Raw genomic sequence first — 57026 nt, forward strand, 5'->3', positions numbered from 1 at the left:
ACGACCTCCCCAGATGCTGCCGACGCTAGTCCCGCCCTTTCACGCGCACAAGAGGACGCCTGCGTGCCTCAGCGACCCCACCTCCCGAAGAGCCAACCCCGCCGCGGAGCGACGCTGCGATCCTCGCGAGGTGCGCGAGCGAACCACAGACGCACGAATCCACGCGCGTACGCGACCCGCCGCTCTCGCGCAGTGCCCGGTTGGGGATCCCTCTGCGAGATTGCGGTGCTAGCTTCACCGAAAGCGAAATGGAGCATCGATGGAGATCGTCATCGTCGCAGTCGTGGTCGGGATCGCTCTCCTGGGCGTGCTCGTTTGGATCCTGACGGGCCGGGACCTTCGGAACTCTCAGGGGTTGGATCACGCCGCGGACGCCTCGCACGCTGAAGCGCAGGCACGCGCGTACGGTGCCGGTGCGGCCCGGGATTCCGGCAGGGGCGCCATCCCCTGACCTCACGTCGGCGGCATCGCACTGCCAGAACACGATGCCCGAATCACGCGCGGGTCCGAAGGGCGCGAACGTGGTGCTCTTCTCTCGTCGACGCACACTGATCCGTGTTCGAGCATTGCGCGCACGCGGGGCGATACGCCGCCCCCACTCCAGGCGCGGCTTGACCCCGCTCGGCACAGCCAGAAGAGGTTCGGCTACGGCCTCACGCGCGCCCCCCCCCGTGAACCGATCGAGGTGCATCCGCGTGGACTGTATCCGGGCGATACGTGGGATTGCGCGCCTGCTCCCGGAGCTCGGAAAGGTGCTCTGATCGGGCAATTCACGAAGAGCCGATGACGGGAATCGAACCCGCGCTGTCTGCTTGGGAAGCAGAAGTTCTACCATTGAACTACATCGGCACGTGGCATCCGCGGCGCCGATGACGCCGGGTGCGACGCAGTCAGCATAGCAAGCGCGACCACCCCATTCGCACCCGTCGAGGCACCGGGCGGTGCTATGGCCGCAGCATCCGTCGCGCCCGATGCACGACCGGCCGCGCGACGTGTCGAGCCAGCGCCTTCGCCCCCTGCGACCACGCGTCGAGCCGTCGATACCGGCGGATGGCTCGCCGCATCGGCCCCGCGTAGCGCTCGTAGTCGCCGGCCTCGCGAGCATCCGCGAACGCGACGAGTGAGAGCCGCGAGATGCGGCGCCGCTGCCGCAGCACGGCGGCGCGTCGGGGGGAGACCGCGGAGCGGTCGGGTGGCACGCGCTTGACGGGCACGCTGAGCCCGGCGGCGAGGTCGTCGGCGAGCCGCAGCGAAAGTCCGGCGCGCCGATGGCGGAAGCCGCCGGCCTGTGATCGCGCGGCATCCTCCACTGACAGCGGCTCGAGCTCGACGTCGTCGCGATCCGCGGCCGACTGCAGCAGGCGCCGTACCCGCTCGTCGCGGATGACCACCGCGTTGGTGCCCCGCCAGTCGGCCGCATACTTGTGCAGCCAGGCGTCGGCGAAGGCGACATCCGCCCCCTCGGCGAAGACGTCGTCGCAGAAGTTGCAGGCCTCCGGCTGGAGCGCGCCGAAGCCCCACCCGCCGTCGATGGTGTCGGCCGAGCGTCGCACGTGGTGCGAGCCGTCGGTGCTCACGGCGTCGTAGTCGTAGTCCCATGCGTAGCGATCCGAGTTCTTGACCCGGAAGTCGATCCGATCGAGCTCGGTCGGCGGCACGCCGGCCTGCCAGGCGAGCGATTCGGCGAAGAACGTCGACTTCAGGTGGCCGCAGACGAGGCCGACGTAGACCCCGAACTGCGCGCCGAGGTCGGGGAGCTCATTCGCGAGCAGGCGTAGCGCCTTGATGAAGCAGGGCACTCCGACCACCGCGTAGGTCCGGCCGTCGCCCCGGATGCCGGCGACGACGTCGGCGAGCGTGGTCGCCGAGTACATGGACTTCCGGTTCTGCTCGATCTCCTCCGGCGCGGTCGAGACGGTGTAGGAGAACCGCGGGTCGCCGGGCGAACGCCCGACGTGCAGCACGCCGTCGACGAGCCCGGCGCGCAGCAGCTCCTCGAGCAGCAGCGACGTCAGGCCGCCCGAGCTGCTGCCGACGATCTCCTGCTCCGAGGTCCGGCGTCCGGCGACGATCTCGAGGTGGGCTCCGAGGCGGTCGTCCTTCGGGAGGTCGGGGAATCGCTCGCGGGCGAGGACGTCCTCGTTCTTCGCGTCGTCGGAGAACGGGCACACCCGGCTGGCGGCGCGCAGCGCGGCCTGGTCGACTCCGTCGAGGCTGGCCTCGTAGACGCCGTGGCGCCCGATGGTGACCGGTATCGCGCCCGATGTCCGGACCGAGCAGGCGCCGCACCCGATGCACATGCCTCGATCGACGACCTGCTCGATGCCGTGCGTCATGCGACCCCTCCTCGGCGAGCCTGCAGATACCGTCGACCCGTGTCTCGAAGGGTACTGATGAGGACACTGCCCCTCCACACCAACTACGACGGCATCGTTCAGGCGTACACCCTGCGGTGTGGATGCTCCTCCCCGAGTCTCGTCTGGCGCTGGCGTGCGGCGCGGAAGCTCCTCGCCCCCCAGCCCCGAGGAGCCTCCTACACGGCATCGTTCGGCCGCGAGGACATCGATGAGTACAGCGGGCCGGGTGTGCGCGACGGTATACCTCGTCGAGAACCTCTGACCCCTCGGTAGGCTGACCTCGTGCTTCTCTCGGATCGCGACATCAGGGCCGAGCTCGACCGCGAGCGCATCCGGCTCGACCCGTACGACCCCGCCATGATCCAGCCGTCGTCGATCGACGTGCGCCTCGACCGGTACTTCCGGCTGTTCGACAACCACAAGTACCCGTTCATCGATCCGGCCGAGGATCAGCCCGAGCTCACGCACCTCATCGACGTGCGCCCCGACGAGGCGTTCGTGCTGCACCCGGGCGAGTTCGTGCTCGCGTCGACCTTCGAGGCGGTCACGCTCCCCGACGACGTCGCGGCGCGCCTCGAGGGCAAGAGCTCGCTCGGCCGGCTGGGCCTCCTGACGCATTCGACGGCCGGCTTCATCGACCCGGGCTTCACCGGACACGTGACCCTCGAGCTCAGCAATGTCGCGACCCTGCCGATCAAACTGTGGCCGGGCATGAAGATCGGGCAGCTGTGCTTCTTCCGGCTTTCGTCGCCGTCCGAGCGGCCGTACGGGTCGGCCGAGTACTCGTCGCGATACCAGGGCCAGCGCGGTCCGACCGCGTCGCGTTCGTTCCGGAACTTCAGCAGGGCGGATGTCGGCGTGACCGACGCCGGCTCGGCCGGGAGCTGAGCGGGCAACCGGTGCGGGCGTAGATGCGGGTCTCTAGCCGGGTCTGCGCGAGCTAGTATCGGGCGATGGTGGGGGAATCAACGGGCGATCCGCAGCCGGAATCGAAGCCTTCGAGCGCGGCGGCGCCGGCAGCCCGCGTCATCGCGCTCTACCTGCCGCAGTTCCACCCCGTGCCCGACAACGACCGGTGGTGGGGCCCGGGCTTCACTGAGTGGACGAACGTCGCCCGGGCGCGTGCGAGGTTCCGGGGACACGAGCAACCTCATATCCCGGCAGACCTCGGGTTCTACGACCTGCGCCTGCCCGAGACGCGCGAACGCCAGGCCGAACTCGCCGCCGCTCACGGCATCGAGGCATTCTGCTACTGGCACTACTGGTTCGGCGGCGGGCGGCAGATTCTGCAGCGACCGTTCTCCGAGGTGCTGCAATCCGGTCGTCCATCGCTGGGCTTCTGCCTGGGCTGGGCGAACGAGTCGTGGACCGGGATCTGGCATGGTGCCCGCGAACGCGTGCTCGCCGAGCAAACCTATCCAGTCGGCGATGACCGTGCGCATTTCGACGCATTGCTGCCGGCATTCCGCGACGAGCGCTACCTCCGCGTGCATGGGCGACCGGTGTTCCAGATCTATCGACCGGGGCAGCTGCCCTCGGCTGCGCGATTCGTCGATGAGTGGCAGAGGATGGCCCGGGACGCCGGGCTCGGCGGCCTGTACCTCGTCGCGACGCTCGACGCCCACTACAGCCGGTTCCGCGAGGACGGATTCGATGCCGCGCTGCAACAGCGGTTGCCCTTCGAACTGGGGCGGGGCGGCATGGCGGTGGTTCGGGCCAGGCACAAGCTCCTGGGACACCCAGTCGTGTATCGCTACGCGCGGTCGCCGCTTCCACGCCCGAAACACTGGGGCAGCGACATGCAGCCGTGCGTCGTGCCGAACTGGGACAATACACCGCGTTCTGGACGCAGGGGCATAGTACTGACCGACGCACGACCGGAGTACTTCCGTGCGCACCTACGCGACGCAATCGATTCGATTGCCGACCGTCGGGCCGAGGAACGTCTGCTGTGGATCAAGTCGTGGAACGAATGGGCTGAGGGCAACTACCTCGAACCCGACCTGGCGACAGGACACGCGCGCCTGCAGGTGCTGCGGGACGAGCTGTACCGAGGAGAAACCTTCCAGGCGCGCTCCGCGGCCCCGAGCATTCCCGTCGATGCGTCCGAAGGGGTCTCATGAGCTCATCCTCGCCCGCTCAACACGACGTGTACGGGGACGAACGGCGCGCTGAACTGGCGCCGTTCGTGCCCGCTCATGCCGGCTCGGTGCTTGACGTGGGCTGCGCGCACGGCGGCTTCGCGATGACGCTGCGTGGTGTCCTCGGCCCCAACGCTCGACTCGTCGGCATCGAAGCGGTGCCTGCTGCGGCCGAGAACGCGAGACGGCACCTCGATCGGGTGTACGACGGGTACTTTCCCGACGACCTCCCCCCGGACGCGGGCCGCTTCGACCTGGTGTGCTTCAACGATGTGCTCGAGCACATGTTGGACCCGTGGTCGGCCGTCGAAGCCGCAGCTCGACACCTGCGGACGGGCGGTCGGATCATGGCCTCGATCCCCAATGTCAGGTATGGGCCGCACCTCGAGAAGCTCTGGCACGGCCGGTGGGACTACGAGGACACCGGCATTCTCGATCGAACACATGTGCGCTTCTTCACCGACCGAACGATTCGCGAGACGTTCGAGCAGGCTGGGTACGTCATCGAGGTGTTCGCCGGGATCAATTCCGCATGGCGGGACGAGTGGCGCCCGACACGGACGAGAGGGCGCCGCGATCTGCTCCTCTGGCCGTTTCGAAGCGTCGGACGGTCGATCCTCCAACTGCGGCATTCCGACGTTCGATGGCGGCAGTTCGTCGTGGTGGCGAAGCTGCGGTCAGCCTCGGACGGGGACGAGAACGGATGACGACGTTCATAGCTGCACCGTCAGTCTGCCGACGGAGCAGTGTCTGCGTGACCGACGCCCGCTCGCTCGGAAGCGGATCGGGTCCACGTCGCCCCAATTCGGGGCACAAATCGCCGCCCGCGCCGCATGCGACCGCAACTCGGGGCCCGCATCCCTTCCTGTCCCCGTAAATGCCGACGTAGGATGCCGCAGACGCGTGACCGAAGCAGCGTCGTGTGCACCCGATCATGCGGCGTCCGAACGGTGTCGCGGGAATGCGAGAAAGATGACCGAAATCGTCCTCGCGCACGACTACCTCGTGCAGTTCGGCGGCGCCGAGCGCGTCGTCGCGCACTGGGCGACCGCCTTCGGGTCGCGGACGATCTACACCCTCGCGTACTCAGCCGAGGGGACGTTCGACGCGTTCCGGGGACTCGACGTGCACCGGAGCCTGCCCGGCTCGCTCACGGCGCAGGTGGAGCGACTGCTCCCCGCCCTGCCCTCGATCGCCGAGCGCACCGTGGTCTCCGGGGGCGACGTCGCCCTGGTCTCGAGCAGCGGCTGGGCGCACCGGTTCCGGTACGAGATGCCGCACGTGGTCTACGTGCACAGTCCCGCCCGCTGGCTGTACGCGGCATCCGATTACCGGATGCGGCTGAGCCCCGTGCGGCGCGCCGGACTCTGGGCGAGCACTCCGATACTCCGCCGCGGCGACCGTGAGGCCATGCGCCGCGCGCAGGTTCTCGTCGCGAACTCGGTGGTCACACGTGATCGCATCCGCGACGCGTACGATCTCGACGCGGTCGTGGTGAACCCGCCGGTCGAACCGGTGTCGGAGACGGCCGCCCAGCCCCGGCGCCCCCTGCCCGACGCGTTCACCGTCTGCGTCGCCCGCGATCGCGGGTACAAGAACGTCGCGCTCGCCGTCGCGGCCTCGAGGATCGCCGGTCTGCCGATCGTCGTCGCCGGCCACGGGTCCGAGACGCTCGACGACCCCCAGGCCGGCGTGCACGGACTCGGACGCGTGAGCGATGACGAGCTCGCCTGGTTGTACCGCCACGCCGCCGTCGTCATCGGCGCAGGCCGCGAAGACTTCGGCCTGACGATCATCGAGGCCGCCCTCGAGGGCACGCCGGCCGCGGTGGTGCCCGCAGGCGGGTACCTCGAGACCGTCAGCGAGGGTGTCAATGGATTCCATGCCGGCTCGCCGACCCCAGACGACCTCGCGACAGCCATCCGCCGCGCCCGTGAGATCGACGCCGCCTCGTGCGGGGCGTGGGCGCGCCGGTTCCGTCGCGACGCGCACGTCGCCCAGCTGACGAGAGTGCTGGAAGAGGTGGTGCAGCGGGCGTGATGATTCGCAGGTGAGCTTGTCGCTTCAGGTGCGCGGCTTGGGCGTGCGTGGATGCCGGCCACCAGGCGGGCCCGAGCACGTGGCCATCGGACAGCCGGTCGAGTCGGTACTGTAGCGGCATGACGACCGAACCCGCCGCGGCGCGACCGCGCTGGCGCCGGGTTCTCGGCAGCTTCTGGGCGCAGTTGCTGCTCGCATTCCTCGTCGTCGGACTGGTCCTGACCTTCCTGGCGAAGCCGTACGTGGTGCCGTCGGGCTCGATGCTGGAGACGCTCGAGCCGGGCGACCGGATCCTCGTCAACCGGCTCGCGTACCTCGGATCCGAACCGGCCAGGGGCGACATCGTCGTCTTCGACACTGATGAGGCGTGGGAGGCCCCCGACGCGGCGCCGGTCGATCCCGTCCGGGGCGCATTGCGCTGGATCGGCGAGGTCACGGGATTCGGCCCGTCCGGGCCGCACACGCTCGTGAAGCGGGTGATCGGAACACCCGGTGAGGTGGTCGCGTGTTGCGATTCGACCGGAGCGGTGCTCGTCGACGGCCGTCCCATCGACGAACCCTACGTCTCCAACGATTTCGCGTTCGAGGAGGGAGTACTCGACTGCACGACGTCGCCGCGCTCGACACGCTGCTTCGACGAGGTCGCCGTGCCCGAGGACTCCTACCTGATGCTCGGCGACAATCGGTCCGGCTCTCGAGATTCGGCGTATTCCTGTCGTGCGGCCGGCACGGCCGACGACTGCTGGCGATGGGCGTCGCGCGGCGGGATCGTCGGCGAGGTGGTCGCCGTCCTGTGGCCGATCCAACGATGGGGAGCGCTCGGCTAGGATCGGGCCGCAACGGGCGTTATCGCGCGAGAGGATGAACGCATGGATCTGCGCGAGACGGTTCGATGACCGCGGGACCTCGCACCTTCCGCGAGCATGTCGATGTGACGGCGATCGGCGCGACGGTGCGCATCGGCTTCGCGGCCGACGTGCCGGAGGAGACGCGAGCGCGTGTCGCCGACGCCTGGGCGGACGCCACCGTGACCGCTGACGACACCGATGCGGTCGTCGAGGTCGATTCCGATGGTCCGGTCGAGTCGATGCTCGAACGGCTCTCGGTCCGCGTCACGCTCGCAGCGCTCGCACATCAGCGGGGCGCGTTGATCATGATGCACGCCGCAGGCGTCGCCATGGAGGACGGGCGCGTGATCGCGTTCGTCGGTCCGTCGGGGCGAGGAAAGACGACCCTGAGCGCCACCCTCGGGGCGCAGTTCGGCTACGTCTCCGACGAGACCGTCGCGGTCGACCGCGACCTCACCGTGCACGCGTACCGCAAGCCGCTCTCGAAGGTGCGCCCGAATGGTCCGAAGGAGCAGGTCGCGCCGCGCCGGGCGGGGCTGATGGACCTGCCCGCCGCTCCGCTGCGGCTGGCGGCGCTCGTCCTGCTCGATCGTCAGCCCGGCGTCTCCGAGCCCGAACTGACGCGGGTTCCCGTGATCGACGCCATCGCCGAACTCGTTCCGCAGCTGAGCTACGTCACCGACATCGAGGCTCCGTTGCAGCGACTCGCGGCACTGTGCGATGCCGTCGGCGGCGTCTGGCGCATGACCTACGGCGAGGCGGCGTCGGTCGTTCCCCTGATCCCGGAGTTGCTCGGCGCATCGCCGGCCGACGCCGGTTCGTGGCGCCCGCTCGCGTCGAATCAGGAGGAGTCCGGAGTCGGGACGACGGCGTTCAGATGGGGACCGGTGTCCGACGCGATCGCCGCCGACGAATCCGTCGCGGTCATGAGCGGTGGGGTGTTCCGTGTGCTCGCGGGCATCGCCCCCTCGATCTGGGTGGGCATTGGGAACGGCCTGAGGGTCGAGGAGCTCGTCGCGCAGGCGATCGCGGAGTTCGGGGAGCCGGCCGAAGGGGATGCCTCGGACCTGGTCGCTGCGGTGATCGATGAACTCGTCCGCGAGGGCCTCCTGGTCAGTCAGGCGACTGTCCCCTGAGCTGTGGCCGCCGTGGACGGCCCCATCGCCCCCGACGACTGCTCGTGGTGAACAGAGAAACGCTCGGCCGAAAGCGATTCGGCCGAGCGTCTCACATGTCTCGCGATCTCTGCATCAGAAATCGGATGCGGAGAGAGTTCGCGCGGTAGGAGGGGAATTACCCCTAGCGCGCCCCGCAGAACGCCGTGGTGCACTCGCCGATGTTGTTCGTCGGCACCTTGGTGTCGACGATCGGAGCGCCACCGTCGACGGTGTACGTCACGGTGAGGAAGTTGCCACTGTTGTCGCTCAGGAACCCCACCAGGTCGGACTGGGTTCCTGCCGTGAAGCAGACCGGGAGGCTGTAGCCGGGCTGCAGCGTGAACGCCGCGTTGTTGGTCTTCTTCACGTCCGTGACGCAGACCTCCGACGACGTGTCGGGGCAGACCGTACCGTCGGTCGTGAAGGTGAGGTAGTAGCCCCACGGGTCGCCGGTCGACTGCCCGGGACACTTACATGCATCCTGCCCCAGGATGACGCTGGGGATACAGCTCGCGGCCGCGGTGGGCACGGTTGCGGCGACGGCGACGGCGGGGACTGCCCAAGCCATCGCCTTCGTGACGGTCCGGCGGCTGACGCCGGGCAGTTCAGAGTTCTGGGTCTCGGTCATGGCCTCTTGTCCTTCGACGAGTGTGCTGTGAGGTTTTTGTGATATGGGTAACGCTCGTGAATGCTATCGCATGCTGAGGAATGCGCAACACACGACGGAGCCCCCACGTACGGGGGTCAGGATCGTCGGCGCAGGAGCTCTCGGACGCCCCTGATCGGTCGATCGATGAACTCGTAGAGGACGTCGCGGCGTGTCGGCGGCCGGCCGAGATGGTGCTCGAGGTGGGCCCGGTTGACGAGCGGGGCGCGGAGCGCGATCGCCACGCGACCGCCGAGCTTCGGCTCGGCCAGGATTCGTCCCCACCACTCGTCGAGGCGGCTGCCGCCCTCGGTCACGGCCTTCCAGAGCCGGAACTCGCGTGCCCCGCGATGCCGGTCGAGCCGGCCGAAGGCCGCGTCGAAGGCGAGGAGCGCGTCGAGGGTCTCGACCTCGTCCTCGATCGCCTTACGGCGTTCCGGCTCGAGGTCGGTCCACTCGCGTTGCAGCCCGGACGGCCGGCGCGACCTCGCCGCGTTGAGGATCGAGATGACCGCCTGGGAGGAGACATCCGGCACAGAACAGCGAACACGAGCGACGTCCACCGTGCCGCGGGAGGACCAGAGTCGCTCGAAGGCGTTCTCCGGGGCGAGGCCGATGCCCGGAAACGAGCGGTGGACGTCGAGGTATCCCCATGTGACGTGCACGTAGGTCTGCGCGTGGCCGAACGGCGAGCCGCCGGTGAACGTGCTGTAGACGCGCCAGCCGTGCGCACGGAGTGCGGCGTCGAGCTGGTCGACCTGATCCGGATGCACCATGACGTCGACGTCCGTGCCGGGCGCCGAACTCGACCGGATCGATCGGTCCTGTGTGTCGCCCTTGATGTGCAGCAGACGCACGCCGGTCTGCTCGGCGAGCGTCTGCACCGACGCCCTCGCCAGGTGCAGGCGGACGAGGTGCGGGACCGCCGGCTGCGAGGCGTCGACGTCAGGGGTCACGACCGGGCCCTCGCGTCGAAGAAGGAGGCTGCCGGCATCGCTAGGCCGACTCGGCCGCCGCGTGCGCCGACGAGCGCTTCCGGCTGCCACCCTTCACGTACTCCTGCACGTAGGCCGCGGAGGCGTACGGAGATGCGTCGCCGCCCTTCCGCGGCACCTTGTTCAGAACGAGCCCGAGCGCGCGACCGTTCGCCTTCTGAACGGCGTCGAGCGCCTTCTCGACGAAGTCGTAGTTGGTCTTCCCGACGCCGACGACGAGCAGGGCGCCGTCGGCCTGCTGCGTGAGCACGGCGCCGTCGGTCACCGCGAGCAGCGGCGGCGCATCGATGATCACGGTGGCGTGCTTCGCCAGGTCCTCCAGGAGCTGGCGCATTCGCGCGGAGCCGAGCACCTCGCTCGGGTTCGGCGGGATCGTCCCGGCCGCGAGCACGAGCAGGTGCGGGTCGTGCGGCGTCCGCTGGAGGACGTCGGCGACGGCCGCGCGCCCGGTCAGGACATCGCTCAGGCCGGCTCCGCCCGGCAGCTCGAGGTTGGTCGCCACCGTGGGACGGCGGAGGTCGCCGTCGACGAGCACGACCGGCTCGCCGCTCCGGGCCAGTGTCAGCGCCAGATTGCAGGCGATCGTCGACTTGCCGTCGCCAGGCAGCGGGCTGGAGACGACGATCTTCCGCGGCGGATTGTCGACGTCCATGAACCGGAGGTTCGTGCGCAGCGAACGCAGTGCTTCGGCGACCGGGAACGTGCGCTCTCCGGCGGTGTCGGCCAGGAGCTTGCTCGTGCCGGTGAGCGCGTTGGACGACGGGATCACGCCCATCACCGGGACGTGGAGCTTCGACTCGACGTCGTCGGTCGCCCTGACGCGACGATCGGATGCGGTGCGGATGAGGGCGAACGCGATGCCGGCGCCGAGCCCGAGGACCCCGCCGACGATGAGGGCCGTGCGGGTGTCCGGGAAGACCGGGACCGTCGGGATCGTGGCCGCTGCCGCGGAGTAGATGCTGATCTGGGTCGGGGAGTCGTCGCCGTCGACGACTGCGACGGTCGCCGCGAGGGCGTCGATCCACGCCTGAGCGAGGGCGGCGGCCTCCTCCGGGGTGTTCGCCTGCGCCGTGAATCGGATGATCGAGGTGCTCTGCGGATTCTCGACCGTGATCCTCGAGGCGACCGATGCGGGGCTCCCGCTGAGGCCCAGGTCGTCGATCACGCGCTGCGCGACCTCTTCCCACCCGGCCATGTCGAGAAGGGTCGGCACCTTCTGGCGGGCGGAGCTGTCGTCGTTCAGGAGCTGGCCGGCCTCGAACTCGGTCTTCGCCTGCACGACGCCGCTCGCGGTCGCCTCGTAGACCGGGGTCTGCAGGAGCGACCAGCCGTACGCGGTGCCGATGCCGAGCAGCGTCATGAGGACGATGGCCAGCCAATGGCGACGCAATCCGCGAAGGTAGTCGCGCAGCTCCATGCCGCCCCCTCGAGGTGTCAGCGTGCGTCGGCCGAGCGGCCGACGGCTCTATCGTAGGGCAGCGTCGACGACCGGCCACGTGGATCGGTCGGTGGAGCCAGTCCGGCCACGTCGGTGGTGGACGCGTCCGACGAGCGTTGCAGGGCCATGGCACCGAGGCAGATGCCGGCGATGACGAACGGTATCGAGGTCTGGACGCCCGCCCAGAACAGGTCGAACTGGGCCTGGACGATCCGGCTCAGGACCGCCGCGAGGGCGAGGGTGCCGTAGACCTTGTCGATCCGCCAGAGCACGACGGTGAATCCCACCCACATCGTCGCGAACGCGGCCAGACCGACCAGGCCGGCGGACGCGGCGACCTCTAGCTCGGCCTGCGGTGGTTGATATGGCAGCGTCGGATCGACGTACCAGAACCGCAGCCCGTGGCCGAAGATCGGGGCGTGCTTCCAGTACGCATAGACCTCGCGGAACCACTGCAGTCGCTGGAACGTCGAATTGTGCTGGTTCTGCGATTCGATCTGCTCGATGACCATCGACACGGTGAGCCAGATCGCCGGCACCGCGAGCGCCAGCAGCAGCCGCGATTGCCCGCCGCGGCGGAGGAGGATCACGAATGCAGCGACGACGAGCCCGATCCACGCCTGCCGTGACTGGCTCATCGCGATCGCGATGAGCAGGAGCCAGAGCGCCGGTCGCGTCAACCGCGTGGAGAGGCCGGCCCACGGAGGGTGCACGTAGGCGATCAACGCCACGAATGCGAGCGCCGTGCCGACGAAGTTCTTGTGCATCGGCCACGGGAAGTCCGGATAGACGGGGCCGAAATCGCCGCCGGCGTACTGGAACACTCCGGTGATGACCGTGCCCACGGCGAGAACGCACCCGGTGGCGATCATCGCGGTGAACGCCCACTTGGCATACCCGGCCCGCCCGATCGCCCAGCCGACCACGAGCGCGCCTGAGATGAGCAGCCAGGCATGGAACCACTCCACCGTGTTCTGCATGAACGGGTTCACGATCACGGTGAACAGCGTCGCGAACTGGTAGCCGAGGTTGAACCACAGCATCGTCCGGAGTTCGCGACTGTAGGGCCGATGGCCGAGGAGCACGGCCGTGCCGAACGCGGCGGCCAGCGCGACGTCGGAAGCCGAGACGTCGCCGCCGCCGAAACCGGCCCGTTGGGCGACGAAGAGCGCGGGCATCGCCATGAGCGCGATTGCGAGCGGCTTCGACGTGGTGACGACGACTCCGACGATGAGCGCTGCGATCGCGAAGCCCGTGACGAGTGCGCCCTCGCCGGCTCGGTCGAGGAGTACGTAGGTGGCGACCACCACGCCGACGGCGAGGAGCGACCAGCGCCAGAGACCCGCCCACCAGTCCGCGATGCGGTCGCGCCACCGGACCGGAGGCGCATCCCCGCGCATCAGGTCCCCTCCTCGACGAGCAGCCCACGGGCGACGAGGTCGTCGAGGAACGCGCCAACGTGGGAGGCGATCTCCTCGGACGGGCCGTCCACCTGGCGGACGACCCGGTCGACGAGGTCGTCGTGGCCACCTCGGGTCGCCTCCGTGAAGATCAGCGCGGCGACGCCCTCGAGGACGAGGATCGGCCCGTCGGGGAGCGGCGCGACGTAGATCGCACCGTCGGATGCCTCCAGGCCGACGTCCGCCGCGAGCACGTACCGCATCAGCCGCCGGCTGCCTCGCCGGGCGGACGCTCGCCGTGCAGGCTCTCGTAGATGTCGCCGATGAATGACACGATCGCCTGCTCACCCTGTGCGGGGCCGCCGGCGAGCAGTCCGTCGACGCCGAGCAGCACGGCCGCAGGCGTGCCCCAGTCCGCGATCGAGGCGCGCACGTTGCTGTCCCAGTCGTGCAGCGACTGCGGGTGCTCGACCTCGGTGAACTTGCTCTCCCCAGGCCCCGGCGCGACCAGCAGGCGGACGTCGAGCTCGGGCAGGAGCGCGCGGAACGAGGGCACGCGATCGAACACGGCCAGGCACGGCGCGCACGTCTCGGTGAGGGCGAGGAGCAGGATCGGCCGGGAACGCGAGAGCTTCCGCAGGTTCGCAGGAGTGCCGTCGCCAAGGATCACCGGGATGGCGGGCGTCCTCGTGCGGATGTAGTCGAGCGGCTCGTCGCCGGTCTCGGGGCCTGCGCTCACGGTCGCGCCCTCGTCGGCGCCGACCGGCTCTGGGCTGCGCCAGACGACGAGGACGGACGTGAAGGCGGCCGCGGCGAGCGCGACGATCCAGGCCCAATCGGTGCCGACGGCGACGAGCGCACCTCCGACGAGGGGCGCCGCCCAGACCGTCGCCGTCGCCACGAGAGCGAGGAACAGCAGCCACGCGTTGCGGAGCAGCGTCACCCCGGTGACCGGCGCCGACTCGCCGAAGCACGCGCACGTGGCATCCTCACCGGTCTGCCGCGCCGTCGACCAGGCCCGGCCGACGAGCCAGGTGTAGACGGCCATCAGCACGGCGCAGGCGAACGCGGCGAGCGAACCGACCAGGCCCCCGAGGACGGCCAGCGCGACGCCGAGCACGAGCTCGCCCCATGGATGGAGGCGCAGCAGCCATCCTCGGCGGAAGACCTCGGGCACGCCGAGCTGCGCCCACCCGGCGAGGTCGTCGGGTCGGCGGAGCTTGCCCACGGCGCTGGCGATCATGACTGCGGCGAGGATGAGCGCAGGGGCGGCGATGAGAGCGGTCGGCACGGGATGATCCTACCGAGGCGCCCCGTATACACTCAGTCTTTCGCGGGTCCGGTCGGGGCTCGGCCGCATGACGAGGGAACGATGGCGACACGGGCACGGGGTGAGGGGCTCTTCTCCCAGTTGCGGCGACTGCTCGAATACGCGGGTGCGCACCCCACCGCGTGGGTCGCGTCGACCGTCATGGCCTCGCTCGTGCTCGCCGCACTCGACACGCTCGGCGTCGCCGCGATGGTTCCGCTCACGCAGCTGATCGGCGGGGCCGACACGCAGTCCGGCGCGCTCGCGGTGATCTCGGACATCTTCGGCACGAGCGAACCGACCGTGCTCATCCCGATCGTCGCCGCCACGGTCGCGGTGCTGTTCGTCGTGAAGAGCGTCGCGTCGCTCATCTTCCGGTGGTGGTTGCTGGGTCGCACGACGCGCGTCTCGGCCGACGCCGCCTCCGCCCTCCTCCGGGGCTACGTGCTCGCCCCGTACGCGGCGCATCGCGCTCGCCGACTGCGCGAGATCTACCGGAGCGTGAACGACGCCGTCACCCAGGCCACTTCAGTCCTGCTCGCGGTCGTCAGCATCTGCACCGACCTGGCGGTGCTGATCGCGATCACCGTCGTGCTGGCGATCACCGATCCTGTCGTGACCATCGTCACCGTGGCCGTGTTCGGGCTCTTCGTGGTCGGCCTGCAGCGCCTCCTGCGTCGCACGCAGACCCGCCTCGGCGAGGAGTCGGCCGAACTGAGCCTCGAGGCATGGCAGTACCTGCTGCCGAGTCTCGACGGCTTCCGAGAGGCTCGCCTCAGCTCGCGCGGAGAAGACTTCGTTGCCGGCTACCGGAGGGCGAGGTTGCACGGAGCGCGTGTCGGTCGCGACATGGGGCTCATCGGGGACATTCCGCGATACACGCTCGAGATCGGCTTCGTGGTCGCGATCGCAGGCATCTCCGCGTATCTGTTCAGCGTCGGAACCCCGGCGGAGGCGCTCGTCGTCCTCGGCGTGTTCGCTGCCGCGGCGCTCCGCGCGCTCCCCACCCTCACACGGGTGTCGTCGAACATCGCCACGCTGCGGACGGGGCAGGCGGGTCTGCGCATCTTCCTCGCGTCGGCCGACGAGGTGCGTGACGGTGGACAGCATGACGAGCAGCCACGCGACGAGACCCGCTATCGGGGCGACCTCGTCCTCGAGGGCGTCCAGTTCCGCTACCCCGACGCGGACGAGCCGGTGCTCGACGGACTGTCGCTCCGGATCCCGCAGAACACCACGATCGCGTTCGTGGGGTCGAGTGGGGCGGGGAAGAGCACCCTCATCGACCTGGTGCTCGGGTTGCTGCAGCCGACCCGGGGGTCGATCGAGTGCGGCGGCCGGCCCATCGCCGACGACCTCGCCGCCTGGTATGCCGGGCTGGGCGTCGTGCCGCAGGACGTGTTCCTCTTCAACGACACGGTGGCGGCGAACGTGTCGTTCGAGGTCGAACCCGACCGCATCGACCTCGACCGCGTACGCGAGGCGCTCGCGATGGCGCAGCTCGAGGACATGGTGGGGGCGATGCCCGACGGGGTGCACACGGTCGTCGGCGAACGCGGGGTCCGCCTCTCGGGGGGTCAGCGCCAGCGGCTGGGGATCGCGCGTGCGCTCTATCGTCGCCCGAACGTGCTGGTGCTCGACGAGGCGACCTCGGCGCTCGACAATGCGACCGAGCACCAGATCTCAGAGACGCTTGCGAAGCTGGGCGGCACCATGACGATCCTGATCGTGGCGCACCGGTTGTCGACCGTTCGGCACGCTGAGACGCTGGTGTTCCTCAAGGACGGTCGCATCGAGGCGCAGGGGGCCTTCGATCAGGTCCGCGCGGCGAACGCCGAGTTCGCCAGGCTCGTCGAACTCGGTCGGCTCGACTGACCGACCGACGGATCAGCGGATCAGGCTCCGAGACCGGGCCCCCCGACGGCGAGGACGTCTCGCAGCCTCCGCCAAGCCCACGCCCAGTCGTGCGCGATCGCCCAGTCGCGACCAGCACGGCCGACCCGCTGACGCAACCCGGGATCGTCGAGCAGCCGTCGCAGCGCAGCGGCGAGTTCGACCGGGTCGTCCGGCGCGACGAGCAGCCCGGCGGGTCCGGCGGCCTCCGGTATGCCGCCCACTCGGCTCGCCACGACGGGGATTCCGGTCGCGAGCCCCTCACCGATGGTCAGCCCGCTCGGCTCGGCCCATCGTGAGGGGACGCAGAGCACGTCGGCGGTGCGCAGCAGCGCGGGCAAGGCGGTTCGATCGACGAACGGGCGGAACTGAAAGCGGGGGCCGGCTGTCGCCGCGAGCGCGCGCAGTTCGGACTCGTACTCCGTGAGTGCGGCGCCAGGGTCGAAGCCCGCGCTGCCGACGACGACCACCTCGAGCTCGGACGGCCCGAATCCGGACACGGCCCGCACGAGCGTGTCGACGCCCTTCGCCGGCACGATGCGGCCGACGAACATCACCCGCATCGGGCGCTCCTCCGAGCTCGCCGCGCCGGGGGTGAACCTGGCGACGTCGACGGCATTCCCCACGACGTGCACCTTCGCCTCGTTCCCACGTCCGACCAGGTCCCGGGTGCGCGCGGCGAGGTCTGCGCTGACGCACACGATCGCGTGGGCCGGGGCGAGCGCCCGGGCCGCCTCGCGACGGGAGTAGGTGCGCAGCAACTCGTTGTGCGCGTAGAGCACGACCCGATGGTCGGTGTGGCGCAGCAGCCACGGCAACTGCGGCGCGTTGTGGGCGAGCACGGTCGACGGCGGCTCCGAACCGAGCGCGGCGACGAGGGGGCGGAAGTAGGCGGCTGTGCCGAGCCGGGGCAATCCGAGTCGACCGAGAGCCGGATCGAGGTAACTGCGCGCCTTCGCCGAGACATGGCGGCCGGAGTACTCGATGACGTCGGCGCTGTCGTACCGGGGTTCGAACGTCGAGCGCTCGACGACGACGGCGTGCCGTTCGTCGCCGCACGCGATCGCCGCCCGCGCGAGGCCGTCGACCACGGTCGGGATCGCGGATCCGGTGCGTGGGGAGAAGTGATCCCACGGCGTGATCGTGTGGATGACTCGGGTCATGTCGTGACGACGCGCACCAGCGACGCGCTGCCACCCTTCATGCGGACAGTCTAGGGTCGGCGCCCGGCGGTCGGCACGCGGCGCCCGGCGTCGGCCGGCAGGTCGCGTCGGGCGCGGACCGCCCCAGTGGGTGATGCGACCGTCGGCGTCGGTAGGCTCTCCCCGTGCGCGTAGGCGATTCCCTCAAGGCGGTCCAACGTCGCTGGAACGCGCTCCAGAGTCGCAACCCGGTCACCCTTTGGACGCATCGCACCTGGGCCGATCTCACGAGCAGGTTGTCTCCGTCGGACTTCTGGTACGGCCGCTACCCCCACACGTTCCTCGAGCGACGCCCGCCGGAGATGCACGAGTCGGCGTCGGACGTGCCCGAGGTCATCTGGTGCTTCTGGACGGGCACCAACCCGCTGACGTCGAACCGTGCCGAGTGCCTCGCCCAGATGCGGGAGATCAACCCGGGCACACCGGTCGAGCTGATCACGCCGGATCGACTCCCGAGCTTCGTCCTGCCGGCGCATCCGCTCCCCGCCGCATACGACGATCTCTCGCTCGTCCACAGGTCCGACTACCTGCGTGCGTACTTCCTTCATCACTACGGGGGCGGGTACTCCGACATCAAGCAGCTGAGGGAGCCGTGGCGTCCCGCGATGGACCGGTTGCGGGACTCGGACGCGTGGCTGCTGGGGCCCCCGCTGACCGATCCTGCGTGGGCCGGTCAGGCTCCCGAGCGCCTCGGGGGGCACCTCCGCCGGTATTACCGGCGCATCGCATCCGAGAGCACCCTCATCGCGAAGCCCCATTCACCGCTCACGGCGGAGTGGCTCCGCGAGGTCGACCGGCGGCTCGACTACTTCGCGCCGGCCCTGGCGGAATCAGGCGGCGGCATCTGGGGCCAGGAGCCCGACTACCCGATCACCTGGACTGGGCTGCTCGCCGACGTGCTCCACCCGCTGTGCCTGAAGTACGGCGATCGGGTCCTCCTCGACGAGTCGGTCGCCTGGGACGAGGACGCCGCCTACCGGTAGTCGAATGCGGACGCACGTCATCCGCCCGGGGCGGTCGCGCGATCCAGGGCGTCGAGCAGCGGAGCGCTCGCGACCGGGTCCACCTTCCGGCAGAACGGCGCCCTCGACGCGACCACGGCCTCCAGGTCGTCCAATGTCCAGGTCGTCGGCTCGTCGCGCGCGACGTCCCAGTTCGTGTGGGTGACCGGTGGGAGCGGGGCAGGCGGGCTCCGCCATGCGAGCGGCGTGACCAAGGCGGATTCGTCCGGGATGATCGTTCGTCGATACAGGCGCCGCAGCCGCGATCCGCGGGCGAGGTCCGTGTCCAGCAGTCGATCCAGTTCCGGCCTGCGCAGCGCGAGCCACTGGCTGCCGTACCAGCAGGGCCTGTCCGGGCTGAAGGGCGAGGGGATGCGGCGCAGGCCCCAGTGGACGCCTCGCCCCCGTGTGACGGTGCGGACGCTGAGCAGTGGTTCCGTCCGCAGTGCCACGGCGTCGCGCACGCGGCGCAGGAACCCACCGACCCGCCCGGCTGGATGGAGGCCGACCACGGCCGCGGGAGTGCGGAACCACCGGTAGTCGTAGCGCGTGAGCGTGTCGGAACCGGTTCCGCGTCGGCGGCCCCACCGTGGCGTGTACCGGAGCGGCTCGGCCGCACCGATCCAGCCGTCGGCGGCCATCGCCTCGTCCTCCCAGCCCTCGAGCGGGCGGACCGGGTAGTCCTGACCCGAGATGAGGCAGACGAGGTCCGGATCGGTCCGCTCGCGAGCAGCGGCCAGGGCGCCGAGCATGGCCTCGACCAGCGCCCATGAGCCCCAATCCGCCGGATGTCCGTGCTCGACGATCTCGATGCGCTCGTCGGGGTCGTGGCTCGGGAACACCTCGCGTCGGGCGTCGTGCGCGATATGGACCCTCGCGTTCGGACTCGATGCGAGGATCGCCCGAGCCAGCCGACTGACCTGTGGCCAGTCCCTGTGGCTGAGGATCACGTAGCACACCCGAGGCCGCCGGCCGGCCGCGAGCGGAGTTTCACCTGAGTCCACCCCGCCAGCATAGGATCGACGGGCGCGTGGGCGATCGCGCAGGCAACCGGAGCCGAAGCATTCCGGGCGGGCGGAGCTGGGCAGCATGGACGAGGCACTTCGGCTCAGCGTGTGCGTCGTCACCTATGAGCGGGAGGCGTTCCTCGAGCGGTGCCTGGCAGCGTTGGCGGAGGAGCTGGACGCGGCCGCCGAGGTCGTGGTGGTGGATGCCTCCAAGGAGGATCATTCGCGCGCGGCGCGCGCGGTCATGCCCTCGGCGACGTACGTGCACGCTCCCGAGCTGGCCGGATGGATGACCCGGTCTCGCAACGAGGCCCTTCGCCACGTCCGCGGCGAGCTCGTCGCCTTCCTCGACGACGACGTCGTCGTGCGACCGGGATGGCAGTCCGCCCTCGAGGCGGCCTTCGCGGTCGATGGAGTCGCAGCGGTCGCCGGACGCACCTGCAACGGACAGCCCGGAGAGGAGCGGTACGACCGTGAGATCGGTCGCCTCCTGCCCGACGGCACGCTCACAGACGGGTTCGCCGCGGAGAGTTCGGACCTCGTCGACGTCGACCACGGCATCGGTGCGAACATGTCGTTCCGCCGGTCGGTCCTCGCCGAGCTCGGCGGGTTCCGCGACGATTACCCCGGCACCGCGCTCCGCGAGGACACCGACATGTTCCTCCGGGTGCGAGCACTCGGTGCCCGTTCCGTGTTCGCGCCCGCGGCGGTCGTCGACCATCGGCCGGCCCCGCACGTGCGCGGCGCCCGGTTCGACACGCGCTACAAGCTGTACGGCCGGCGCAACCACATGGTCCTGCTGGCCCGCGAAGCCGGCATCGGCTCGCGCACGCTGTGGAACTGGGTCGGAGGCCAGTTCCGGAACGTCGGCACCGCCAACGGACTGCGCGGGCGAGCCATGCGCCTGGCGGTGACGATCGTCGGGATCGCCTGGGGCGCCGGCGCGATGCTGAAGGACGCACGGTGGCGGCCCACGCCGCCGCGGCGCACGGACCGGACGGGCGACGAGCTGCGCCGCATCCTCGGTGGCGTTCCCGCCTGAGCCCGCCCTTGGCTACTCCTCGAGGATCCGCAGCAGCGCCGATGCGGTCGCCGACCAGGTGAACTCGCCCGCTCGTTCCGCGGCGGCGCGCTTCATCGACGTGAGCAGATCGCGATCCCGCACCCAGCGCTCGAGCACGGCGGCGACCTGATCGGGGGCATCGGCGTCGACGAGCGCTCCGGCATCGCCGACCGCCTCGGGAATGCCGCCCTTCCGCGCGGCGATGATCGCGCAGCCGGAAGCCATGGCCTCGAGGCTGGTCAGCCCGAACGGCTCGTCGACGCGCGAGAGCACGCAGGCCACGTCGTGCTGCCGGATCTGCTCGGCGAGTTCCTCGTGGGGCATCCAGCCGAGCATCCTCCCGTCGGCGGCCTCCATCGCGTCGCGCACGCGGTCGGCGTACGCGCGAGCATCCTCGGCGCTGTACCCGAACGTCCGCACCGCGCCGATGAGGGTGATCTCGACCGGGAGGCCCGCTTGCCGTAGTCGTTCCACGGCCGCGGCGGCGATCTCGTGGCCCTTGTTGGGATCGATCCGCCCGTGGGTGATGACGCGCACGGGGTCGCGGGCCTCGAGGTAGTCGGACCGCGGGTGGAACCGTTCGTGGTCGACGCCGCTGTGGATCACGGTGATCGACGTGGACGGAAGGTACCGTTCCCTGGTCCAGTCGACGACGGCCTGACTCACGGCGACGACCGCGACGCGGTCCGAGAGCGACGCGAACGGTCGGGTCTCGGCGCCCTCGAGCCTGTTGTGCAGCCAGAGCACGGTGCGCCGAGACAGGCCCGCCTCGGCCAATCGGTCGGCGGTACCCGGATCGTTCGCCACCACGATGGCGTCGATGGGGTCCGAGACGGCACGGAGGGCGCGCATCACGCCGCGCAGGTACGGACCGTAGTCGTGCCACGTCCATCCCATCAGGCGGGCGTGGGCGGTGTTCACCTTGCGCAGGAGCGTCGGCATCGGGTGCGCCGAGCCGTGTCTGAGTCGGACGACGTCCCCTTCGGCGAAGACCTCGTTCCCGTCGTCGGGCGCGATGATCGTGACCGTGTGCCCCGAGCGCTGCAGCTCACCCGCGAGGTGCCGCGTGATGGTCGCGATGGCACCGGCCCATTGGGCGCTGTAGTACTCGCCGAGGGGAAGGACGAAGGCGAGGTGCACGGCTCAGACCGCTGAGGCGTCGCGGATCCCCGCGGCGTTCGCGAGTCCGTCCCACGTCCTGGCCCACGTGAGCGATTCCGCCCGTCGGCGTGCGCGCGCGCCCCACGATGCCCTCGCCTCCGGGTCGCGGATGAGTCCGTCGAGGACGTCGGCGAGCGCCCCCGCGTCATCGCGGGGGAAGAGGAGCCCGGCGTCCGAGATCAGCTCGGGCGTACCGCCGGTGGCGCTGCCGACCACCGCCTGGCCGCTCGCGAGGCCCTCGAGGATCGTCAGCGCGCAGGGCTCGTCCCAGCGCGACGGCGTCACGTGGATGTCGCTCGCTGCGAGTGCGCCGGCGATCCGGTTGCGGTCCAGGTGTCCGGTGCGCACCACCTCGATGCCCTGATCCTCGAGATCGGCGATGCGTGCATTCAGGCGGTCGAAGTACGGATTGCCCGCCGAGAATCCGAAGTTCGTGTCGCCGACGATCTGGAGCCGGAACCGGGTACCGCGTTCGGCGACGCGGACGCAGGCATCCGCGAGGATGTCGGGCGCCTTCTCGACGGAGAGCCGACCGACGAAGCCCACGGTCGGGATCGGCGAGGTCCGCTCGGTGCCGAACTGCTCGGTGTCGACGCCGTTGAGCACCGTCGACACGGTGAACGGACGCAGCTTGTAGACCTGCTCGATCGCACGCGCGACGTACGCGCTGACCGCGACCGAGCGGAGCCGGCGGTCGCGTGCGTACTGGCGACGGAACCGATCGCTCGCCATCTCCAGGTTGTGGAACCAGTGCACGACCTGCACGGACGGGAGGCGTCGGCTGAGGAAGACCGCGACCTCGGGATCGTTGTTCACGATCGCGACCTGCGGGCGGAGCCGCTTGAGCTCGGCCAGCACGTCGTGTGCATAGACCCACTGGTCGGGAGCTCGCCAGCCGGTCAGCCGGCGGCGGATCCGAAGCAGCTTGGCCGGCAGAGGCGACGGCCACTTGATGCCACGCACGAATCGCAGCTCGGGCCACTCGTACTCGTCGACGCCGATGGCCTTGCGCGTGATCACCGGGCAGTCGTAGCCCTGCGCGAGCGCCACGCGACCCACGTTGAGGACGCAGGTCGCGATGGCGCCGCTCACGACGGGCGTGAACGTCTCGCGACTGTTGTTGACGAACACGATCGTCGGCTTGCGCGCCATATGGTCGTCGCTCCCTATGCGTCACTACTCCGGCACCGACGCCTACAGTAGTGCAGGCTTGGAACCGCCCGACCACGTCGTCGTTCCCCGACCCCGGCGGGCGGCCCGGCGACTCGACGACTACGGTGTTCACCAATGCAGGATTCGGGCCGACCCGGTGTCGGGGAGCTGATCCGGCGATGAGCGGGCACACGGTCGGCATCGCCACGATCGACGATGACGGGAACTTCGGCAACCGACTGCAGAACTACGCCCTGCAGTGCGCCCTGCGGGAGCTCGGATGGCAGCCGGAGACGATCAGGAACAGGTCGGGACCGTGGCCGCGATCGACGCTGCTACCTCGGCTCCTGCATCAGCTCGCCTCCGAGCCGCGCAGTCTCGCCCGACGGGTCCGGCAGCGGCTGATCCCTGAGACAGACCTCGGCCCGCCCTTCGCCGGCGTGCGGCGCGATGCGATCGCGGACTTCGCTCGGTCCTTGACGGCGCGTTCGGTCGAGGCGTTCGATCACTCTGCACCGGGCGGTTGGGCGGACCGCTACGACAAGGTCGTCGCGGGTTCCGACCAGGTCTGGAATCCCGCCTATCGTCGAGCGGGCGGCTTCGACTTCCTCACGTTCGCGCCACCCGCCAAGCGCATCGCCTATGCGGCGAGCTTCGGAACTCCGACCATCCCGCGCTACCTCCGCTCGCGCTACGCCGAATGGATCGCCGCCATCCCGCACGTCTCGGTGCGCGAGCCGCGCGGTTCCGAGCTCATCGAGGAGCTCACCGGTCGGACCGTGCCGGTCGTCGTCGACCCCACCGTCCTGGTCGATCGAAGCGTCTGGGACGACCTGATCATCGACGCGGAGGTTCCGTCTGAGCCGTACGGCGTCCAGTTCCTCCTCGGGCGGCCCGAAAGCCAGGAGTGGTTGTCGTCGCAACGCGTCGATGTTCCGCTCATCGACCTGAACGACCTCTCAATGGCCGCGTCGGCGCGACTGGACCCGCGTGGGTTCGTCGCGGCGATCGCTCACGCCGAAGTCGTCGTGACCGACTCCTTCCATGCGGCCGTGTTCGCGATGCGGTACCGCAGGCCGTTGCTGGCGCGACGCCGCCATGCCACCGATGATCGCGTGCAGTCCCTGCTGGCCCTGCACGGCGTGCCGTCGAGCGCCGATCGATCGGGAGGGATCGGCTTCGATGCCCGCTTCGACTGGGCGCAGGCCGAGGTGTCCGTCGAGCGTGCACGCGTCGACTCGACGGCCTTCCTGAGCGGTGCGCTGAACGAGACGCCGCAGTGAGCGACTGCCAGTAGGACCGATGCACCGTCAGGCCGGGCGAATCCGATCCAGCACTCGCTCCATCGCCGCCGCTCGCGCACTCCAGTCGACCACGGGCCCGTCGATGCCGTCGGGGAACCGCCAACGAGCAGGCAACGACGCCGACACTGCATCCGTGAAGTGCTCCCCGCTCGCGACCGTGACGCGCGGATCCTCGACGTCGCGGAACCCGGCGACGGGCGTCGAGACGACGGGCCGTCCGACGGCCTGGTACTCGTAGAGCTTGATCGGGTCGAGGCTGTCGGTGAAGGTCGTCACGACGTGCGGCACCACGAGCACGTCGGCGTGCTGCAGGTAGCCGACGACCTGGTCGCGCGGACGTGATCCGAGCAGCACGACGCCGGCGTCGCGCAGGAGAGCGCGCTCGGTCGCCGTCAACGCGTCCGGGCCGACGAGCACGAGCGAGGCATCCGGTCCGATGGCGCGCGCGGTGGCCGCGCAGAGCGCGACGTCGAGGCGATCGCGGTGCAGCGTGCCGAGGTAGAGGGCGACGGGGCCGGCCGGCAGGTCGCCCGGCCTCGGCATCGGCCGGCGGTAGGCGGCGGCATCGACCGCGTTGGGGATCAGGGTCACCTCGCGAACCGTCGACTTGCGGCGCACCAGCTCGGGCGAGCACACGACGACCTCGCGGGCGAGCCGCATGAGTGCCGCTTCGCTCGCGGCCAGGCGCACCAGCTCGGCGGAGGGGCGGTCGGCGGCCAGCCAGTCGTCGGTGACGTCGTAGAGCGTGGGCCATCCGGACCGCTCGGCGAGGATCGCCATGCCGGGGTCGTTGATCCAGAGCAGCGGATGCCGCATGCCGAGCCGTTCGGCCGCGCGCCTGATGCCGTGGGCGAGTCGGTCGTCGGCGCGGGGGTCCAGCCGGCGGGGCAGCCGCTTCGTCAGTTGCAGTCGGTGCAGGCGGCCCGGTGCGACGCCGTCGATCTCGCCCAGTCCGGTCCCGACGCGCGGGCGGCGTTTCGACCGGAGGTCGTGCGTCGGGTCTGCGGGTGGTTCGACGAACAGGACGCGCAGCGCCGGGTCGCGTTCGAGCAGGCCGGCGACGAGGTGCTGGTTGCGCCGCCAGACCTGATCCCAGCCCTCGAGCGAGACGACGATGAGATCGGGCATGCGGCTCCGTCCGCGGAGGGGGTGACGATTCAGGGTAGCCGACGCCGGCGCGCCGAACTCGGGCGACCGGGGCGGCGATATCGTGGTGCCGGGAGGACCGATGCGCATCGTGCAGATCGTGCCGTTCATCGGCCCGGGGAGTGGGGTCGCCGGCGTCGCCTGGAACCTCGATCGCGAGTTCCGAGCCCTGGACGTCGAGGTGGAGAACGTCACGATGGCGTCGGTGGCGCATGGGCTCCGGCAGGTGCGCGTGCGTGGGTGGCGGACTGCGCGCATCGCGACGACGCAGCGGATGATCTGGTTCAGCGTGGTCGGCACCCGGCGTGCCAAGGCGTTTCTCGCGGAGCGCCCCGATGCGATCTCCATCTGCCACAACAACGCGATGGTCGGAGACGTCTACGTCAACCACGGAGTACTGCACGCCGCGATGCGGGCACGTGGAAATGCGACGATGCGGATCCTGCGCGACCCGACTCACGTCTTCACGCACCTTCGCGACCTGTTCCGCTACCGCTCGGGCATCCACCGCCGCATCGTCGTGCTCAGCGAACCCGAGATCGAGGTGCTTCGGCGCGCCTACGGGCGGGTGCGTCCGCCGTGCACGGTGATCCCGAACGGGGTCGACCTCGAACGCTTCCAGCCCCCCTCGGTCTCCGAGCGCCGAGAAGCGCGGGAACGCCTCAACCTGAACGATGAGGCCAGGGTCGCCGTGTTCGTGGGGCACGAATTCGACCGCAAGGGCCTGCCGATCGCCCTCGAGGCGCTGGCGTCGGCGCCGACCGTGCTGCTCATGGTGATCGGCGGCAACGCCCGGCTGATCGGCGACGCGCAGTCGCGTGCCGTGCGACTCGGGGTCGCGGATCGCGTGCTCTTCGTCGGGTCGCAGGGCGACGTTCGATCCTTCCTTGCCGCGGCGGACATGTTCCTGCTGCCGAGCTTCTACGAGTCGAGCGGGCTCGTCTTCCTCGAAGCCCTCGCAAGTGGCCTGCCTGTGGTCGCGACGCGGGTCGGGGTGGCTGCCGAGCTCGTCCGTGACGGCGAGAACGGCTACCTGGTCGAGCGGGATCCGGAAGAGATCGCCGACCGACTGGAGCGCCTCGCGGCCGAAGATCTCGTCCCGTGGCGGAAGCGCGCCCGGGAGAGCGTCATGGGGTGGAGTTGGGCGGACGTCGCACGACGGTACCTCGACCTCGCCGAGCAGATCGCTGCCGAGCGGGACGCGGCCGCGCGGGACGTCTGAAGCCGCGGGGCGGCAGGACTGCTCACGCCGGGACGGCTCGGCGCAGCACGCGCCGGTACACGCGTTCGGTACCGGCGGCCTGTGCCGGCAGCGAGAAGCGGCGTTGCTGCAACGAGCGCATCACGACGCCGAGCGCGGAGCGGGCGTCATCGTCGTCGGCCAGCCGTCGCAGGCGCCCCGCGGCGTCCTCGATGTCGTCGGGGTTGAAGAGACAACGATCTTCGAGCCCTTCGAAGACGTCGAGGTGGCCGGCGGCGCCCGCCGCCACGACCGGCAGCCCACCCGCCATCGCCTCGATCACCGTCAGGCCGAGTCCCTCGATCGGGCACGGTGCGATGAGCAGACCGGCGCGATCCATGACGTCGGGCAGGTCGGCGCGGTAGCCGAGGAATCGCACGGCGTGCCCGATGCCGAGATCGTGCGCCGATCGCTCGAGGGCGGCCTGTTCGGGCCCCTGCCCGGCGATCTCCAGGCGCCATCCGTCGTCTGCGAGTCCGGCGGCGGCGAACGCGCGGATGCCGATGTGCCCGTGCTTCTCGGGCTGCAATCGCTGGGCCATGAGCACGGTTCGTGCTCGAAGCGAGCCGTCGCGCATCGGTCGCGCCTCCACGCCGGAGTGCACCACCGTGCTCTCGCCGTCGATCGCCGCCGCGACCGCGCGGCTGATCGAGATCTGCGCGTCGACGAACGGCCGGACCAGCAGGCTCACGGGAACCGGACCGACCCGTCCGTGCGGCTTGGCGAAGTGACGGGTGGCGACTACCGCCGGGCGTCGCGCATGACCGGCGAGTCCCGCCGCCACACCGAGCTCGGCGGCGGTCATGTGCGTGTTGACGACGTCGGATCCTGACGCGAGTCGACGGACCGCGCGCGCCACATCCTGAGTGCGGGTCGCGGCGGTGTGGGGAACTCCGATCGGGTCGAGGGCGTCGCGCATCGGCTGAACGGCGCCGCCGATCACCGCGACGTCGTGCCCGTCGGCGCGCTGCTGGCGTGCGAGGCGGAGGACGAACCGCTCGACGCCGGAGAACCCGTCGGAACGGATCGCGTGCAGGATGCGCAACGTCGCGCTCACCGGGTCCGCCGCTGCCCGCGAAGGTCCGAGAGCAGGTCGAGGTACCGGTCGGCGATCGCCGGCCAGCCGTGGTCCTCGGCCGTGCGACGGGATCGCTCGTGCCACTCGGAGAGATCGCGCTGCGAGAGGTCGTGGAGGCGTGCGCCGATCTGCGCGGGGTCGAGTCCGACGAGGTGCCCGTTCTCGCCGTCGACGACGAGTTCCGGCGCGAACCCCACCCGGGTGGCGACGACGGGGAGTCCGCAGGCGAGCGCCTCGAGGAAGACGAGCCCGCTCGACTCGTAGTGGCTGGGCAGGACGAACACGTCGGCGGCGTGATAGTAGGGCACGACGTCCGATCGGCGCCCGACGAAGGCGATCCGTTCGACCACTCCGTGACGGCGGGCGACCTCTTCCGCCTGTCGGATCATGGCGGCCGTGCCGCCGACCACGACGAGCCCGACACCGGGGGCCCGGACGAGCGCCTCCATGACGAGCGGCAGCCCTTTCCGCTCGAACTCGTGGCCGACGAACACGGCGAGCATGAGGTGGTCGGGCAGTCCGATCTCGGCGCGCGCGGCGGAGCGCTCCTCCGAGGTGGGAGGCCTGAACACCTCGGTGTCGACCCCGTTCGGGATCACGCGGATGGGGGGACGCACACGGCCGTAGGTCGACACGAGCAGCTCCGCCTCGTGTTCGGTGAGGGCGACCACGGCGCGGTGGGCCCTCCCGCGGTACCGCAGGCGGTCGCGCGCCGCGGTGAACAGGTGCACGGGATTGCGCACCATCCGCCAGAAGTAATTCCCCCGTGCCCGCATCGCGACCTGGAGCAGGCCGTGGTTGACGTAGACGTCGCCCGCGAGCACGTCGTTGTGGCAGATGCTGACCGCGTCCGGTCGCTCGGCGAGGAAGCGCTTCGCCCTGGCGGTGCCGACCGTGCTGAACCAGATCACGTTCCTGGCTCGGTCGAGGTGCGTGCCGATCGTCGACCTCCGGCTGTCGCGAGGGGCCCGACCCGCCGTCGCGGCGGTGAAGCGCTCGACGTTCGCGCCCCTGGCTCGGAACTCGCGCTCGAGGTTGAATGCCACTCCCTCGACTCCGCTCCCGCGGGTGATGGCCGGTGCGATCTGCACGATGTGGAGTGGCGTGGTCGCGGTGGCGTCGACCCGGATCGCGTCGCCAGGCAGGGCTCCGGGCAACTCGGAGGCGTTCGACGCCTCGGATGCTGCAGCCACGTCTCTCCCTGGGCCTCACGATCGCACGGCGCCTCGCCTCGCCGGAACTCAGCAGCAACCTTATCCCGATCGGCCCCGCGGGCCCGGTGCGCGGAGTGCAGCCCGTATGCTCGGTTGTCGTGCAGGACAGCGCTGGCGATCGCTCCCGACGTGCTCCGGCGTTGCTCACGATCGCGACCGTCGCGACCGAGGCGCCGATGGGCGCGTCGGTCTACCAGGAGCGCATCGCCGAGCGCGCGGCCGGGGCGCTCGGCGTCGGCTGGACGGTCCGCAGGGCGGTCTTCCGCTCGATGAGCTCCTCCCTCCCGGGCAACCGCCGCCTTCCGTTCGGCCCGGTCACGAAGGCCTCCCCGGCGATCCGGCGGCAGCTGGGCCGCCTCCTGTACTCCGGCGACACCCTCACGCACCGGATGAACCTCGAGTTGCCCCCGGCGCCGGACGGCGATGTCATCACCCTGCACGACGTCGTCGCATGGAAGTTCCCCGACGAGTCGCCGCCGGTCGCGGCAGCGGCCGAGGAGGCCCGACGAGCGCACGCCGTGATCTGCGTGTCGGAGTTCAGCGCGAACGAGGCGATCGAGTTCCTCGGCATCAGTGACCCGCACGTCGTGCACAACGGCATCGACGACGCCTTCTTCGATGCTGCGCCCCTGAGCGAGGCGCAGCGAGCCGAGCTGCGACTGCCCGAGCGCTACGTGCTGCACGCCGGCGGCGCATCGAACCGGAAGAACCTCCCGGCGCTCGCCGAGGCGTGGCCGCGCGTGCATCGGGAACGCCCGGACCTCACGCTCGTGCTGAGCGGGCCCGCCCACCCGGCGCGCACCGCGCTCTTCGAGGGGATGCCCGGGACTCGGCTGCTGGGCCGCGTCGCCGACGGTCTCGTCCCGGGGCTCGTCGCCGGAGCGGCGGCCGTCGTCGTCCCCTCGCTCTACGAGGGGTTCGGGCTGCCGGTGCTCGAGGCCATGGCCGCCAACGTGCCGGTCGTCGCCGCCCGTACGAGCAGCCTCCCCGAGGTCGCCGGCGACGCCGCCGTGCTCGTCGACCCCACCGGTCCGGGCGTCGCCGACGGGCTCCTCGCCGTCACCCGCGACGACCCGGCGATCGCCGCGCTCGTGGCCGCCGGGCGTTCCCGGGCCGCCGGGTTCACGTGGGACGCTTCAGCGCGCGGGCATGCGGACGTCTGGCGCTCGCTCGCCTGATCGGCGTCGAGGTCCCGCGAGCTCGTAGCGCGCGCGATACGCCGTGGCGACGCCCGGCCAGCTGAACTCGGGCACTCGGGCGTGACCCGTGCGCGCGAGCCGGGTGCGGAGTTCGGCGTCGTCGTGGATCCGGCGCAGGGCGTCCGCGAGGGCGCCGCGATCGAGGGGGTCGACGAGGAGCCCGTCGACGCCGTCGTGCACGAACTCCGGCCCTCCCCCTCGATTGGTCATGATGAGGGCGGCGCGGGCGCGCCAGGCCTCGAGGGCGACGATGCCGAACGGCTCGAGTCGACTCGGAACCGCAACCGCGATCGACCGCTGCATCACGTCGTCGACCTGCGCGGGGTCGAGGCGGCCGAGGAGTTCGGCCCGTCCGCCGAGGCCGAGGTCGGTGATCCGTCGCTCGATCGTGCCGCGCTCGGGTCCGTCGCCGCCGATGAGCAGTCGCGTGTCGTCGGGCAGCCCGGCATCGGCGAAGGCGTCGAGCAGCAGGTCGAAGCCCTTCAGGGGTCCGAGGCGGCCGACCGCGGCGAAGTACGCCCGAGGGTCGTCCAGGGTGCTGAGCCGGTGCGCCGGGTCGGGGCGTCCGACGGTCGTCGCGACCCCGTTCGGGACCACGCTGCCGCCGACCAGGCCGTACGACGTGCGCAGTTCGTCGAGCACCCACTCCGACGGTGCGGTGACGAAGCGCGCGCGTGCGATCGCGGCGCGAAGCGCACGCCGAAGCAGGGCCGACCGCGCGAACGCGCCTCGATCGTCGGCCGAGGTCTCGCCGTGCGAGGTCACCGCGATCGGCAGTCGCCAGAGTCGGCCGAGCACGAGCGCGTAGACGCCGTTCGGTCCGAAGCAGTGGACGTGGAGGAGCTCGGGCCGGAACGACCGTCGGGCCCGCGACCATGCGAGCCAGGCCGAGGGCACGGCGCGGACCAGGGACAGCAGCGAGCGGAAGTTGCGGGCCGGCAACGGCGTCGGCAGGTATCGCACGACGATGCCGTCGACGTCGCGAGTCCCGAGATGCTCGCCCCGGTCGACCGACCACACCTCGACCACGGTGTCGGCCCGCTGCGAGAGTTCGTGCGCGACCTGACGGACGTGCTCCTCGACGCCGCCGAAATGCGGGGCGTACGACGACGTGACGAGCGCGATCCGGCGCACGGTGGCGCCGGGCTCGCTGCGCGAGGCGTCCGGGCGCCGGAACCGCGCCTCGACGCGGACGGGGCCGAGGCGGTAGATCGCCGCCCGCCGTCGCGCGGCGCGGCCGCGCTCGCCGGGGAGGACGACCGAGCGCACGGTCGCGCCGAGCCATTGCCCGGCACGGGCCCACTGCCAGCCGACCGCGCCGAAGTGCTTGCGGAGGAAGCGCTCCTGCGACGCGTGGAAGTGCGCTTCGCGCCGCCGCGGATCGCCGCCCGTCCCGGCGCCGACGTGCACGGCGTGGGCCTCGGGCACCACGGCGTGTCGCCAGCCGAGCCGATGCGCGCGGTAGGCCCAGTCGGCTTCCTCGGCGTAGAGGAAGTAGCGCTCGTCGAACCATCCGACCTGGTCGAGCGCCTCCGCCCGGAGCAGCATGACGGAGCCGATCACGTAGGACGGGTCGCGGCGGAGCCGCGCGAACCCGACGGCCTCGAGCCAGGTCCCCGCCGGCGACGGCAGCCACCACTCGACGCGCGCCTCGTGGCCCTGCTCGTCGACCTGGGCGGGGCCGACGCTCGCGAGATCGGGGCGCGCGCGGAGCGCGCGGTGCAGCCGCTCGACGTCGTCGGGCGAGATCTCGGCGTCGGGGTTCAGCAGCAGCACGTCGGCGCCGGGCGCGATCCGGTTCGCGAGGCCGTGGTTCACGCCGGCCGCGAAGCCGCCGTTGCGGCCGGGGTCGAGGTAGCGCACGCCGAGCTCGTCGCACAGCTCGCGGATGGCCGGCAGGGAGGAGTTGTCGACGACCGTGACCGGGAGGCCCGCGACCGGCTCGAGCGCGCGACGCAGCAGCTCGGGGGCGCCGTAGGCGACGACGATGATCTCGAGCGTGGGCGTCGGCTCGGGGGCGACGGATGCCTCGTGCACGATCGAACGGTACAGGTCGAGGTAGTCGCGCCCGACCGCACCCCAGCTGCACTCCTCCGCGCGTGCGAACCCGGAGGCCCGCAGCGCCGCGGCGCCGGGACCGGACGCGGCGGCGAGTGCCTCGGCGAGCGCGCCCGCGTCGCCCGCGGGGACGACCAGCCCCGCGCCGCCGACCACGTCGGGCAGGGCGCCGGCATCGCTCGACACGACCGGAACGCCGCACGCCATCGCCTCGATGGCCACGCGGCCGAACTGCTCGGTCCACGACGGCGTCGGCAGCGACGGGACCGCGAGCACGTCGAAGGACCGCAGCACCTCGGGGATGTCAGCGGGGTCGGCCGCGCCGACGAGCTCGACGCGGTCGCCGACGCCGACGGACGCCGCGCGCGCGAGCAGCTCGGGCGCCAGCGGGCCGGTTCCGACGACGCGCAGGCGAAGGCGCGGTTCGCGGGCGAGCGCATCGAGCAGCACGAGCAGGCCCTTCTCGGGCACGAGTCGGCCGACGAAGCCCACGGTGATCGGGGCGGCCGGGTCGCCGGGCTCGGGCGCTGCGGCGTCCCCTGGCCCCGGAGCATCCGCCGCACTGAACCGCTCGAGGTCGACGCCCAGCGGGATGACCCGCGCGCGGCCGACGAAGCCCTTGTCCTCCGCGATGCGCGCCGCCTCGGTATTGCACGCCGAGATGCCGGATGCGGCGCGGAGCGCCCGCCGCTCGAGCCAGCGGAACGGGATCGGGTAGCGCTTGCGCAGGTTCTGCGCGGTGTAGAGCACCACCGGCGTGCGCCGCGCGCGCCTGCGCAGCGCTCGCAGGAGCAGGATCTCGGCGGTCGCGAGCGCGAACGGCTCCTCGTGGACGTCGATGACGTCGAACTCGCCCCCGAGCGCGCGCCACAGCGGCAGCGGGTCGTAGACGAAGAGCGCCGGATGCCGGCCGAACGTGCGCACGCCGCGCACGTGCTCGTCGGGTCGGGCCTGCAGCGCGACCGGAGCGCCCCCGGCGTGCCACCGTCGAGCGCTGTACAGCTCGACGTCGACTCCGAGCGCGGCGAGCGCGCGCTCGCGACCGCGCCACTCGTCGACGACGGCGCTGTGCGAGACCCTGAGTACGCGCACCGCACCCCCCTCTAGAATCCTTTGCAGAAACCTTATCCGGGGCCCCGCTCCCCGGTCGTGGCGAGCCGGGGGTGATCGCGCATGGATTCCGAGGACTTCCGCGTGCTCGTGGTCTGCACCGGCAACATCAACCGCTCCGCCCTCGCCGCCGCCCTGCTCCGCACCTGGGCCGATTGGTACCTGCCGCCGGAGGTCGCGGCGCACGTCGTCGTCACCAGCGCCGGCCTCGCGGCGCCGGCGGGCCGGCCCATGCGCAGCCGCACGCGCGTGATCGCCGAGCGGCTCGGCACCGACGGGCGGGCCCATCGCTCCGCGCAGATCGACGAGGCTGCGATCCGGGCCGCCGACCTGGTGCTCACGGCGGATGTCGCGCATCGCGACGGCGTGCTCGGAATGGTGCCCTCGAAGCTGCGGTCGACGTTCACCATCCGCGAGGCGGGCGGGATCGCCGCGCGTCTGGGGGCAGTGCCGGCGCCCGCATCCGCTGCGGATCTCCGGACCCGGATCGTCGCCTTCAGTCGTCGCCGAGAGCTCGGTGCGGCCGACGACGGCGACATCACCGACCCCCAGGGTCGTGGCGACGACGCGTACCGGGCCATGGCGGGCGAGGAGGTGCCGCCGTTGACCTCCATCGCGGCGTCGCTGTTCGGCATGCCGAAGGCCGAGGTCGATGCGGTGCTGGCGACGGTCGCCGACCCGGAGGCGTTCTCGTTCGAGGGCCTCGAGCGGCGCGAGGCACCCGGCGGCGCAACCTCCGGGGCGGCGCCGACGGAGCGTCGGCGCCGCTGGTTCGGCAGGCGTGACACGTGAGCGAGCCGAATCGGCGGCTTCGGGTGCTGCACCTGGACCACACGGGCGCATCGGGTGGTGCGGAACTCGCGCTCATCCGGATGCTGCAGGCCCGGCCCGACTGGTCGGCCGTGCTGCAGACGCCCCCGCTCGACTCCGGCCCGGACGTGTGGGATGCGATGCCGCCGCGCGTGCCACGGCGGGCCGTCGGCCTTCCGCAACCTGCCGGCGCGAGCTCCGGCGGAGCGCTCGCCGCGGTCGGGTTCGGGGCGCGTCTCGCGGTGCAGGCGATCGCGGTCCGCACGTCTGCGGCGTTCCGCTCCGCCGATCTCGTCGACGCCAACACCGCGCGCGCTGCGGCGTACGGCGCGCTCGCCGCACGGCTCGCCCGCACGCCGTTCGTCGTCCACCTGCGTGACCTCGTCGAGCCCGACGCGCTCGGCGGCGCCGGGCATGCCATCATGACCCGGGTCGTGCTCCCGCGAGCCGACGGCGTCATCGCGAACTCGCACTCGACGCTCGCCTCGGCCCGGCGCTTCCTGCGGCCGAACGCCGTCGCCGAAGTCGTGCCGAGCGCATCGGGACTCACGGTCGGCGCCGCGCTGCTCGTCAGCGCCGACGCGCCGCTCCGCACCGTCGGCATGCTCGCCCGCATCGATCCGTGGAAGGGCCAGGCCGAACTCCTGGAGGCGTTCGCCCACGCGTTCGCGGGTCGTGACATCCGCCTGCAATTCGCCGGCGGTGCCCCGTTCGGACACGAGGGATACCTCGAGGAAGTGCGACGCCGGGCCGACGAACTCGGCGTCGGCGCGCAGGTCGACGTCCTCGGACACGTGGACGACGTGTCGCGATTGCTCGACTCCTGGGACGTCGCCGTGCAGTACTCGACGCGGCCCGAGCCGCTCGGCCAGAACGTGCTGCAGTACCTCGCCGCCGGGCGTGTGGTGGTCGCCGCCGATGAGGGCGGCCCGACCGAGTGGGTCGTCGACCTCGAGAACGGGTTGCTCGTGCCACCCCGCGATGTCGGCGCGCTCGCGGCCGCGTTCACGCGGCTCGACGAGGACGCCGCGCTGCGTGCCCGGCTCTCCGGCGCGGCCGCCGCGACGCCCGGACTGCTCGACGACCTCGCGGTGGCGCAGGCCCACCTCGAGGTCTATGAGCGCGTGCTCGCGGCGGTCGCCGCGTAGGCCGTTCTCGCGGATGCCTCTGGAGCGACGCCGATGTCGACGCCTACGATGAGCGAGTGCCCGACTCCCCCTCGCTCTCCGTGATCATCCCCGCACGGGATGCGGCGATGACCATCGGCACCCAGCTCGAGGCCCTGGCGGCACAGCAGTGGGAGGGCCGGTGGGAGGTGATCGTCGCCGACAACGGCTCCCGGGACGACACCGTCGCCCGGGTCGAGGCATGGCGTGGCCGCCTCCCCGACCTGCGTGTGATCGACGCCTCCTCGGTTCGCGGGGCGAGCCATGCGCGGAACGTGGCCGCCGCGGCCGCATCGGGCGAGTACCTGCTGTTCCTCGACGCCGACGACGTCGCACAGCCGGGCTGGCTCGAGGCGATGGCCGCCGCGTCGGCCGAGCATTCGTTCATCGCCGGCGTGTCCACGCCGGCGCACGAGTCCGCGTCCGATCCGCAGTCCGGGATGGGACGGACCACCCGGTGGTCGGCGATCCTGCCATCGAAGGGATTCCTCGACGCGGCGGCGACGAACAACCTCGGTGTCAGCACGAAGGTCTGGCACGAGGTCGGCGGGTTCCGCGAGAACATGATCGTGGCCATGGACACGGCATTCTGCTGGGATGTGCAGCTGCACGGCCACCCGCTCGTCCGCGTCGACGATGCGCACGTCACGTATCGCATGCGGACCTCGCTCCGCGAACTCTGGCGCCAGCAGTACCGGTGGGGCATCGGATCGGTCCAGCTCTACGCGCTGTTCCGCGAGCACGGGGTCCCGCGGTCGTCCTCGCTCGGCGGCGTCGTGCGGATCGTCGGCCTGGTCGCGATGGCGCCGTTCTCGATCTGGTCGGTGGACGGGCGACGGGACTGGGTCGGCCGGGCGGCGCGACGCGCCGGACGGATCGCAGGCTCGATCCGGTTCCGCGTGTTCATGCTCTGACCCGATGGAGGGCGGCGCCGACGCTCAGGTCGTGCCGGCGACGGCCCCGCGCCGCTCGTGGCGCCCGAGCTGATCGAACCCGTCGAGCCCGCCCGCCGCGAACGCCGTGACCGCGTCGAGCGTCGCATCCGCGCCGAGCACGCGGTTGTGCCCGGCGCCGTCGGTGAGGACGAGGCGCGAACGCGCGCCGTGCGCGTCGTGGAGGCGGACGCCCTCGCTGGCCGGAACCTCGCGGTCGCCGCGGTCGTGCACGACGAGCAGCGGCATCCGCTCGGGCAGGGGGTTCGCGGCACCGTCGAACCGGGGCCACGGGTCGGCGAGGTCGGGCAGGATGCGGCGCGCGAAGCGCGCGGAGAGCGCGTCGGCGGTGCTCGGGCGGGCGCCGATGCGTTCCGCGAAGGCGTCGACGAGGAACCTCGCGTGCGAGGGGCCCGCAATGGCCACGAGTCCGCCGGCGGCGGCGCCGTCGGCGATCGCGGTACGGGCGGCCATCGCACCGAACGAGTGCCCGATGATCGTGTGGAAGCGACCCTCGCGGGCCTGGAGCGCTTCGATCGCGGCCAGCCAGTCGCGGATGTCGGTGCGCCGACCCGGCGAGTCGCCGTTGGCGGGCGCCTCGAACGCGAGCAGCCGGAACCCCTCGGCACGGAGCTCGCGCACGATCGGCGCGAACTGCGAGGCGCGCCCGCGCCATCCGTGCACGAGCAGGATGGTGTCGGGCCCGCTGCCCCACTCGTAGGTCGCGAGGTCGCGCCCTCGCACGCGGATGCTCGAGCGGTGGGCCGCGTCCTGCGCCGCGCGATCGGCGGGCCGGACGGGCAGGCGCCCGCCGACGCGCATGAAGAGCGGCAGGGCGAGGGCAGCGGATGCCTCGGGGGAGACGAGCTCGGCGGCGCGAATCGCCGCGACGCGGCTCAGGAGCCCGGCGGTGGCGACGGTCTCGGCGATGGTGGTCACGGTGACTCCGATCAATGAATACGAACGGTCGTGCGTTGAGTATACGAACGTTCGTGCGTAAAATCGAGAGGGTGAGCACGGGAATGTCCGCGGGAGTCGTCGACGGCCGACGCCTCAGGGGAGACGCGTCGCGCCGCCAGGTGCTCGCCGCGGCCGTCGACCTCGCCTCGGTCGAGGGGCTCGACCAGCTCTCGATCGCGCGCATCGCCGACGCCGCATCGGTGTCGAAGAGCGGCGTCGCGACGCTCTTCGGCAGCAAGGAGCGCCTGCAGCTCGCGACGGTCGAGGCCGCGCGACTTCGCTTCGTCGAGACCGTCGTCGAACCCGCCCGAGAGCTTCCGCGCGGTCTCGGCCGGGTCGTCGCGCTCGCCGACCGCTGGATCGCGTACTCGCGCGGGCGGGTCTTCCCGGGCGGATGCTTCTTCGCCGAGGCGGCCGCCGACTTCGACGCCAAGCCGGGGCCGGTGCGCGACGCGATCGACCGCGCGCTCGCCGAGTGGAGCGGCTACCTCGCGGCATCCCTCGCGAACGCGCGCTCGCTCGGCGAGCTGCCGGCGCTCGACGACCCCGACCAGCTCGCCTTCGAGTTCACCGCGCTCCTCGACCTCGCCAACCGCGACTCGGTCATGCACGGCACGAACACCTCGTACTCGCGCGCCCGTCGCGGCATCGCCGCGCGCCTCCGCGCCGCCGGCGCCGACCCGTCCGCGGTCGACGTGTTCGCCGCCGTCTCCGACGACTGAGGCCTGCGCGGGCGCCGGCGCCGTCGCCCGCGCCTGCCGCTCCGGCACACCGCCGACATCGCCCCGAGCCGCTCGACCGAGCCCCTCCCGACCTTCGGGGGCGCTTCGTGCCCCGTCCCCACTCGGGCCCCGACCCCGGCCGGGCGGCGCGCCGCCTCAGCCCGCGACGAGGGAACCGTCGCGCGAGAGGTCGACCTGCTCGTCGCGAGGCACGACCTTCACGCGCTCGCGCGCGACCGGGCCTTCGAACGCCTCGCCCAGCGAGCGCTCGTGCGCGTCGAGGGCGAGCCAGCCGTTCCAGGTCGTGAAGCGGATGCCGCGGGCCTCGAGCAGCTCGAGCACCTCGTCGCCCGCCTCAGCTGCGACGGTCGGCGCGACGCCCGGCTCGGCGAGCACGCCCGCCTGCGCGTCGGCCACGAGGTTCGTGATGGTCTCCAGCGCGTCGCCCTTGGTGTGCCCGATGAGCCCGACGGGGCCCCGCTTGATCCAGCCCGTCGCGTAGACGCCGGCGACGGGGGCGCCGGAGGCATCCGTCACCCGGCCGCCGTCGTTCGGGATCACGCGGGCCGACTCGTCGAACGGCACGCCCGCGATCGGCGAGCTCGCGTAGCCGACGGCGCGGTACACGGCCTGCACGGACACGTCGACGAGCTCGCCGGTCCCCACGACCGAGCCGTCGCCGACCGGACGGGTGCGCTCGAAGCGCACGCCCTCGACGGCGTCGGTGCCGAGCACCTCGACGGGCGAGTGGAAGAAGTGCAGGTGCAGGCGGCGCGACGCGGTCGGCTCCCAGTCGGAGGGCTTGCGCCATCCGTTGAGGGTGCGCGTCATCACCTTCACCTGGTTGTTCGTCGCGAGCAGGTGCGCGGCGTGCTCGTCGCCCTCGGCCCGCGCGAAGTCGTCGTCGTACACGACGATGTCGACGTCGGGCACCTCACCGAGCTCGCGCAGCTCGATCGGCGTGAACTTCACCTGCGACGGCCCGCGCCGGCCGAACACGTGCACGTCGGTCACGGGCGAGGCCACCAGGCCCGCGTGCACGTTCGCCGGGATGTCGGTCGTCAGCAGGTCGGCCGGGTGCTTCGCGAGCACGCGCGCCACGTCGAGCGCCACGTTGCCGTTGCCGATGACCGCGATCGACTCGGCCTCGAGCGGCCAGTCGCGCGGCACGTCGGGGTGGCCGTCGTACCAGGCCACGAGATCGGCCGCGCCGAACGAGCCGGGCAGGTCGATGCCGGGGATCTCGAGCGGGGCGTCCTTCAGGGCGCCGGTGGCGAAGATCACGGCGTCGTAGCGCTCGCGCAGCTCGTCGACCGTGACGTCGCGGCCCACCTCGACGTTGCCGATGAGGCGGATCGTGCCCTCGTCGAGCATCTCGTGCAGGGAGTTCACGATGCCCTTGATGCGCGGGTGGTCGGGCGCGACGCCGTAGCGGATCAGGCCGTACGGCGCGGGCAGCGACTCGAACAGGTCGATCGCGACCTCGCCGCCGGCCTCGTCGACCTGGCGGCGGAGGATGTTGCCCGCGTAGATGCCGGCGGGGCCGGCGCCGACGATCGCGACACGGAGGTTGAGGGTCATGAGGGCATGGCCTTTCGGAGGAAGCGGGGGGAAGGTCTGGACGGGCTGGGGTGGGCGGCGGGTCAGTCGATGGCCGGCGGCGCTGCGAGGGCGGATGCCGCGAGCTCGGCGGGCGCGTACGGACTCAGCCGCACGACGTCGCCGACCACCACGACCGCGGGCGACCGCACGCCCCGCGCCGCCGCCTGGTGGGCGATCGTGTGGAGCGTGCCGATCGTCACTCGTTGGCGAGGGCCGTACCCATCCTCCACGATCGCGACTGGGCACTCGCCCCCGCGCTCGCCGCGGGCGAGTGTGATCGCGGAGTTCGCGAGCGTGCCGACGCCCATGAGCAGCACGACCGTGTGGTCGCGCCCGCCGCCGAGCGACTGGATCTGGTCGTGACCGGTGACGACCGTGAACGTCGTCGCGAGACCGCGATGCGTGAGGGGGATGCCGGCGATCGCGGGCACCGACACGGCGCTCGTGATGCCCGGCACGACCTCGACGTCGACGCCGCGGTCGCGGCAGAATGCGAGCTCCTCGCCGCCCCGTCCGAAGACGTACGGGTCGCCGCCCTTCAGCCGTACGACCCGCTTGCCGCCCTGCGCGAGCGTGACGAGCAGCTCGTTGATCGCGTCCTGCGGCACGGCGTGGTGACCGGGCAGCTTGCCGACGTCGACGACCTCGGCGGCGAGTCGCACGCCCTCGGCGGCGAGGCCGTCGAGCACGGAGCGCGCGCCGAGGCGATCCGCAACGATCACGTCCGCCGCCTCGAGGGCGCGCAGGCCCCGGAGCGTGATCAGTCCGGGGTCGCCGGGACCGGCGCCGACGAGTGCGACGTGGCCGCGCCCGGTGTCGTCGGGGCGCGGCGCGCGCCCCGCGGCATCCGTCGCCGGGTTCTCGAAGGTGTTCTCGGTCATGGGGTTCCTCCCGTGAGTCCGCGGCGGCGCAGCATCCCGCGCTCGACCGGGGCGAAGACGAGCAGCTCGATCACGACGCCGATGGCGAGGATCACGAGGATGGTGCCGAGCACGCTCGCGAGGTCGGCGAGGTCGCGGCCCTGCTGGAGCAGCGAGCCGACGCCGAAGCCGATCGACCCGCCGAACGCGATGATCTCGGCGGCCATGAGCGAGCGCCACGAGAACGCCCAGCCCTGCTTGAGGCCGGCGAGGTAGCCGGGCAGGGCGGCCGGCAGCACGACGGATGCCGCGAGCTCGAGCCGCGACGCGCCGAGCACGGTTCCGACCCGCCGGAGCTGCGGCGGCACCTGGGCGACGCCGGCGACGAGCCCGTTCACGATCGACGGGATCGCGCCCATGAGCACGACGAAGTACACCGTGGCGTCCGACAGCCCGAACCAGAGGATCGCGGCGGGCACCCAGGCCACCGACGGCAGCACCTGCAGGCCCGAGATGAGCGGGCCGAGCGCGCGTCGCAGCGGCGCCCACTCGGCGAGCAGCAGCCCGAGCGGCGTGCCGACGGCGACGGCGATGAGGAAGCCGAGGACGCCGCGCTCGAGGCTCGTCGTCACGGCGAGCTGCAGGCGGCCGTCCTCCCATGCCTGGCCGAGCGCGGCGGCGACGTCGAGCGGTCCGGGCGCGAGGTCGGGCCGGGGCTGCGCGATGACCGTGTACGCCTGCCACGCGGCGACGAGCACGACGAGCAGCAGCACGGGCGGCAGCACGCCGTCGATCGCGCGACGCCACCAGGGCGTGCGCCGTTCGGCGCTCGTCTGGAGTCGATCGAGCCCGGCCTCGAGCGTGCGGAGGTCGTCATCGCCGCCCGAACGCGATCGGGTCGCCACTTGTGCCGGGTTCGCGCGGCTGGTTCCCGGCGCAAGTGGCAACTCGCGGTCCGGGGCGGGCGCGGCTGCGGCGGGCGCGGCGGGCGCGACGTGCAGGTCATGCGGCATTGCGGCGGATCTCCCTTCGCAGGTGCTCGGTGATCTCGACCGAGAGCTCCGACACGGTCGGCGACTCGATGCGGCGCGGCCCGTCGTCGGCGATGTGCCACTCGTTGACGATCCGCCCCGGACGACTCGACATGAGCAGCACCCGCTGCCCGAGCCGCGCGGCCTCGCGCACGTTGTGGGTGACGAACACGATCGTGCGGCCGGTCTCGCGCCAGACGCGCTCGAGCTCCTCGTGAAGCAGGTCGCGGGTGATGGCGTCGAGTGCGGCGAAGGGCTCGTCCATGAGCAGTACCGAGCGGTCCTGCGCGAGGGCGCGGGCGAGCGCCACGCGCTGCCGCATGCCGCCCGACAGCTCGTGCGGGCGCTTGTCGGCGGCATCCGCGAGGTGCACGAGGTCGAGCAGTTCGAGCGCGCGGGCTCGACGCGCGGGCCGCGCGAGGCCGGCGTCGCCGAAGCGCAGGGCGAGTTCGACGTTGCGCCGGGCGCTCAGCCACGGCAGCAGCGACGCCTCCTGGAACATCACCGCGGCGCGCCCGTCGACCTCGATCGTGCCGGTGCTCGGCCGCTCCAGCCCGGCGATGAGGGCGAGCAGGGTCGACTTGCCGCATCCCGATGCCCCGAGCAGGCAGGCGAACTCGCCCGGCGCGACCGCGAGGTCGATGCCGTCGAGGACGACCGGGCCGTCGGCGGCGTACTGCTTGCCGATGCCGGCGAGGCGGATCGCGGCTGCCGCGGTCATCGTCGGCCCCTGTCGAGTCCGGCTCCGTCGATCGGCGCGAGCCGGGCCGCCTCTCGCACGGCGTTCAGCGCGCGGAGGTCGAGGATGCCGGCGAGGTCGCCGCCGCTCGCCGTGCCGGCCGCGACCGCGTTCCGCTGGAGTACCGGGAGCGTCGCCGCGAACGGGTCGACCGTCGGCCTGACGTGCGCGAGGGCGCGCTCGAGCACGGCGTCGGGGAGCGGTGCGCCGGCGTCGGCCTCGAGGCGGACATTCACGAGCGCCGGCACGTCGTCGGGGTGCGCCGCGATGAAGTCGACGGATGCCGCGTGGCCGGCCACGAGCGCCGCGACCGCGTCGGGGTGCGCCTCGAGGAACTCGGTGCGCACGACGAGCAGCGTCGTCGGGAACGCGCCGCCGGGCCAGAGCTCCGCCTCGTCGACGAGCACGCGCGCGCCCGCCTCGATGACGAGCCGCGAGGCCCACGGTTCGGGCAGCCACGCGCCGTCGATCGCGCCGGTCGTGAACAGCTGCAGCGTGCGCGCGTTCTCGGTGGGCACGATGTCGACGTCGCCGCCGCCCGTCGGCGAGGTCTCGAGGTCGTGGTCGGCGAGCCAGGTGCGGAGCGCGACGTCCTGGGTGTTGCCGAGCTGCGGCGTCGCGAGGGTCGCGCCGCGGAGGTCGTCCGCATCGTCGATGCCCTCGCGCACGACGAGCGCGGCACCGCCGCCGACCGCGCCCGCGACGACGCGGAGCGAGGTGCCGGCCGACTGCACGAAGCTGTTGATCGCCGGGCTCGGGCCGAGGTAGGCGGCGTCGATCGCGCCGGCGCTCAGCGCCTCGACGGCGGCCGGTCCGGCGTTGAACGCCTGGGGCTCGAGCGCGACGTCGCCGAGCTCGTCGGCGAGGATCCCGGTCTCGAGGCCGACGAGTGCGGGCAGGTGGGTGACGTTGGCGAAGTAGCCGAGGCGGAGGGCCGCGGCATCCGTCGCCCCTGCTGCAGCCGGCCCCTCGGCGGCGGCGCTCCCGACCGAGCCGATCACCACGGGCACGATGACGATCGCCGCGGCGACCGCGACGCCGGCGACGAGTTCGCCGAGCTGTGCACCGAGCCCGCGGCCGGTCACGCCGGCGCCTCCACGACGATGCCGGCGGCGAGCGTCGCGCCGTCCTGCGGGTGGATGACGAGGAACGCCCCCGCCCGGCGGTGCGCGGCGTACGGCTCCGCGGCGAGGTCGGCGGCGAGCTTGAGGCGCACGAGTCCGATGTCGTTCGTCTCGAGCGCGGTGGTCGGCGTCGTCTCGAGCGTGTCGAGGTCGAGGCGTCCGCGGATGTCGCTGACGATGGCCTGCACGGTCGTGGTGCCGTGCTTGACGAGCACACGCGCCCCGGTCGCGAGCGGGCGTGCGTCGAGCTGGAACACGTCGGCGTCGAGCTCGCGCCGCGGCGCGGGCAGCGATCCGGCGGCGGCGATCACGGCGCCGCGTGCGGCGTCGACGGGGTCGGCGAGCTCGAGCGAGACCGAGAGGGGGGCGGATGCCTCGACGAGCGCCTCGGGGCCCCTGCGGATGCCCGTGACCGCCGTCCGCACTCCGGCGGGGAACACCTCGACCGGGTCGCCGACCCGCACCGTGCCCGACTCGATGCGCCCGGCGAACGCGCGGTGGTCGCGGAACGCGTCCGCCGCGGCGTCCGTCACCTCGGGCGAGAGCCCGCCCTGCGGGCGGATCACGAGCTGCACGGGCAGCCGCAGCGCCTCGAGGTCGGTCTCGAGCTCGTCGATCGTCGAGAGCTCCTCGAGGAGCTCGAGCAGCGACGGGCCGTCGTACCAGGGCGTGTTCGACGAGCGCTCGACGACGTTGTCGCCAGCCAGCGCCGAGACCGGGATGACGTGCGCGTCGGGGAGGCCGAGGTCGCGCGCGAGCTCGGCCACATCCGCCGCCACTGCCTCGAAGGCGGCGCGCTCGTACCCGGCGAGGTCGATCTTGTTGACGGCGACGATCACGTGCGGGACCCGCAGCAGCGCGACGACCGCGAGGTGGCGGCGGGTCTGCTCGAGCACGCCGTTGCGCACGTCGACGAGCACGACGACGGCGTCGGCGGTGGCCGACCCGGTGACCATGTTGCGCGTGTACTGCACGTGCCCGGGGCAGTCGGCGAGGATGAACGATCGGCGACCGGTCGTGAAGTAGCGGTAGGCGACGTCGATGGTGATGCCCTGCTCGCGCTCGGCGCGCAGGCCGTCGGTGAGCAGCGCGAAGTCGATCGCGCCGGGCTCGCCGCCGAAGCCGCGCTCGGCCGAGGTGCGGGCCACCGACTCGAGCTGGTCGGCGAGGATCGACTTCGAGTCGTGGAGCAGGCGGCCGACGAGGGTCGACTTGCCGTCGTCGACGGAGCCGGCGGTCGCGAAGCGGAAGAGCGTGCCGGCGGCGGGCGCGGTCGTCGTCATCAGAAGTACCCGTCCTTCTTGCGGTCCTCCATGGCCGCCTCGGAGAGGCGGTCGTCGGCGCGCGTCGCGCCGCGTTCGGTGAGGGTGGATGCCGCGACCTCGCGCACGATGTCCGATACCGTCGAGGCCTCGGAGACGACCGCACCGGTGCAGCTGAGGTCGCCGACGGTGCGATAGCGGACCGTCCGGCGCTCGACCGTCTCCCCCGCATGCGGCGCCGAGACGTCGCTCACCGCGAGCCACATGCCGTCGCGCGCATACACGTCGCGCTCGTGCGCGAAGTAGAGCGGCGGCAGTGCGATGCGCTCGCGCTCGATGTAGCGCCACACGTCGAGCTCGGTCCAGTTCGAGATCGGGAACGCCCGCACGTGCTGCCCGACCGTGTGCCGGCCGTTGTAGAGCGTCCAGAGCTCGGGCCGCTGGTTGCGCGGGTCCCACTGGCCGAACTCGTCGCGCAGCGAGATGATGCGCTCCTTCGCTCGGGCCTTGTCCTCGTCGCGGCGGGCGCCGCCGAAGACCGCGTCGTGGCGGCCGGCCGCGATCGCGTCGAGCAGCGGCTGCGTCTGCAGCGGGTTGCGCGTGCCGTCGGCCCGCTCCTGCAGGCGGCCGTCGTCGAGGTAGTCCTGCACCGAGGCGACCTCGAGGCGGATGCCGAGGCGCGCGACCGTCTCGTCGCGGAACCGCAGCACCTCGGGGAAGTTGTGGCCGGTGTCGACGTGGAGCACCGGGAACGGCACCTTGGCCGGCCAGAAGGCCTTGGTCGCCAGGTGCAGCACGACGACCGAGTCCTTGCCGCCGGAGAAGAGCAGCACCGGACGCTCGAACTCGGCGACGACCTCGCGGATCACGTGGATCGCCTCGGCCTCGAGCGCGTCGAGCGCGTCGGTCGCGTGGGCCGCAGCGGCGGTGCGGGCAGCGGATGCCGCGGCATCCGTCGTCGTCAGGTTCTCGGTCATAGGTGCAATCCGCATTCCGTCTTGGCGAGGCCGGCCCAGCGGCCGGACCTCGGCTCCTCGCCCGCGGCGACGGGCTTCGTGCACGGCTCGCAGCCGATCGAGGGGTAGCCGTGCGACATGAGCAGGTTCACGGGAACGGCGTTGGCGCTCGCGTACTCGACGAGGTCGTCGAAGGTCCAGGCCGCGACCGGGTTGACCTTCACGAGCCCGTTCCGCTCGTCGTACGTGACGAGCGGGGTCAGCGTGCGCGTCGGCGCCTCGTCGCGGCGCACGCCCGTGAACCAGACCTCGTACCCGCCGAGCGAGCGCTGCAGCGGCTCGACCTTGCGGCGCGCGCAGCAGAGGCCCGGGTCGCGGGCGAAGAGCTCGGCGCCGAACTCGGCGTCCTGCTCCGCGACGGTCTGCTCGGGCAGCACGTCGACGATCCGCACGTCGAGCTGCCGGGCGACCTCGTCGCGCGTGACGGTCGTCTCGGCGAAGTGGTAGCCGGTGTCGAGGAAGAGCACGTCGACGCCCGGCAGCTGCTCGGCGACGAGGTGCGGCAGCGCGGCATCCGCCATCGAGCACGCGACGGCCGCGGCATCCGTGGCGAAGTTCGCCGCCACCCACGCGACGACCTCGGCGGGGGTCGCCTCGTGGTCGGTGAGGCTGCCGAGGGCGGCGTTGCCCGCCTCGGCGAGGGCGCGCAGCTCGTCGGGCAGCCGGCGCTCGGCGCGGCGGTCAGTGGTCGGGTGGCCGACGGATGCCCCGCCGGCGCCCGGCGCCGCGATCCCGATGTTCCGCGCGCTCACCGGAGGGCCTCCTCGTCGGCCCGGTGCGCCCACTGGGCGAACGTCTCGTCGGTCGCGGCGTCGCGCTCGCCGAGGAACCGCGTCACGACACGCTCGACGTAGTCGGCGATGCCGTCGGCCGTCACCTTGAGGCCGCGCACGGTGCGGCCGAGGCCGGCCTCGTCGCGGTCCCGCGAGGCGAGGCCGCCGCCGAGGTGCACCTGGTAGCCGGGCACCTGCTCGCCGTCGATCGTGACGAGCTGGCCCTTCAGGCCGATGTCGGCGGTCTGGATGCGCGCGCACGAGTTGGGGCAGCCGTTGACGTGCAGGCTGATCGGGTGCGGCAGGTCGAAGGCGTCGAGCCGCTCCTCGAGCTCGAGCACGGCCGCCGTGGCGAACGCCTTCGTCTCGACGATCGCGAGCTTGCAGAACTCGATGCCGGTGCACGCGATGGTGCCGCGGCGGATGAGGCTCGGGCGCGCCTGCAGGCCGAGCTCGTCGAGGCCCGCGACGAGCGACTCGACGCGATCCCCGGGGATGTCGAGGATGACGACCTTCTGGTGCGGGGTGGTGCGCAGCCTCGTCGAGCCGTGCGCCTCGACGAGGTCGGCGAGCTTCGTCAGGGTCGGACCGGACACGCGGCCGACGATGGGCGTCGCGCCCACGTAGTACCGGCCGTCCTTCTGGCGGTGCACGCCGACGTGGTCGCCGGTCGTCGCCGGCGTCGGCGCGGCCGGGCCGTCGGGGAGCGCGTGCCCGAGGTACTCGGTCTCGAGCACCTCGCGGAACCGCGCGACCCCCCAGTCGGCGAGCAGGAACTTCAGGCGCGCCTTGTTCCGCAGCCGCCGGTAGCCGTAGTCGCGGAAGATCTGCGCGACGCCGTGCCAGGCATCCGCCACCTGGGAGGGCGCGACGAACACGCCGAGCCGCTCCGCGAGCCGCGGCGCCGTCGAGAGGCCGCCGCCGACCCACAGGTCGTAGCCGACGCCGAGCGTCGGGTGCTCGACGGCCACGAACGCGACGTCGTTGATCTCGTGCACGACGTCTTGGCTCGGGTGGCCCGTGATCGCCGACTTGAACTTGCGGGGCAGGTTCGCGAGCGACTCGTCGCCGATGAACCGACTCGTGATCTCCTCGATCTGCGGGGTCGGGTCGATCAGCTCGTCGGCGGCGATGCCGGCGACCGGCGAGCCGAGCACGACGCGGGGCACGTCGCCGCACGCCTCCGTCGTGCCGAGGCCGACCGACTCGAGCCGCCGCCAGATCTCGGGCACGTCCTCGACGCGGATCCAGTGCAGCTGGATGTTCTGCCGGTCGGTGAGGTCGGCGGTGTCACGGCCGAACTCCGTCGAGATGCCGCCGATGACGCGCAGCTGCTCGGTCGTGAGCTGCCCGCCGTCGATGCGGACGCGGAGCATGAAGAACTCGTCCTCGAGCTCGTGCGGCTCGAGCGTGGCGGTGCGACCCCCGTCGATGCCGGGCTTGCGCTGCGTGTACAGGCCCCACCAGCGGAACCGCCCGTGCAGGTCGGTCGGGTCGATCGACGCGAAGCCGCCGTCGGCGTAGATGCGCTCGATGCGCTCGCGCACCGCGAGGCCGCCGTCGACCTGCTTCCACTCCTCGTTCGCGTTGAGCGGGGCCGTGCCGTCGACCTTCCACTGCCCGTTCGGCTTCGCCGAGGGCCGGGGCGGGCGGATGTCGCGGGCCAGCCCATCCGCGCGTGCGGGGCGCTCGACGCGGTCGGTGCGCGGTGCGCGCGTCGCGGCATCCGTCGTCTCGATCGTCACGTTTCCCCTCCTCGTCCGCGCCCCGTTCGGGGCACGTGCCGACGAAGGTACGGGGGTCGGACGGATGCCGGAACCCGACCCCGTCACGCACGGTCACCCCGTGTCACGAGGCGTCGCACGGCGAAATATGACGTGCGACGCGGGCGGGCCCGACGCGCCCGAGTGGGCGTTCCGGCAAAGGGCTCACTTCGAGCGGGCGAGCGCCTCCGCGTAGCGGTCGAGCACGATCTCCACGAGCTCGGCGGGCGCGTCGTCGGGGCGCAGCAGCGGCTCGGCGAGCACGTCGGGCGCGGCGCTGGCCGCGAGGTCCTGGAAGTACCCCGGTGCGAGCAGGTAGCTCGCGGCGGCGACTCGCCCGTCCGTCCCGGCGGCCTCGGCGGCGGCGCGCGCCGCGGCGATCGCGTCGGGCAGCCGCGGCTCGGCCGCCGACAGGAACCCGATCGAGACGTCGGCGACGGATGCCCCGGCCAGCGCGTCGCGCACCCGGTGGCACGCCTCGACGGCGCGCACGTCGCTCGATCCCGCCACGACGAGCACGACCGGGTCGTCGTCTCCGGCCCCGGCCTCGGCGAGCCGTCGACAGAGGACCGTGATCAGCCGATCGTCGGGCCCGAGCGCGTCGGCGACGACCACCTCGCGCCCGCCGTCGCGGGCCTCCGCGGCCGCCTCGGCGAGGTCGACGTGAACGTGGTAGCCCGCGGAGAGCAGCAGCGGCACGATCACCGCGGGTTCCCCATCGGGAAGCGTGGCGAGCGCGGCGGGCACGTCGGGCTGCTCGACGTCGACATGGCAGAGTCGCGTCTCGGGGGCGGCATCCGCCCACCGCTCGGCGACCGCCGCGACCACGGCGTCGAACAGTCCGCGCACCGCGGCGCGTCCCTCCGGCGAGGAGGTGCCGTGCGAGACGGCGACGAGCGCGGGCGGGCGTCGGGGCGTCATCCGCCCATGCTCGCACCCGGGACCGGGTGCCGTGCGCGTGTCACGCCGGATGACGACGGCGCACCCGGGCTCAGAAGCTCGTGACGAGGTCGCCGAGCACCTCGTCGACCTCGGTGGGGTCGGTCGCGTCGTAGTAATGGGCGCCGGTGGCGCTCGAGATCGACTGCAGGGTCTTCACGTCGGCATCGGCTCCGTACGCGAGCGTGAACACGAGCACGGGGGTCGAGTGGTGGAGCTCCTCGAGCGTGTCGAGCATCTGCTGCGCCGAGGTGCTCGGCGCCTCGGTCTCGTTCCTGCCGTCGCTGAGCAGCACGATCGCGTTGATGCGGTCGGGGTCCCAGCCGTCGGCCTGCCGCTTGGCGAACGTGTCGACCGCCTCGTAGAGGGGCGTCCACTCGATCGGCTTCAGCGTGCTGAGCGCCGACTCGAACCGGTCGCGGGTGTCGGCGATGTCGGCGACCGGGCTCACCTCGCCGGGGGCGAGCGCCTGCGCGTCGACCTCGGAGAAGGCCGCGAGTCCCACCCCGTCGCCGTCCGAGAAGTGGTCGAGCGACAGCTCGACCGCCTGCTTGGCGGCCTCGAGCTTCGTCTCGCCCGTCTCGATGGGGTCGCCCATCGATCCCGAGACGTCGAGGAGGAACAGCACGTTGGCGCGCTTGCGCACATCGGGGAAGGCCTCGTGCATCGCGACGACGACCTGCGGGTCGGGGAAGTCGAGTCCGGCCTCGGAGGTGTCGGCGAGCGCGCCGACCTCCTGGATCTCGGCGTCGAGCTCGCCGTTCAGGTCGCGGTAGCCCGTCTCGCGCACGATCGCCTGGCCCTCCTTCGTGCCGGCGAAGCGCAGGAAGTCCTCAGCGGCGGCGGTCTCGGCCTCGTCGACCCAACTGCCGGTGAGCACGACGGCCGGGTTGTCGGCGATGTAGAAGCCGTCGCTCGGGTAGATCGGCACCAGCGGCTCGGCGGGCGGGTCGCTCTCGATCCGCGTGACGCCGTCTCGGCTCGTGATGCCGCGGTTGTAGTCCCACACCGACTTCTCGTCGACGATCACGGCCGACAGGAAGTCGGCGGCCGACCCGCCCTTGTCGGCGGACTGCCTGGCGTGCCAGAGGAAGTGCTCGGGCGTGGCCATGTAGTGGCTCGTCGCGAGCTCGTGCTGCTTGACCTCGTCGGCGACCTCGTCATCGGCGACGTCGTCGGCCGTGAGCTCGGCGACCGAGCCCGCCGCCGCGCCGTACGATGCGAGCATCGCGGCCTCGCCCGAGCTCGCGATGACGGGACTGGTCTTGCCGAGCTTGAACCCGCCCCACTCGGGGTGGTCGAGGTCGGCCCACACCTGGTCGTCGTCGGCGGTCTCGAAGACCTCGGCCCAGGTCGGCGGCTCGTCGTCCCAGCCGATGGCGGCCGCGAGTGGTTCGGGCATGGCGAGCACGATGTCGGAGGACCCGACGCTCGAGCCCTCGGCGGGCACGTTCGCCCCGCCGCCGGCCTCGCGCGCCACGCCGAGCCACGACCGGGCGTCGGGGATCCATACGACGGGCCGCTCGTCCTCGGGGACCTCCGAGAAGCCGACCGCGGCCTCATCGGCGGCGATGCCCGACTTGTCCTTCGAGGCGACGACCGTGACGCACGAGCCGTCGACGTCGCGCGGCTCGGCGTTGTAGCCGTCGGCGAGTCGCTGCACCATCTCCGCGTTCTCGAAGGACGAGAGCACCGACACCGTCGTGCACGGCTCGGCGCCGGGCTCCGCCGCCGGTTCGTCGGCGGGGAAGACGATGGGCTCGCGTTCGGGCGCCTCGCTCGGCGCGGCGGTGGTCGACCCCTCGTTCACCAGGACCATCGCGGTGACGGCCCCGCCGATGAGGAGGAGGGCCGCGATCCCGCCCGCCACGGCCAACCGGATGCCGCGCCGACGTCGCCGACGGCGCTCTTCGCGCAGTTGACTTCGATCGCGTCGGGCCGGCTGGTGGCTCGGTGCGTCGGTCATCGTTCCTCCAGTCGGGACGGCTGGGCTCGATCGTGAGCCTAGCTCAGCAGCCTGCGACCTCGCAGGGAACGTCCATGCCCCCGGTGGTGCGCCTCAGCGGGTGGCGTTCAGCAGGCCGATGACCACCGCCGTCCACCACGCGAGCTGCGAGACCACGGCGCTCGCGACGAACCCGAACCGTGCGCGGCCGGGGAGTGCGCGGAACGTGGCTCGCGCCGGCAGCCGGGCGAGGTCCGAGGTCCACTTCGTCAGCGCGACGCCGTTGAGGCTCAGCACCAGCACGGCGACGAGCTTGACCTGCGTGGCCGTCGAGGTGAGGTCGGGTTCGAGCAGCGCGCCGCTCGCGAGCAGGCCGGCGAGGCCCACCCAGACCGGGAGGATCATGGTGCGATCGGCCTGGCGGACTTCGCGCACGGTGCTCCACCCGGTGGCCCAGAGCAGCGCGTGCCATTCGATCATGAGCACGGCGCCGAGCCCGACGACCAGCGACGCGAGGTGCACGAAGAGGGCGGCGCCGTGCAGCCAGTCGGGCGGTGCGAGCACGGCGCTCAGCCAGACCGCCAGGGCCCAGGCGAGCGTCACGACCGCGTACGCGATCGCTCGCCCGCGTCGCCGGCGGGCCTGCTTCTGCCTGATGGTCGTCGTCACGCCTCGAGCGCCGGCCTCTCGTCCGTCGCACGCGCTCGGGCGTGCGTCCCGTTCCGCTGGCCTCACCATATCGGGCGCGTGTTTCGGGCTCGGTCACCCGGCGTCGACGCGCCCGGTCGGGGCGGATGCCGCTACTCGACGACGAGCGCGAGCGAGGTGTCGCCGCACGGCACGACGTCCCCGCCGCCCGGCAGCCGGACCGCGTGGGTCACGCGGCCCTCGGCCTCCGCCTCGCGTAGCGGCGCGAGCGCCTCGGGGAGCCCGTCGAGGCGCAGCAGCGCACCGGTCGCGCGATGCGGATCGGTCGCGATGACGATGCGCCCGGAGGCGTTCACGACGGTGAGCGTGCCGCTGGCGTCGCGGAGCACGGGCAGGAGCACCTGCTCGAGCCGCGCCACGTACATGTCGGCGCCGACGACGCCGACCATGTCGTCATCGATCGTCACGGGCGTCGTGACGGTGACCGTGTAGTCGTCGGTGCAGAGGTAGTCGACGTAGGGCCCGGTCAGGTGCCGCGATCCGGTGCGCTCCGGGACGCGCCACCACTCGAGCGTCGTGTAGTCGCGGAACGACTCGGCGTCGGGGTCGCTCACGGCGTCGAGGCGACGGATGCCGCGTGCCGGAACCCCGCGGAACGGGTTGCCGTCGCTCAGCCACCAGGCCAGGTGCCAGGGCGCGTCGATGAGGTAGCCCGGGGCGGCGACGAAGCCGGCCCCGGTGATGAGCGTGCCGGGGCGGTCGAGTTCGGCGGCGACGGTGGCGGCGACGACGGGGTCGAGGTCGGCGGCGCGCGGCTCGGGTTCGGCCCCGAGCCGCTCCCCGAGTTCGCGCTGCCAGCCGTCGATCAGGGCGAACACGGGGTCGATCACGTCGGCGATGCGCCCGGCGATCGCGGAGGCGCCGGTGGCGACGACCTGCGTCATGACGTGCTCCCTTCCTGAGGTGCGAGGGGCGGTGCCGATGCGGCTTCGAGTCGCACCTTCTCGTCGATGAGCCATTCCACCGCCGAGCCGATGTGCGTCGTGGTCGCGTTGCGCGCGGACGCGGCATCCGCTGCCCTGATCGCGGCGATCACCTCGAGGCGGTGTTCCCTCGTGCGGTCACGGTACTCCTGTTCGCGCAGGCACATCCAGAGCAGGGCGCCGGTCTCGGCCTGCAGGCGCAGTTCCTCGTGCACGAGCCGTGGCGACTGGCTGATGGCGGCGACCTCGAGCTGGAACCGGCCGACCGCGCGGCGCGCACCGCCGGGTGAGGCGAGGTCGGCCCTGGCGTCGATCTCGACGAGGCTCTGCAGGTCGTCGTCGCTCGCACGATCGGCGGCGACCTCGGCGGCCATGCCGGCGATCGCGGCGTAGTGCAGCGAGAGGTCGCGCAATTCGATGCGGCTGAGGGAGCGGACCCGCTCCTCGGTGAGGCGCAGCGAGACGTCGTCGTCGTAGATGACGAAGCTGCCGCCGTCGCGACCGCGACGGGTCTGCACGAGGCCCTTGTGCCGGAGCGCGACGAGGGCCTCGCGGGCGGTGACGGGGGCGACGCCGAGGAACCTGGCGAGGTCGGCCTCGCTCGGCAGCCGCTCGCCGTCGCGGAGCACGCCCGACGCGATCGCATCGGTGAGGCGCTGCTCGACGAGTTCGGCCCGGCCGGCGCCCTCGAGCGGGGAGAAGACGACGGCGCGGGCGGCGTCGGCGCGCGCGGTGGCGTGCGGCATCCGTCCTCCTCGATCGAGCACCCGCGGATCCGCGCACCCCCCCGGACTGGGGGCGGTCACCGGCGAATCCGTGATGCGACCGTAACACGAACCTCTGGACTATGACATATGGATTCATAGGATTAGGAACCACGCCATCGAAGGAGAGGCCCATGACCGACCCGCAGCCGGCCATCCGGCTCACCGGACTCACCAAGGAGTTCGGAGCCGTCACCGCCGTCGACCACGTCGATCTCGAGATCGCCGCGGGGGAGTTCTTCTCCATGCTGGGCCCCTCGGGTTCCGGCAAGACCACCGTGCTCCGGCTCATCGCCGGCTTCGAACAGCCCACGAGCGGCACGATCGAGCTCTTCGGCGACGACGTCACCAAGCGCGCCCCGTTCGACCGCGACGTGAACACGGTCTTCCAGGACTACGCGCTGTTCCCGCACATGAGCGTGCTCGAGAACGTCGCCTACGGGCTCCGCGTCCGGGGCATCGGGCGGAAGGAGCGCATCGAGCGCGCCCGTCGGGCCCTCGCGTCGGTCCGCCTCGAGCAGATGGGCGACCGCAAGCCCTCGCAACTCTCCGGCGGCCAGCGCCAGCGCGTCGCGCTGGCGCGTGCCACGGTCGTCCAGCCCAAGGTGCTGCTCCTCGACGAGCCGCTCGGCGCGCTCGACCTGAAGCTCCGCGAGCAGATGCAGGTCGAGCTGAAGGAGATCCAGCGCGAGCTGGGCATCACGTTCATCTTCGTCACGCACGACCAGGAGGAGGCGCTCACGCTCTCCGACCGGGTCGCGGTCTTCAACGACGGGCGGATCGAGCAGCTCGGCACGCCCGCCGAGCTCTACGAGCGGCCCACGTCGCGCTTCGTCGCCGACTTCGTCGGCACGTCGAACCTCTTCGACGACGCCGTGTCGCGCGAACTCCTCGGGCGCGGAGGCGTGCACTCCGTGCGACCCGAGAAGATGTCGGTCGGCTCGGGCGAGACCGGCGCCGACGTGCGCAACGCCCAGGGCACCGTGGTCGAGACGATCTACCTCGGCAGCGGCATCCGCCTGGTGGTCGACCTCGACGCGGGCGTGCGCGTCAGCGTGCTCGAGCAGAACGATCGCAACCGGGTCCACGACGACGAGCGCGGCGACCGCGTCGTCGTCAGCTGGCACGACGACGACGTCGTCGCACTCGGCGGGGCGGACGCCGCGTCCGCACCGGCCGCCTAGGTCCGGCCCGTCCCCGCCCGACCACCCGAACGCACCACCTCCACCCACCAAGAGAAACCAGGAGAGAACCATGATGCGCACCCCGCGCACGGCGCGCCGCGGCGCGACCGTCGGCCTGGCGATCGGCTCGATCGCCCTGCTCACCCTGACCGCCTGCGGCACCACCTCGGGCGGCGGCTCCGGCTCGAGCGACGACGCGCTCACCGAGCTCGGCGACGCCGAGGGCCAGGTCTCGATCCTCGCGTGGCCCGGCTACGTCGAGGACGGCTCGAACGACCCGACCGTCGACTGGGTCACCCCCTTCGAGGAGGAGACGGGCTGCGAGGTCACCTCGAAGACCTACGGCACCTCCGACGAGGCCGTGAACCTCATGAAGACCGGCGAGTACGACGTCGTCGCCGCATCGGGCGACGCGACCCTCCGCCTCATCGCGGGCGGCGACGTCGCGCCCGTCAACACCGACCTCATCCCGAACTACGAGGGCGTCTTCGACTTCCTCAAGGAGAAGGAGTGGAACTCGGTCGACGGTCAGAGCTACGGCGTGCCCCACGGCTACGGCGCCAACCTCCTGATGTACAACACGGAGACCTTCGCCGAGGCCCCGACCTCGTGGGACGTCGTGTTCGACGGCGCGAGCGAGAACGCGGGCAAGGTGACCGCCTACGATTCGCCGATCTACATCGCCGACGCCGCGGTCTACCTCATGGCCCACCAGCCCGAGCTCGGCATCGAGAACCCCTACGCGCTCGACGAGGAGCAGTTCCAGGCAGCGGTCGACCTGCTCAAGGTGCAGCGCGAGTCGATCGGCGAGTACTGGTCGGACTACCTCAAGGAGATCCAGGCCTTCGAGACCGGCGACTCGGTCGTCGGCACGACGTGGCAGGTCATCCAGAACGTGCTCGCCGGCTCGGGTGCGCCGACCGAGGTCGTCCTCCCCGAAGAGGGTGCGACCGGCTGGTCGGACACCTGGATGGTCGCCTCCGACGCCGCGAACGTGAACTGCGCCTACATGTGGCTCGACTACATCGCCAGCCCCGAGGCGAACGCGACCGCGACGTCCTACTTCGGCGAGGCTCCGTCGAGCCAGGCCGCCTGCGAGTTCCGCGAGGACTGCGAGGCGTACCACGCCGGTGACGAGGAGTACGCGTCGCAGATCTGGTACTGGACGACCCCGATCGCCGAGTGCGTCGACGGTCGCACCGACGTCGAGTGCGTCGACTACGCGCAGTGGACCGCTGCGTGGCAGGAGATCAAGGGCTGAGTCCGTAGCCCTCGCGGGCCGGGGAGCACGCTCCCCGGCCCGCACACCCCCGTTCCCCCGAGCACCACCCCGACAGGAAGCAGCATGACGATGAACGCGACGGCACCGGCATCCGCTCGCGGCGCGGCATCCGACCCGCCCGAGCCCGACCGCGCCGACACGGCACCCGGCGGAGCGCCCAGGGGTGGCATCCCGAAGCCGAAGGCGACGCCGGCACGCCGCGTGTCGGTCTTCCTCAGTTCGCACCCGCGCGTGCGGCTGGGGTTCCTGCTCGCGGCGCCGCTGTTCTGGCTGGGCCTCGTCTACGTCGTCGCGCTGGCCGCGCTGCTCGTCACAGCCTTCTGGTCGGTGAACAGCTTCACGGGCGAGATCACGACGGACTGGACGTTCGACAACATCATCACGGTGCTCACCGGCTCGCTCTACCAGACGGTGACGCTCCGAACGATCGGCGTGGCACTGCTCGTCACGATCATCGACGTCGCCCTCGCGCTGCCGATCGCGTTCTACATGGCGAAGGTCGCGTCGCCGCGTGCCCGCCGCATCCTCGTCATCGCGGTCCTCATGCCGCTCTGGGCGAGCTACCTCGTCAAGGCGTACGCCTGGCGCTCGGTGCTCTCGCAGGACGGCATCCTCGAGTGGGTGCTCGCGCCGTTCGGACTGCACACGCCCGGCTACGGCCTGCCCGCCACGGTCATCACGCTGTCGTACCTGTGGCTGCCGTACGTGATCCTGCCGATCTTCGCGGGGCTCGAGCGCGTGCCCGACTCGCTGCTCGAGGCATCCGCCGACCTGGGCGGCAAGACCTGGCCGACCATCCGCCACGTCGTCTTCCCGATGGCCCTGCCCGCGATCATCGCCGGCACGATCTTCAGCTTCTCGCTCTCGCTCGGCGACTACATCACGGTGAACATCGTCGGCGGCGCGAACCAGATGCTCGGAAACCTCGTCTACACGAACGTGGGCGCGGCCAACAACCTGCCCCTCGCGTCGGCGATCGCGCTCATCCCGATCGCGATCATCTTCGGCTACCTCGCGCTCGTGCGTCGCACGGGCGCCCTGGACAACCTCTAAGGGGCGACGGATGCGACTCTCCCGACTCTCTCGCACGACGCTCGCCGTCGTCGCCGGCCTCATCCTCGTGATCGTGTACGTGCCGCTCGGCGTCGTGCTCGTCAACTCGTTCTCGACCTCGACGTCGCTCAGCTGGCCGCCGCCCGGCTTCACGCTCGAGTGGTGGCAGCGCGCCTTCCAGTCCGCGGGCGCCATGGAGGCCGTCGGCACCAGCGTGTTCGTCGCGATCATCGCGACCGCGGTCGCGCTCGTGCTCGGCACGCTCATCTCGTTCGCCCTGCAGCGCTTCGACTTCTTCGGGCGCCACAC

Annotated in this window: 51 protein-coding genes and 1 tRNA gene (1 of these 52 running past the window's edge); 21 read left to right on the plus strand and 31 right to left on the minus strand. The window is 71.8% G+C overall.

Annotated features, from left to right (window positions below):
- The first annotated feature begins 259 nt into the window (after window positions 1-259).
- Window positions 260-451: a hypothetical protein gene (locus ACSJD1_RS01070; protein ID WP_438853464.1), complete on the plus strand. Its 192-nt coding sequence runs from the start codon at window positions 260-262 to the stop codon at window positions 449-451.
- A gap of 327 nt (window positions 452-778) precedes the next feature.
- On the opposite strand, the gene ACSJD1_RS01075 is transcribed toward ACSJD1_RS01070, so the two are convergent.
- Window positions 779-849, minus strand: a tRNA-Gly gene (locus tag ACSJD1_RS01075).
- Between the two features lie 95 nt (window positions 850-944).
- Window positions 945-2336, minus strand: coding sequence for a Coenzyme F420 hydrogenase/dehydrogenase, beta subunit C-terminal domain (locus ACSJD1_RS01080; RefSeq protein WP_438853465.1), 1392 nt, complete (start codon window positions 2334-2336; stop codon window positions 945-947).
- Between the two features lie 303 nt (window positions 2337-2639).
- Here ACSJD1_RS01080 and dcd point away from each other — a divergent pair, with 303 nt between their 5' ends.
- From dcd to ACSJD1_RS01110, 6 genes are all read left to right on the plus strand, one after another.
- The gene (dcd, locus tag ACSJD1_RS01085) at window positions 2640-3245 is read left to right on the plus strand and encodes a dCTP deaminase (protein ID WP_438853466.1); all 606 of its coding nucleotides are present in this window, start codon (window positions 2640-2642) and stop codon (window positions 3243-3245) included.
- Window positions 3246-3310: 65 nt separating this feature from the next.
- The gene (locus tag ACSJD1_RS01090) at window positions 3311-4480 is read left to right on the plus strand and encodes a glycoside hydrolase family 99-like domain-containing protein (RefSeq protein ID WP_438853467.1); all 1170 of its coding nucleotides are present in this window, start codon (window positions 3311-3313) and stop codon (window positions 4478-4480) included.
- Window positions 4477-5205 (plus strand): class I SAM-dependent methyltransferase, encoded by a 729-nt coding sequence (locus tag ACSJD1_RS01095; RefSeq protein ID WP_438853468.1) that lies wholly within the window; start codon window positions 4477-4479, stop codon window positions 5203-5205. The genes ACSJD1_RS01090 and ACSJD1_RS01095 overlap by 4 nt, the downstream gene beginning before the upstream one ends.
- Window positions 5206-5470: 265 nt before the next feature.
- Complete coding sequence (locus ACSJD1_RS01100; RefSeq protein WP_438853469.1) at window positions 5471-6538, plus strand: glycosyltransferase; 1068 nt, start codon at window positions 5471-5473, stop codon at window positions 6536-6538.
- A 119-nt stretch (window positions 6539-6657) separates the two neighbouring features.
- Complete coding sequence (gene lepB, locus ACSJD1_RS01105) at window positions 6658-7365, plus strand: signal peptidase I (protein ID WP_438853470.1); 708 nt, start codon at window positions 6658-6660, stop codon at window positions 7363-7365.
- Between the two features lie 104 nt (window positions 7366-7469).
- Window positions 7470-8522 (plus strand): PqqD family protein, encoded by a 1053-nt coding sequence (locus tag ACSJD1_RS01110; protein ID WP_438853471.1) that lies wholly within the window; start codon window positions 7470-7472, stop codon window positions 8520-8522.
- A 163-nt stretch (window positions 8523-8685) separates the two neighbouring features.
- On the opposite strand, the gene ACSJD1_RS01115 is transcribed toward ACSJD1_RS01110, so the two are convergent.
- The 6 genes from ACSJD1_RS01115 to ACSJD1_RS01140 form a co-directional block, all read right to left on the minus strand.
- Window positions 8686-9171, minus strand: coding sequence for a hypothetical protein (locus ACSJD1_RS01115; RefSeq protein ID WP_438853472.1), 486 nt, complete (start codon window positions 9169-9171; stop codon window positions 8686-8688).
- Between the two features lie 116 nt (window positions 9172-9287).
- The gene (locus tag ACSJD1_RS01120) at window positions 9288-10145 is read right to left on the minus strand and encodes a hypothetical protein (protein ID WP_438853473.1); all 858 of its coding nucleotides are present in this window, start codon (window positions 10143-10145) and stop codon (window positions 9288-9290) included.
- Window positions 10146-10185: 40 nt separating this feature from the next.
- Window positions 10186-11601 (minus strand): tyrosine-protein kinase domain-containing protein, encoded by a 1416-nt coding sequence (locus ACSJD1_RS01125; protein ID WP_438853474.1) that lies wholly within the window; start codon window positions 11599-11601, stop codon window positions 10186-10188.
- A 17-nt stretch (window positions 11602-11618) separates the two neighbouring features.
- Window positions 11619-13022 (minus strand): O-antigen ligase family protein, encoded by a 1404-nt coding sequence (locus tag ACSJD1_RS01130; RefSeq protein ID WP_438853475.1) that lies wholly within the window; start codon window positions 13020-13022, stop codon window positions 11619-11621.
- Entirely contained in the window at window positions 13022-13285 is a 264-nt protein-coding gene (locus ACSJD1_RS01135) for a PqqD family peptide modification chaperone (protein WP_438853476.1), read from the minus strand. The genes ACSJD1_RS01130 and ACSJD1_RS01135 overlap by 1 nt, the downstream gene beginning before the upstream one ends.
- Window positions 13285-14313, minus strand: coding sequence for a MauE/DoxX family redox-associated membrane protein (locus ACSJD1_RS01140; RefSeq protein ID WP_438853477.1), 1029 nt, complete (start codon window positions 14311-14313; stop codon window positions 13285-13287). The genes ACSJD1_RS01135 and ACSJD1_RS01140 overlap by 1 nt, the downstream gene beginning before the upstream one ends.
- Window positions 14314-14394: 81 nt before the next feature.
- Between ACSJD1_RS01140 and ACSJD1_RS01145 the strand changes: the two genes are divergently transcribed.
- The gene (locus tag ACSJD1_RS01145; RefSeq protein WP_438853478.1) at window positions 14395-16206 is read left to right on the plus strand and encodes an ABC transporter ATP-binding protein; all 1812 of its coding nucleotides are present in this window, start codon (window positions 14395-14397) and stop codon (window positions 16204-16206) included.
- Between the two features lie 20 nt (window positions 16207-16226).
- On the opposite strand, the gene ACSJD1_RS01150 is transcribed toward ACSJD1_RS01145, so the two are convergent.
- Window positions 16227-17387 carry a glycosyltransferase family 4 protein gene (locus tag ACSJD1_RS01150; protein WP_438853479.1) on the minus strand — a complete coding sequence of 387 codons (1161 nt, stop codon included), beginning with the start codon at window positions 17385-17387 and terminating at the stop codon, window positions 16227-16229.
- Between the two features lie 164 nt (window positions 17388-17551).
- On the opposite strand from ACSJD1_RS01150, the gene ACSJD1_RS01155 reads away from it, so the two are divergent.
- Complete coding sequence (locus ACSJD1_RS01155; protein ID WP_438853480.1) at window positions 17552-18409, plus strand: glycosyltransferase family 32 protein; 858 nt, start codon at window positions 17552-17554, stop codon at window positions 18407-18409.
- Between the two features lie 17 nt (window positions 18410-18426).
- On the opposite strand, the gene ACSJD1_RS01160 is transcribed toward ACSJD1_RS01155, so the two are convergent.
- Entirely contained in the window at window positions 18427-19431 is a 1005-nt protein-coding gene (locus ACSJD1_RS01160) for a hypothetical protein (protein WP_438853481.1), read from the minus strand.
- An 85-nt stretch (window positions 19432-19516) separates the two neighbouring features.
- Between ACSJD1_RS01160 and ACSJD1_RS01165 the strand changes: the two genes are divergently transcribed.
- Complete coding sequence (locus tag ACSJD1_RS01165) at window positions 19517-20476, plus strand: glycosyltransferase family 2 protein (protein ID WP_438853482.1); 960 nt, start codon at window positions 19517-19519, stop codon at window positions 20474-20476.
- A gap of 12 nt (window positions 20477-20488) precedes the next feature.
- On the opposite strand, the gene ACSJD1_RS01170 is transcribed toward ACSJD1_RS01165, so the two are convergent.
- Both ACSJD1_RS01170 and ACSJD1_RS01175 read right to left on the minus strand, forming a co-directional pair.
- Window positions 20489-21637 carry a glycosyltransferase family 4 protein gene (locus ACSJD1_RS01170; protein ID WP_438853483.1) on the minus strand — a complete coding sequence of 383 codons (1149 nt, stop codon included), beginning with the start codon at window positions 21635-21637 and terminating at the stop codon, window positions 20489-20491.
- Between the two features lie 3 nt (window positions 21638-21640).
- A complete protein-coding gene (locus ACSJD1_RS01175; protein WP_438853484.1) occupies window positions 21641-22810 on the minus strand; it encodes a glycosyltransferase family 4 protein in 1170 nt (389 codons plus the stop codon).
- 179 nt (window positions 22811-22989) lie between these two features.
- Here ACSJD1_RS01175 and ACSJD1_RS01180 point away from each other — a divergent pair, with 179 nt between their 5' ends.
- Window positions 22990-24093, plus strand: coding sequence for a polysaccharide pyruvyl transferase family protein (locus ACSJD1_RS01180; protein WP_438853485.1), 1104 nt, complete (start codon window positions 22990-22992; stop codon window positions 24091-24093).
- Between the two features lie 27 nt (window positions 24094-24120).
- Here ACSJD1_RS01180 and ACSJD1_RS01185 read toward each other — a convergent pair whose 3' ends face one another.
- On the minus strand, window positions 24121-25242 hold the full coding sequence (locus ACSJD1_RS01185) for a glycosyltransferase (protein WP_438853486.1): 1122 nt from the start codon (window positions 25240-25242) through the stop codon (window positions 24121-24123).
- Window positions 25243-25342: 100 nt separating this feature from the next.
- Between ACSJD1_RS01185 and ACSJD1_RS01190 the strand changes: the two genes are divergently transcribed.
- The gene (locus ACSJD1_RS01190; RefSeq protein ID WP_438853487.1) at window positions 25343-26482 is read left to right on the plus strand and encodes a glycosyltransferase family 4 protein; all 1140 of its coding nucleotides are present in this window, start codon (window positions 25343-25345) and stop codon (window positions 26480-26482) included.
- 22 nt (window positions 26483-26504) lie between these two features.
- Here ACSJD1_RS01190 and ACSJD1_RS01195 read toward each other — a convergent pair whose 3' ends face one another.
- Window positions 26505-27557, minus strand: a complete 1053-nt coding sequence (locus ACSJD1_RS01195; protein ID WP_438853488.1) for a glycosyltransferase family 4 protein — start codon at window positions 27555-27557, stop codon at window positions 26505-26507.
- Window positions 27554-28771, minus strand: a complete 1218-nt coding sequence (locus ACSJD1_RS01200; protein WP_438853489.1) for a glycosyltransferase — start codon at window positions 28769-28771, stop codon at window positions 27554-27556. Before ACSJD1_RS01200 ends, ACSJD1_RS01195 begins: the two co-directional genes overlap by 4 nt.
- A 119-nt stretch (window positions 28772-28890) precedes the next feature.
- On the opposite strand from ACSJD1_RS01200, the gene ACSJD1_RS01205 reads away from it, so the two are divergent.
- Complete coding sequence (locus ACSJD1_RS01205) at window positions 28891-29970, plus strand: glycosyltransferase family 4 protein (RefSeq protein ID WP_438853490.1); 1080 nt, start codon at window positions 28891-28893, stop codon at window positions 29968-29970.
- On the opposite strand, the gene ACSJD1_RS01210 is transcribed toward ACSJD1_RS01205, so the two are convergent.
- Window positions 29929-33141 (minus strand): glycosyltransferase, encoded by a 3213-nt coding sequence (locus ACSJD1_RS01210; RefSeq protein ID WP_438853491.1) that lies wholly within the window; start codon window positions 33139-33141, stop codon window positions 29929-29931. The two genes, ACSJD1_RS01205 and ACSJD1_RS01210, sit on opposite strands and share 42 nt — an antisense overlap.
- Window positions 33142-33222: 81 nt before the next feature.
- Here ACSJD1_RS01210 and ACSJD1_RS01215 point away from each other — a divergent pair, with 81 nt between their 5' ends.
- Genes ACSJD1_RS01215 through ACSJD1_RS01225 form a run of 3 tightly spaced genes read left to right on the plus strand, consistent with a single transcriptional unit; the run spans window position 33223 to window position 36049 of the window.
- On the plus strand, window positions 33223-33951 hold the full coding sequence (locus ACSJD1_RS01215) for an arsenate reductase/protein-tyrosine-phosphatase family protein (protein ID WP_438853492.1): 729 nt from the start codon (window positions 33223-33225) through the stop codon (window positions 33949-33951).
- Window positions 33948-35117, plus strand: a complete 1170-nt coding sequence (locus tag ACSJD1_RS01220) for a glycosyltransferase family 4 protein (RefSeq protein ID WP_438853493.1) — start codon at window positions 33948-33950, stop codon at window positions 35115-35117. Before ACSJD1_RS01215 ends, ACSJD1_RS01220 begins: the two co-directional genes overlap by 4 nt.
- 56 nt (window positions 35118-35173) lie before the next feature.
- Window positions 35174-36049: a glycosyltransferase family 2 protein gene (locus tag ACSJD1_RS01225; protein ID WP_438853494.1), complete on the plus strand. Its 876-nt coding sequence runs from the start codon at window positions 35174-35176 to the stop codon at window positions 36047-36049.
- Between the two features lie 24 nt (window positions 36050-36073).
- Here ACSJD1_RS01225 and ACSJD1_RS01230 read toward each other — a convergent pair whose 3' ends face one another.
- Complete coding sequence (locus tag ACSJD1_RS01230; RefSeq protein ID WP_438853495.1) at window positions 36074-37006, minus strand: alpha/beta fold hydrolase; 933 nt, start codon at window positions 37004-37006, stop codon at window positions 36074-36076.
- Between the two features lie 71 nt (window positions 37007-37077).
- Between ACSJD1_RS01230 and ACSJD1_RS01235 the strand changes: the two genes are divergently transcribed.
- Window positions 37078-37749, plus strand: a complete 672-nt coding sequence (locus ACSJD1_RS01235) for a TetR/AcrR family transcriptional regulator (RefSeq protein WP_438853496.1) — start codon at window positions 37078-37080, stop codon at window positions 37747-37749.
- A gap of 156 nt (window positions 37750-37905) precedes the next feature.
- On the opposite strand, the gene ACSJD1_RS01240 is transcribed toward ACSJD1_RS01235, so the two are convergent.
- The 14 genes from ACSJD1_RS01240 to ACSJD1_RS01305 form a co-directional block, all read right to left on the minus strand.
- Window positions 37906-39330, minus strand: coding sequence for an FAD-dependent oxidoreductase (locus ACSJD1_RS01240; RefSeq protein WP_438853497.1), 1425 nt, complete (start codon window positions 39328-39330; stop codon window positions 37906-37908).
- Window positions 39331-39392: 62 nt separating this feature from the next.
- Window positions 39393-40232 (minus strand): uroporphyrinogen-III C-methyltransferase, encoded by an 840-nt coding sequence (gene cobA, locus ACSJD1_RS01245; RefSeq protein ID WP_438853498.1) that lies wholly within the window; start codon window positions 40230-40232, stop codon window positions 39393-39395.
- A complete protein-coding gene (locus tag ACSJD1_RS01250) occupies window positions 40229-41116 on the minus strand; it encodes an ABC transporter permease (RefSeq protein WP_438853499.1) in 888 nt (295 codons plus the stop codon). The genes cobA and ACSJD1_RS01250 overlap by 4 nt, the downstream gene beginning before the upstream one ends.
- A gap of 97 nt (window positions 41117-41213) precedes the next feature.
- Complete coding sequence (locus tag ACSJD1_RS01255; RefSeq protein WP_438853500.1) at window positions 41214-41963, minus strand: ABC transporter ATP-binding protein; 750 nt, start codon at window positions 41961-41963, stop codon at window positions 41214-41216.
- The gene (locus ACSJD1_RS01260; protein ID WP_438853501.1) at window positions 41960-43066 is read right to left on the minus strand and encodes an ABC transporter substrate-binding protein; all 1107 of its coding nucleotides are present in this window, start codon (window positions 43064-43066) and stop codon (window positions 41960-41962) included. The genes ACSJD1_RS01255 and ACSJD1_RS01260 overlap by 4 nt, the downstream gene beginning before the upstream one ends.
- On the minus strand, window positions 43063-44388 hold the full coding sequence (locus ACSJD1_RS01265) for a sulfate adenylyltransferase subunit 1 (RefSeq protein ID WP_438853502.1): 1326 nt from the start codon (window positions 44386-44388) through the stop codon (window positions 43063-43065). Before ACSJD1_RS01265 ends, ACSJD1_RS01260 begins: the two co-directional genes overlap by 4 nt.
- Entirely contained in the window at window positions 44388-45344 is a 957-nt protein-coding gene (gene cysD / locus ACSJD1_RS01270; RefSeq protein WP_438853503.1) for a sulfate adenylyltransferase subunit CysD, read from the minus strand. The genes ACSJD1_RS01265 and cysD overlap by 1 nt, the downstream gene beginning before the upstream one ends.
- Complete coding sequence (locus ACSJD1_RS01275) at window positions 45341-46135, minus strand: phosphoadenylyl-sulfate reductase (RefSeq protein ID WP_438853504.1); 795 nt, start codon at window positions 46133-46135, stop codon at window positions 45341-45343. Before ACSJD1_RS01275 ends, cysD begins: the two co-directional genes overlap by 4 nt.
- On the minus strand, window positions 46132-47895 hold the full coding sequence (locus tag ACSJD1_RS01280) for a nitrite/sulfite reductase (protein ID WP_438854100.1): 1764 nt from the start codon (window positions 47893-47895) through the stop codon (window positions 46132-46134). The genes ACSJD1_RS01275 and ACSJD1_RS01280 overlap by 4 nt, the downstream gene beginning before the upstream one ends.
- Before the next feature lie 189 nt (window positions 47896-48084).
- Window positions 48085-48840 carry a sirohydrochlorin chelatase gene (locus ACSJD1_RS01285; RefSeq protein WP_438853505.1) on the minus strand — a complete coding sequence of 252 codons (756 nt, stop codon included), beginning with the start codon at window positions 48838-48840 and terminating at the stop codon, window positions 48085-48087.
- A gap of 70 nt (window positions 48841-48910) precedes the next feature.
- Entirely contained in the window at window positions 48911-50824 is a 1914-nt protein-coding gene (locus tag ACSJD1_RS01290) for a vWA domain-containing protein (RefSeq protein ID WP_438853506.1), read from the minus strand.
- A gap of 93 nt (window positions 50825-50917) precedes the next feature.
- Complete coding sequence (locus ACSJD1_RS01295) at window positions 50918-51472, minus strand: hypothetical protein (RefSeq protein ID WP_438853507.1); 555 nt, start codon at window positions 51470-51472, stop codon at window positions 50918-50920.
- A gap of 131 nt (window positions 51473-51603) precedes the next feature.
- Window positions 51604-52395 carry a PDC sensor domain-containing protein gene (locus tag ACSJD1_RS01300; protein ID WP_438853508.1) on the minus strand — a complete coding sequence of 264 codons (792 nt, stop codon included), beginning with the start codon at window positions 52393-52395 and terminating at the stop codon, window positions 51604-51606.
- Complete coding sequence (locus tag ACSJD1_RS01305) at window positions 52392-53180, minus strand: FadR/GntR family transcriptional regulator (protein ID WP_438853509.1); 789 nt, start codon at window positions 53178-53180, stop codon at window positions 52392-52394. Before ACSJD1_RS01305 ends, ACSJD1_RS01300 begins: the two co-directional genes overlap by 4 nt.
- A gap of 152 nt (window positions 53181-53332) precedes the next feature.
- On the opposite strand from ACSJD1_RS01305, the gene ACSJD1_RS01310 reads away from it, so the two are divergent.
- The 4 genes from ACSJD1_RS01310 to ACSJD1_RS01325 all read left to right on the plus strand — a co-directional run.
- Window positions 53333-54382 carry an ABC transporter ATP-binding protein gene (locus ACSJD1_RS01310; RefSeq protein WP_438853510.1) on the plus strand — a complete coding sequence of 350 codons (1050 nt, stop codon included), beginning with the start codon at window positions 53333-53335 and terminating at the stop codon, window positions 54380-54382.
- A 70-nt stretch (window positions 54383-54452) separates the two neighbouring features.
- Entirely contained in the window at window positions 54453-55643 is a 1191-nt protein-coding gene (locus ACSJD1_RS01315; protein ID WP_438853511.1) for an ABC transporter substrate-binding protein, read from the plus strand.
- 84 nt (window positions 55644-55727) lie between these two features.
- Window positions 55728-56717, plus strand: coding sequence for an ABC transporter permease (locus ACSJD1_RS01320; protein ID WP_438853512.1), 990 nt, complete (start codon window positions 55728-55730; stop codon window positions 56715-56717).
- A gap of 10 nt (window positions 56718-56727) precedes the next feature.
- A protein-coding gene (locus tag ACSJD1_RS01325; protein ID WP_155841031.1) for an ABC transporter permease crosses the window boundary here: on the plus strand, window positions 56728-57026 show its beginning. Its footprint extends 502 nt past the window's final position; the window shows 299 of its 801 coding nt (coding positions 1-299); the start codon lies at window positions 56728-56730; the stop codon falls past the right edge of the window.

It is taken from the genome of Agromyces excoecariae (assembly GCF_051715505.1).
In the GTDB taxonomy this organism is placed as follows: Bacteria; Actinomycetota; Actinomycetes; order Actinomycetales; family Microbacteriaceae; genus Agromyces.

Bases quoted from the DNA above. Each gene is read 5' to 3' on its own strand.
- ACSJD1_RS01215 (WP_438853492.1), top strand. From the start codon at position 33,223: ATGGATTCCGAGGACTTCCGCGTGCTCGTGGTCTGCACCGGCAACATC.
- ACSJD1_RS01300 (WP_438853508.1), bottom strand. From the start codon at position 52,395: ATGACGCAGGTCGTCGCCACCGGCGCCTCCGCGATCGCCGGGCGCATC.
- ACSJD1_RS01315 (WP_438853511.1), top strand. From the start codon at position 54,453: ATGATGCGCACCCCGCGCACGGCGCGCCGCGGCGCGACCGTCGGCCTG.
- ACSJD1_RS01150 (WP_438853479.1), bottom strand. From the start codon at position 17,387: ATGACCCGAGTCATCCACACGATCACGCCGTGGGATCACTTCTCCCCA.
- ACSJD1_RS01115 (WP_438853472.1), bottom strand. From the start codon at position 9,171: ATGACCGAGACCCAGAACTCTGAACTGCCCGGCGTCAGCCGCCGGACC.
- ACSJD1_RS01185 (WP_438853486.1), bottom strand. From the start codon at position 25,242: ATGCCCGATCTCATCGTCGTCTCGCTCGAGGGCTGGGATCAGGTCTGG.
- lepB (WP_438853470.1), top strand. From the start codon at position 6,658: ATGACGACCGAACCCGCCGCGGCGCGACCGCGCTGGCGCCGGGTTCTC.
- cysD (WP_438853503.1), bottom strand. From the start codon at position 45,344: ATGACCGAGAACCTGACGACGACGGATGCCGCGGCATCCGCTGCCCGC.
- ACSJD1_RS01130 (WP_438853475.1), bottom strand. From the start codon at position 13,022: ATGCGCGGGGATGCGCCTCCGGTCCGGTGGCGCGACCGCATCGCGGAC.
- ACSJD1_RS01240 (WP_438853497.1), bottom strand. From the start codon at position 39,330: ATGACCCTCAACCTCCGTGTCGCGATCGTCGGCGCCGGCCCCGCCGGC.
- ACSJD1_RS01145 (WP_438853478.1), top strand. From the start codon at position 14,395: ATGGCGACACGGGCACGGGGTGAGGGGCTCTTCTCCCAGTTGCGGCGA.
- ACSJD1_RS01265 (WP_438853502.1), bottom strand. From the start codon at position 44,388: ATGACGACGACCGCGCCCGCCGCCGGCACGCTCTTCCGCTTCGCGACC.
- ACSJD1_RS01175 (WP_438853484.1), bottom strand. From the start codon at position 22,810: ATGGCGCGCAAGCCGACGATCGTGTTCGTCAACAACAGTCGCGAGACG.
- ACSJD1_RS01310 (WP_438853510.1), top strand. From the start codon at position 53,333: ATGACCGACCCGCAGCCGGCCATCCGGCTCACCGGACTCACCAAGGAG.
- ACSJD1_RS01070 (WP_438853464.1), top strand. From the start codon at position 260: ATGGAGATCGTCATCGTCGCAGTCGTGGTCGGGATCGCTCTCCTGGGC.
- ACSJD1_RS01165 (WP_438853482.1), top strand. From the start codon at position 19,517: ATGGACGAGGCACTTCGGCTCAGCGTGTGCGTCGTCACCTATGAGCGG.
- ACSJD1_RS01290 (WP_438853506.1), bottom strand. From the start codon at position 50,824: ATGACCGACGCACCGAGCCACCAGCCGGCCCGACGCGATCGAAGTCAA.
- ACSJD1_RS01285 (WP_438853505.1), bottom strand. From the start codon at position 48,840: ATGACGCCCCGACGCCCGCCCGCGCTCGTCGCCGTCTCGCACGGCACC.
- ACSJD1_RS01125 (WP_438853474.1), bottom strand. From the start codon at position 11,601: ATGGAGCTGCGCGACTACCTTCGCGGATTGCGTCGCCATTGGCTGGCC.
- ACSJD1_RS01305 (WP_438853509.1), bottom strand. From the start codon at position 53,180: ATGCCGCACGCCACCGCGCGCGCCGACGCCGCCCGCGCCGTCGTCTTC.
- ACSJD1_RS01135 (WP_438853476.1), bottom strand. From the start codon at position 13,285: ATGCGGTACGTGCTCGCGGCGGACGTCGGCCTGGAGGCATCCGACGGT.
- ACSJD1_RS01090 (WP_438853467.1), top strand. From the start codon at position 3,311: ATGGTGGGGGAATCAACGGGCGATCCGCAGCCGGAATCGAAGCCTTCG.
- ACSJD1_RS01180 (WP_438853485.1), top strand. From the start codon at position 22,990: ATGAGCGGGCACACGGTCGGCATCGCCACGATCGACGATGACGGGAAC.
- ACSJD1_RS01190 (WP_438853487.1), top strand. From the start codon at position 25,343: ATGCGCATCGTGCAGATCGTGCCGTTCATCGGCCCGGGGAGTGGGGTC.
- ACSJD1_RS01080 (WP_438853465.1), bottom strand. From the start codon at position 2,336: ATGACGCACGGCATCGAGCAGGTCGTCGATCGAGGCATGTGCATCGGG.
- ACSJD1_RS01255 (WP_438853500.1), bottom strand. From the start codon at position 41,963: ATGACCGCGGCAGCCGCGATCCGCCTCGCCGGCATCGGCAAGCAGTAC.
- cobA (WP_438853498.1), bottom strand. From the start codon at position 40,232: ATGACCGAGAACACCTTCGAGAACCCGGCGACGGATGCCGCGGGGCGC.
- ACSJD1_RS01095 (WP_438853468.1), top strand. From the start codon at position 4,477: ATGAGCTCATCCTCGCCCGCTCAACACGACGTGTACGGGGACGAACGG.
- ACSJD1_RS01320 (WP_438853512.1), top strand. From the start codon at position 55,728: ATGACGATGAACGCGACGGCACCGGCATCCGCTCGCGGCGCGGCATCC.
- ACSJD1_RS01100 (WP_438853469.1), top strand. From the start codon at position 5,471: ATGACCGAAATCGTCCTCGCGCACGACTACCTCGTGCAGTTCGGCGGC.